This is a genomic window from Chromobacterium sp. FG22 (assembly GCF_057809415.1).
Map to the genome: position 1 here is coordinate 111,037 of NZ_JBMDJX010000011.1, position 52,602 is coordinate 163,638.

General features: G+C 64.7%; 51 protein-coding genes, 1 tRNA gene and 1 pseudogene (1 of these 53 only partly in view). 34 read left to right on the forward strand and 19 right to left on the reverse strand.

What is annotated here, in order from left to right; genetic code table 11:
• A pseudogene (locus ACODSD_RS12985) lies at positions 1-240 on the reverse strand (ribonucleoside triphosphate reductase); it reaches 1,839 nt to the left of the window's first position.
• A gap of 451 nt (positions 241-691) precedes the next feature.
• On the opposite strand from ACODSD_RS12985, the gene ACODSD_RS12990 reads away from it, so the two are divergent.
• Together ACODSD_RS12990 and ACODSD_RS12995 are read left to right on the forward strand one after the other, a co-directional pair.
• Positions 692-1,657, forward strand: coding sequence for a LysR family transcriptional regulator (locus tag ACODSD_RS12990; protein WP_048413744.1), 966 nt, complete (start codon positions 692-694; stop codon positions 1,655-1,657).
• Positions 1,658-1,830: 173 nt separating this feature from the next.
• Positions 1,831-3,123, forward strand: a complete 1,293-nt coding sequence (locus ACODSD_RS12995) for an NAD(P)/FAD-dependent oxidoreductase (protein WP_227106630.1) — start codon at positions 1,831-1,833, stop codon at positions 3,121-3,123.
• A gap of 1 nt (position 3,124) precedes the next feature.
• Here the strand turns inward: ACODSD_RS12995 and ACODSD_RS13000 are convergent, their stop codons facing one another.
• From ACODSD_RS13000 to ACODSD_RS13045, 10 genes are all read right to left on the reverse strand, one after another.
• A complete protein-coding gene (locus ACODSD_RS13000; RefSeq protein ID WP_107797973.1) occupies positions 3,125-3,898 on the reverse strand; it encodes a GGDEF domain-containing protein in 774 nt (257 codons plus the stop codon).
• Positions 3,899-4,171: 273 nt separating this feature from the next.
• Positions 4,172-4,606 carry a ubiquinone anaerobic biosynthesis accessory factor UbiT gene (gene ubiT, locus ACODSD_RS13005; protein WP_488877519.1) on the reverse strand — a complete coding sequence of 145 codons (435 nt, stop codon included), beginning with the start codon at positions 4,604-4,606 and terminating at the stop codon, positions 4,172-4,174.
• Entirely contained in the window at positions 4,593-5,522 is a 930-nt protein-coding gene (locus tag ACODSD_RS13010; protein WP_488877520.1) for a U32 family peptidase, read from the reverse strand. Before ACODSD_RS13010 ends, ubiT begins: the two co-directional genes overlap by 14 nt.
• A gap of 26 nt (positions 5,523-5,548) precedes the next feature.
• Positions 5,549-6,565: a ubiquinone anaerobic biosynthesis protein UbiU gene (gene ubiU / locus ACODSD_RS13015; RefSeq protein ID WP_107797976.1), complete on the reverse strand. Its 1,017-nt coding sequence runs from the start codon at positions 6,563-6,565 to the stop codon at positions 5,549-5,551.
• Positions 6,566-6,650: 85 nt separating this feature from the next.
• Entirely contained in the window at positions 6,651-7,037 is a 387-nt protein-coding gene (locus ACODSD_RS13020) for a SirB2 family protein (protein WP_488877521.1), read from the reverse strand.
• Positions 7,038-7,118: 81 nt separating this feature from the next.
• A complete protein-coding gene (locus ACODSD_RS13025; RefSeq protein ID WP_488877522.1) occupies positions 7,119-9,122 on the reverse strand; it encodes a DUF4097 family beta strand repeat-containing protein in 2,004 nt (667 codons plus the stop codon).
• Positions 9,119-9,814, reverse strand: a complete 696-nt coding sequence (locus ACODSD_RS13030; RefSeq protein ID WP_488877523.1) for a hypothetical protein — start codon at positions 9,812-9,814, stop codon at positions 9,119-9,121. The genes ACODSD_RS13025 and ACODSD_RS13030 overlap by 4 nt, the downstream gene beginning before the upstream one ends.
• Positions 9,807-10,196 (reverse strand): hypothetical protein, encoded by a 390-nt coding sequence (locus ACODSD_RS13035; RefSeq protein ID WP_253315130.1) that lies wholly within the window; start codon positions 10,194-10,196, stop codon positions 9,807-9,809. The genes ACODSD_RS13030 and ACODSD_RS13035 overlap by 8 nt, the downstream gene beginning before the upstream one ends.
• Complete coding sequence (locus ACODSD_RS13040) at positions 10,186-10,689, reverse strand: prepilin-type N-terminal cleavage/methylation domain-containing protein (RefSeq protein ID WP_488877524.1); 504 nt, start codon at positions 10,687-10,689, stop codon at positions 10,186-10,188. Before ACODSD_RS13040 ends, ACODSD_RS13035 begins: the two co-directional genes overlap by 11 nt.
• Entirely contained in the window at positions 10,683-11,114 is a 432-nt protein-coding gene (locus tag ACODSD_RS13045) for a type IV pilin protein (protein ID WP_488877525.1), read from the reverse strand. The genes ACODSD_RS13040 and ACODSD_RS13045 overlap by 7 nt, the downstream gene beginning before the upstream one ends.
• A 212-nt stretch (positions 11,115-11,326) precedes the next feature.
• Here ACODSD_RS13045 and recC point away from each other — a divergent pair, with 212 nt between their 5' ends.
• On the forward strand, positions 11,327-14,536 hold the full coding sequence (recC, locus tag ACODSD_RS13050; protein ID WP_488877526.1) for an exodeoxyribonuclease V subunit gamma: 3,210 nt from the start codon (positions 11,327-11,329) through the stop codon (positions 14,534-14,536).
• Positions 14,537-14,552: 16 nt separating this feature from the next.
• Here the strand turns inward: recC and ACODSD_RS13055 are convergent, their stop codons facing one another.
• The 3 genes from ACODSD_RS13055 to ACODSD_RS13065 all read right to left on the reverse strand — a co-directional run bounded on the left by ACODSD_RS13055 (position 14,553) and on the right by ACODSD_RS13065 (position 16,836).
• Positions 14,553-15,374 carry a substrate-binding periplasmic protein gene (locus ACODSD_RS13055; RefSeq protein WP_488877527.1) on the reverse strand — a complete coding sequence of 274 codons (822 nt, stop codon included), beginning with the start codon at positions 15,372-15,374 and terminating at the stop codon, positions 14,553-14,555.
• Between the two features lie 148 nt (positions 15,375-15,522).
• Positions 15,523-15,599: transfer RNA gene (locus tag ACODSD_RS13060), tRNA-Met, on the reverse strand.
• 85 nt (positions 15,600-15,684) lie between these two features.
• Positions 15,685-16,836, reverse strand: a complete 1,152-nt coding sequence (locus ACODSD_RS13065) for a class I SAM-dependent methyltransferase (RefSeq protein WP_488877528.1) — start codon at positions 16,834-16,836, stop codon at positions 15,685-15,687.
• A 61-nt stretch (positions 16,837-16,897) separates the two neighbouring features.
• Here ACODSD_RS13065 and ACODSD_RS13070 point away from each other — a divergent pair, with 61 nt between their 5' ends.
• From ACODSD_RS13070 to ACODSD_RS13155, 18 genes are all read left to right on the forward strand, one after another.
• On the forward strand, positions 16,898-17,446 hold the full coding sequence (locus tag ACODSD_RS13070; RefSeq protein ID WP_488877529.1) for a hypothetical protein: 549 nt from the start codon (positions 16,898-16,900) through the stop codon (positions 17,444-17,446).
• A gap of 78 nt (positions 17,447-17,524) precedes the next feature.
• Positions 17,525-18,286, forward strand: a complete 762-nt coding sequence (locus tag ACODSD_RS13075; RefSeq protein ID WP_227106652.1) for a pteridine reductase — start codon at positions 17,525-17,527, stop codon at positions 18,284-18,286.
• A gap of 102 nt (positions 18,287-18,388) precedes the next feature.
• Positions 18,389-19,366 (forward strand): tRNA 2-thiocytidine(32) synthetase TtcA, encoded by a 978-nt coding sequence (gene ttcA / locus ACODSD_RS13080; RefSeq protein WP_227106653.1) that lies wholly within the window; start codon positions 18,389-18,391, stop codon positions 19,364-19,366.
• A 46-nt stretch (positions 19,367-19,412) separates the two neighbouring features.
• The gene (locus ACODSD_RS13085; RefSeq protein ID WP_233246777.1) at positions 19,413-20,156 is read left to right on the forward strand and encodes a polyamine aminopropyltransferase; all 744 of its coding nucleotides are present in this window, start codon (positions 19,413-19,415) and stop codon (positions 20,154-20,156) included.
• A 313-nt stretch (positions 20,157-20,469) separates the two neighbouring features.
• Entirely contained in the window at positions 20,470-21,774 is a 1,305-nt protein-coding gene (locus ACODSD_RS13090) for a nucleotide sugar dehydrogenase (protein ID WP_227108522.1), read from the forward strand.
• Between the two features lie 144 nt (positions 21,775-21,918).
• Entirely contained in the window at positions 21,919-22,983 is a 1,065-nt protein-coding gene (locus tag ACODSD_RS13095; RefSeq protein ID WP_305883561.1) for a Gfo/Idh/MocA family protein, read from the forward strand.
• 179 nt (positions 22,984-23,162) lie between these two features.
• Entirely contained in the window at positions 23,163-23,744 is a 582-nt protein-coding gene (locus ACODSD_RS13100) for a hypothetical protein (RefSeq protein ID WP_488877530.1), read from the forward strand.
• Between the two features lie 28 nt (positions 23,745-23,772).
• Positions 23,773-24,354 carry an acyltransferase gene (locus ACODSD_RS13105; protein WP_488877531.1) on the forward strand — a complete coding sequence of 194 codons (582 nt, stop codon included), beginning with the start codon at positions 23,773-23,775 and terminating at the stop codon, positions 24,352-24,354.
• A 102-nt stretch (positions 24,355-24,456) separates the two neighbouring features.
• The gene (locus ACODSD_RS13110; protein ID WP_235084725.1) at positions 24,457-25,554 is read left to right on the forward strand and encodes a DegT/DnrJ/EryC1/StrS family aminotransferase; all 1,098 of its coding nucleotides are present in this window, start codon (positions 24,457-24,459) and stop codon (positions 25,552-25,554) included.
• 4 nt (positions 25,555-25,558) lie between these two features.
• Positions 25,559-26,827 (forward strand): lipopolysaccharide biosynthesis protein, encoded by a 1,269-nt coding sequence (locus tag ACODSD_RS13115; RefSeq protein WP_253315137.1) that lies wholly within the window; start codon positions 25,559-25,561, stop codon positions 26,825-26,827.
• Complete coding sequence (locus ACODSD_RS13120) at positions 26,824-27,405, forward strand: acyltransferase (protein WP_107797995.1); 582 nt, start codon at positions 26,824-26,826, stop codon at positions 27,403-27,405. Before ACODSD_RS13115 ends, ACODSD_RS13120 begins: the two co-directional genes overlap by 4 nt.
• The gene (locus ACODSD_RS13125) at positions 27,398-28,480 is read left to right on the forward strand and encodes a glycosyltransferase family 4 protein (protein WP_486636463.1); all 1,083 of its coding nucleotides are present in this window, start codon (positions 27,398-27,400) and stop codon (positions 28,478-28,480) included. Before ACODSD_RS13120 ends, ACODSD_RS13125 begins: the two co-directional genes overlap by 8 nt.
• 148 nt (positions 28,481-28,628) lie before the next feature.
• Positions 28,629-29,723: a glycosyltransferase family 4 protein gene (locus ACODSD_RS13130; protein WP_107797997.1), complete on the forward strand. Its 1,095-nt coding sequence runs from the start codon at positions 28,629-28,631 to the stop codon at positions 29,721-29,723.
• Between the two features lie 3 nt (positions 29,724-29,726).
• Positions 29,727-30,962, forward strand: coding sequence for a glycosyltransferase family 4 protein (locus ACODSD_RS13135; RefSeq protein ID WP_107797998.1), 1,236 nt, complete (start codon positions 29,727-29,729; stop codon positions 30,960-30,962).
• Between the two features lie 198 nt (positions 30,963-31,160).
• Entirely contained in the window at positions 31,161-32,324 is a 1,164-nt protein-coding gene (locus ACODSD_RS13140) for a DegT/DnrJ/EryC1/StrS family aminotransferase (RefSeq protein ID WP_107797999.1), read from the forward strand.
• Positions 32,321-32,986, forward strand: a complete 666-nt coding sequence (locus ACODSD_RS13145; RefSeq protein WP_488877532.1) for a sugar transferase — start codon at positions 32,321-32,323, stop codon at positions 32,984-32,986. Before ACODSD_RS13140 ends, ACODSD_RS13145 begins: the two co-directional genes overlap by 4 nt.
• Positions 32,983-33,450 (forward strand): GNAT family N-acetyltransferase, encoded by a 468-nt coding sequence (locus ACODSD_RS13150; protein WP_488877533.1) that lies wholly within the window; start codon positions 32,983-32,985, stop codon positions 33,448-33,450. The genes ACODSD_RS13145 and ACODSD_RS13150 overlap by 4 nt, the downstream gene beginning before the upstream one ends.
• Before the next feature lie 2 nt (positions 33,451-33,452).
• Positions 33,453-35,342 carry a polysaccharide biosynthesis protein gene (locus ACODSD_RS13155; protein WP_488877534.1) on the forward strand — a complete coding sequence of 630 codons (1,890 nt, stop codon included), beginning with the start codon at positions 33,453-33,455 and terminating at the stop codon, positions 35,340-35,342.
• 16 nt (positions 35,343-35,358) lie between these two features.
• Here the strand turns inward: ACODSD_RS13155 and ACODSD_RS13160 are convergent, their stop codons facing one another.
• Both ACODSD_RS13160 and ACODSD_RS13165 read right to left on the reverse strand, forming a co-directional pair.
• Positions 35,359-35,907: a hypothetical protein gene (locus tag ACODSD_RS13160; RefSeq protein ID WP_488877535.1), complete on the reverse strand. Its 549-nt coding sequence runs from the start codon at positions 35,905-35,907 to the stop codon at positions 35,359-35,361.
• Positions 35,908-35,946: 39 nt separating this feature from the next.
• Complete coding sequence (locus ACODSD_RS13165; protein WP_227106673.1) at positions 35,947-37,125, reverse strand: GGDEF domain-containing protein; 1,179 nt, start codon at positions 37,123-37,125, stop codon at positions 35,947-35,949.
• Between the two features lie 164 nt (positions 37,126-37,289).
• On the opposite strand from ACODSD_RS13165, the gene ACODSD_RS13170 reads away from it, so the two are divergent.
• The 5 genes from ACODSD_RS13170 (at position 37,290) to ACODSD_RS13190 (ending at position 41,266) form a co-directional block, all read left to right on the forward strand.
• Complete coding sequence (locus ACODSD_RS13170; RefSeq protein ID WP_107798004.1) at positions 37,290-38,198, forward strand: LysR family transcriptional regulator; 909 nt, start codon at positions 37,290-37,292, stop codon at positions 38,196-38,198.
• Positions 38,199-38,356: 158 nt separating this feature from the next.
• The gene (gene aspA / locus ACODSD_RS13175; RefSeq protein ID WP_488877536.1) at positions 38,357-39,760 is read left to right on the forward strand and encodes an aspartate ammonia-lyase; all 1,404 of its coding nucleotides are present in this window, start codon (positions 38,357-38,359) and stop codon (positions 39,758-39,760) included.
• A 153-nt stretch (positions 39,761-39,913) separates the two neighbouring features.
• A complete protein-coding gene (locus ACODSD_RS13180) occupies positions 39,914-40,270 on the forward strand; it encodes a hypothetical protein (RefSeq protein WP_253315144.1) in 357 nt (118 codons plus the stop codon).
• A gap of 79 nt (positions 40,271-40,349) precedes the next feature.
• Positions 40,350-40,589 carry a DUF2164 domain-containing protein gene (locus ACODSD_RS13185; RefSeq protein WP_107798007.1) on the forward strand — a complete coding sequence of 80 codons (240 nt, stop codon included), beginning with the start codon at positions 40,350-40,352 and terminating at the stop codon, positions 40,587-40,589.
• 77 nt (positions 40,590-40,666) lie between these two features.
• On the forward strand, positions 40,667-41,266 hold the full coding sequence (locus ACODSD_RS13190; RefSeq protein WP_019103655.1) for a YdcF family protein: 600 nt from the start codon (positions 40,667-40,669) through the stop codon (positions 41,264-41,266).
• Positions 41,267-41,343: 77 nt separating this feature from the next.
• On the opposite strand, the gene ACODSD_RS13195 is transcribed toward ACODSD_RS13190, so the two are convergent.
• Positions 41,344-41,700 (reverse strand): 50S ribosome-binding protein YggL, encoded by a 357-nt coding sequence (locus ACODSD_RS13195; RefSeq protein WP_107798008.1) that lies wholly within the window; start codon positions 41,698-41,700, stop codon positions 41,344-41,346.
• Positions 41,701-42,024: 324 nt separating this feature from the next.
• On the opposite strand from ACODSD_RS13195, the gene ACODSD_RS13200 reads away from it, so the two are divergent.
• A complete protein-coding gene (locus tag ACODSD_RS13200) occupies positions 42,025-43,635 on the forward strand; it encodes a M30 family metallopeptidase (RefSeq protein WP_227106677.1) in 1,611 nt (536 codons plus the stop codon).
• A complete protein-coding gene (locus tag ACODSD_RS13205) occupies positions 43,632-43,946 on the forward strand; it encodes a hypothetical protein (RefSeq protein WP_235084707.1) in 315 nt (104 codons plus the stop codon). Before ACODSD_RS13200 ends, ACODSD_RS13205 begins: the two co-directional genes overlap by 4 nt.
• Before the next feature lie 50 nt (positions 43,947-43,996).
• On the opposite strand, the gene ubiD is transcribed toward ACODSD_RS13205, so the two are convergent.
• The gene (gene ubiD, locus ACODSD_RS13210) at positions 43,997-45,472 is read right to left on the reverse strand and encodes a 4-hydroxy-3-polyprenylbenzoate decarboxylase (protein WP_235084704.1); all 1,476 of its coding nucleotides are present in this window, start codon (positions 45,470-45,472) and stop codon (positions 43,997-43,999) included.
• A 150-nt stretch (positions 45,473-45,622) separates the two neighbouring features.
• Here ubiD and ACODSD_RS13215 point away from each other — a divergent pair, with 150 nt between their 5' ends.
• The 6 genes from ACODSD_RS13215 (at position 45,623) to ACODSD_RS13240 (ending at position 51,609) form a co-directional block, all read left to right on the forward strand.
• A complete protein-coding gene (locus ACODSD_RS13215; RefSeq protein WP_488877537.1) occupies positions 45,623-46,240 on the forward strand; it encodes an OmpW/AlkL family protein in 618 nt (205 codons plus the stop codon).
• 102 nt (positions 46,241-46,342) lie between these two features.
• Positions 46,343-47,398 carry a PLP-dependent cysteine synthase family protein gene (locus tag ACODSD_RS13220; protein ID WP_474455556.1) on the forward strand — a complete coding sequence of 352 codons (1,056 nt, stop codon included), beginning with the start codon at positions 46,343-46,345 and terminating at the stop codon, positions 47,396-47,398.
• Positions 47,399-47,672: 274 nt separating this feature from the next.
• Positions 47,673-48,758 (forward strand): ABC transporter ATP-binding protein, encoded by a 1,086-nt coding sequence (locus ACODSD_RS13225; RefSeq protein ID WP_107798016.1) that lies wholly within the window; start codon positions 47,673-47,675, stop codon positions 48,756-48,758.
• A 6-nt stretch (positions 48,759-48,764) separates the two neighbouring features.
• The gene (locus ACODSD_RS13230) at positions 48,765-49,658 is read left to right on the forward strand and encodes an ABC transporter permease (RefSeq protein ID WP_488877538.1); all 894 of its coding nucleotides are present in this window, start codon (positions 48,765-48,767) and stop codon (positions 49,656-49,658) included.
• Entirely contained in the window at positions 49,651-50,445 is a 795-nt protein-coding gene (locus ACODSD_RS13235; RefSeq protein WP_227106685.1) for an ABC transporter permease, read from the forward strand. The genes ACODSD_RS13230 and ACODSD_RS13235 overlap by 8 nt, the downstream gene beginning before the upstream one ends.
• A gap of 99 nt (positions 50,446-50,544) precedes the next feature.
• On the forward strand, positions 50,545-51,609 hold the full coding sequence (locus tag ACODSD_RS13240) for an ABC transporter substrate-binding protein (RefSeq protein WP_107798018.1): 1,065 nt from the start codon (positions 50,545-50,547) through the stop codon (positions 51,607-51,609).
• Between the two features lie 48 nt (positions 51,610-51,657).
• Here the strand turns inward: ACODSD_RS13240 and ACODSD_RS13245 are convergent, their stop codons facing one another.
• The gene (locus tag ACODSD_RS13245) at positions 51,658-52,293 is read right to left on the reverse strand and encodes a pyrimidine 5'-nucleotidase (RefSeq protein ID WP_107798019.1); all 636 of its coding nucleotides are present in this window, start codon (positions 52,291-52,293) and stop codon (positions 51,658-51,660) included.
• Positions 52,294-52,602 lie beyond the last annotated feature (309 nt).

Sequence of the window (52,602 nt, forward strand, 5' to 3'; positions counted from 1 at the left end):
GTCGGCCCGGTCCAGATATTCGTCGATCGCGGAGATGGCATCCACCATGGCGGTGGGCGCGGAGGCTGTGCTCATTTCTATATCTAGTGAAGTTATCGAATGAGCGCCACTATAAATTGTGTTTTGTGCGCTGTGTGGCTGAGGTGGCGATAACTTGACGCGGATCAAGCGAGGCGCTTTTGACGACGGCGAAGGCTGGATTCCGGGGCGAAAACCTGGCCATTGGGAGCGCAATGTCATGTTGTTTGCGACAGCGCATGACTTATGCTGGATTGGGGCCGGCTGTGGCGCTCAAGGGCGACGCGGGCGGGGCGGCGGCATATTGTTGCCAACTTGATGCTGTTTCATTGAGTCTGTTGCAACAAACTCATGGCATTCAGACCGAATCAGGTGCATACTTGGATTGCATAGAAAATAGGGCAATGTATTTTCAACTAAGCTGTAAAACTATATGACAAAGTGCGCTCCGCGAGCGGTGCAGTGGGGAAGCTGCGGTCGGTTCTGTTCCTGGCGTGGATTTGTCCATGAAGATGCATTCACAACAATTTGCAAGTTCTTCTTTAATCATCAAAGGGTATGGTGTACCCTTTTTAAAGAGATACTACTTAATAATGTTATCAGCATTGTCAAATCCAGGGCGTCCGTCCGGGCGTGAAGGGTAGGCGATGCCGAGCCTGGAACATCCCTGATTATGGACACCTTAAAAGCATTGATGGTCTTCATGACCACGGCGGAAAACGGCAGTTTCTCCGACGCCGCGCGCAAGCTGGGCGTATCGCCGGCCGCTATCAGCCAGAGCATCGCCCGGCTGGAGCAGGAACTGGAGGTTCGCCTGTTCAACCGCACCACGCGCCAATTGACGCTGACCGAGGACGGGCGCCGTTTCTACGCCCAGTGCCGCGGACCGGTGAACAATCTGGATTCGGCGATCAATCAGTTGAAAGCCAGCCGCGACGAGCCGGCCGGCCATCTGCGGGTCAGCATGCCCAACTCCTTTGGCCGGCGTTTCATCCTGCCCATCATGGGCGAGTTCTGCGAGCGCTATCCCAAGGTGCGGGTCTTCTTCGGCCTGGACGATCATTTCAGCGATCTGATCGAGGACGGCTACGATGTGGGCGTGCGTTCCGGCATGATGCCGGACAGCCGCATGGTGGCGCGCAATCTGGCGCAGATGCCGCTCTATGTGGTGGCCTCGCCCGGCTACTGGGATTTGCACGGCCGCCCGAGCGCGCCGGAGGAGTTGAGCAACCACGATTGCATCAACTTCCAGTTCCCCACGTCCGGCCGTCTGTTCAAGTGGGAGTTCGACCGCAAGGGCGAGCGGATTCCGCTGGAGGTCAACGGCACGTATACGCTGAACGAGATGGAGGCGGTGGCCGAGCTGGCGCGGCTGGGCATGGGCGTGGCCCAGTTGCCGGGCCATGAGGTGGTGCATCTGATCCGCTCCGGCGAACTGGAGCCGGTGCTGACCGATATGGTGTCGCTGGAGCGTTCTATCTACATCTGTTTCCCGCATCGCGACCACATCGCGCCGCGTACCCGGGTCTTCGTTGATTTCGTGGTGGAGAAGTTGGCCGACCATCCGGACATCATGGCGGACCTGCCGGGCCTGGATTTGAGCGCCAAGCGCAAGGCGGCCCAGAAAAACGCGATCTGATCCCGTCTCCGTCTGAACCCGAAGCCAGCGCTTGCGCTGGCTTTTTTCATGTCTTTTTGTCGCCGCGACCCATCCTTTCTCCCAGGTGTTGTTAAATATAATGAGCACGTGTATTGTATTTTTATACCAATCATGAACGGACGCTCCGCGTTCGCTTCGCCAAGGAGACAGCCATGAACGCGCCGGCCAGACTGGAACACACGAGCTCTTATTACGCCGCATCCGCCCATCCATCGCCGGAGCGTCCATCCTTGCAAGGGGCGGAGCAGGTGGACGTCTGTGTGATCGGCGCCGGCTACACCGGGGTGTCCGCGGCGCTGCATCTGGCGGAGCGCGGTTATCAGGTGGCGGTGCTGGAGGCGGCGCGGGTGGGCTGGGGCGCGTCGGGCCGCAACGGCGGGCAGATCGTCAACAGCTATAGCCGCGACATGGACGTGATCGAGCGGCGGCACGGCAGGGCGGCGGCCGAGGCGCTGGGCGCGATGGCTTTCGAAGGCGGCCGCATCATCCGCGAGCGCATTGCGCAATACGGCATTCAGTGCGATCTGAAAACCGGCAATGTGTTCGCCGCCTTCACTCAGAAGCAGCTGGACGAGCTGGCGGCCAAGAAGCGGCTGTGGGAGCGCTACGGCCATACCGGCCTGCAACTGGTGGACCGAGAGGGCATGCGCGGCATCGTGGCGTCGGACCAGTACGCCGGCGCCTTGCTGGACAATTGGGGCGGGCATATCCATCCGTTGAACCTGGTCTTGGGCGAGGCGGCGGCGCTGGAGTCGCTGGGCGGGCGGATTTTCGAGCAGTCGGCGGTCTTGAAGATTCATCCGGGCGGCCGGGTGCGAGTGGAGACCGCCGGCGGCGAGGTCAGTTGCCGCTTCCTGGTGGTGGCCGGCAACGCCTATCTGGGCGAGTTGCTGCCGGCGCTGGCGGAGAAGAGCCTGCCCTGCGGCACCCAGGTGGTGACCACCGAGCGTTTGCCGGAGGCGTTGGCCAAGAGCTTGCTGCCGGGCGACCACTGCGTCGAGGATTGCAACTTCCTGCTGGATTATTACCGGCTGACCGCCGACCACCGGCTGTTGTACGGCGGCGGCACCGTGTACGGCGCGCGCGATCCGGGCGAGGTGGAGCGGCTGATCCGTCCCAAGATGCTGAAAACCTTTCCGCAGTTGGCGGATTACAAGATCGAGTTCGGCTGGACCGGCAATTTCTCGCTGACCCTGTCGCGGCTGCCGCAGGCCGGGCGCATCGGCGACAATGTCTATTACTCTCAGGGTTGCAGCGGCCACGGCGTCACGTATACCCATTTGGCCGGTCGCTTGCTGGCGGAAGCCATCCACGGCGACAGCCGGCGCTTCGATCAATTCGCCGGTCTGCCGCACTACCCCTTCCCCGGCGGACGCGCGCTCCGCGTGCCGATGCTGAGCATGGGGGCGTGGTGGTACGGGCTCCGGGACCGTCTGGGGCTGTGAGTTATTCGTCGGGGGCGAGGCGGCGTTCGCGGCTGGCGCTGCCGGCTTCGCCCACCGCCCGGTTGCGGCCCGCGTTCTTGGCCGCGTACAGATACATGTCGGCGCGGTGCAGCAAGGTTTCCGGCATGTCGTCCACGGTCTGGGTGGCCACGCCTATGCTGGCGCTCAGGCGTTTCACCGCTGGCAGCTCGGTCTGAGCCAGCCGCTGGCGGATGTCGTCGGCCAGCGCCAGCGCGCCGCTTTGCTCGGTCTCAGGGCAAATCACCAGGAATTCGTCGCCGCCCCAGCGCGCCACCGTGTCCAGCTGGCGCGCGCGTTTTTGCAGCAACTGGCCAAAAGCGGCCAGCACCTGGTCGCCGGCCAGATGGCCGTAGTTGTCGTTGACGTCCTTGAAGTGGTCGATGTCCAGCAGCAGCACCGAAAACGGCCGCCGGGTACGGTAGGAGCGCTCGGTTTCGCGCTCCAGTATGGTGTTGGCCTGGCGGCGGTTGGCCAGGCCGGTGACCGCGTCCTGGCCGGCGATGGTGTTGAGCTCTTGCAGCATGGCGTGGGATTCGCGGGCCCGGCGGTAGGCGAACAGCGCCAGCGACACGGCCAGGTTCACGCATAGCAGCAACGCCAGCGCCATGGTTTGCGCATTGCCGTCGCCGGGCCCCGTCCCCAGCGCGGACAGCAGTTGGTAGCGCTGGGCCAGCCAGAGCAGCAGCAGATTGGCCATGAGCAGGATGGCCAAGTCGAACAAGATCTGCCGCAGGCTGAACAGGCGTGGCTTCATGGGGCTTGGGCCGTTTCCGATGAGTGCAGGCCGCCGGGAGGCGGCTTGATTGCGTTGATTCTTTTCGGATTAGCCCAAACTTGGCTCAGCCACAAGGGGCGAGCGCCGGCGAGGCGCTCCAAGAAGCGCGTCAAAGTCCGCCGCGCGCCGGCGGGATGGATGGAAAAGGGCTTTGAAAACGCCTTGGAAAGGCTTGCGCGCCATCCGCGTCTCCCGCTTGCTCGGCGGTTTCGGCCTTACCTCATCCCCGGCCGCGAAAGCTTGAACAGGGGATTACACGGCCATGAAGCGCGCCAGCGGCGTGGCGCTCCAGTCCACGCTGTCCAGTAGATTCTTGACGATGAGCCCCAGCTCGGTGTCGCCTTCAACCAGCAGCTTGCGGTGGAAAAACAGCGTGTCCGGGTCTTCCTCGCGCAGCATCATCCGGGCGAAGTCGGCCAGCGTGGCGGAGAGCTGCAAATCGGCGGCGCCGTCGTCCCGGTCGCGGTGGAAGCCTTGTTCGTCGGCGCGGAAGCGCAGGGTCAGGCCGGCGTCCAGCACGCGGATGGCGAAGCGGCGGCCGGCCAGCAGCGCCATGTCGGCCGGCAGCACGCCGCGCCGCGCCAATTGATTGAGGCTGGCGACCAGCAGCCAGGCCGGCGGCGCGGCGGGCAGCCGGGACAGCAGCGCGGCGGCGGCGGCGGGCAGGGCGAGATCAGGAATGCGCATGGGGGGCTCCTATGGCTTGGTTGCCGGCCTGGCCGCGCCAATAGCCGTCCACCAGTTCGGCGTCGGCGTGCTGGCCGCTGGCGGCTTGCAGCGCCGCCGGGTCGGCGCCGTCCAGCGCTTGGCGGAACAGGGCGACGATATCGCCGGTGGCGCGGGACTGCGGACTGAGGCGCACGGCGTCGACGCCGATGGCGGCCAGCTCGCGCAAATGCGGCAGCAGGCTGTGGCAGCCGGCGGACAGGGTCTGGATGCCGTTGAGGGTGAGGAAGTCCTGCTGGTCCTGGGTGCGCATGGCGAGGCCGTCCGGGTGTTCCAGGCAGCGGAACTGGCAATCGTCCTTGCTCAGATTGTAATGACGGGCGGTGAAGCAGCGCGCGGACAGGGCCAGGGGCAGCTTGCCCCAGGCGAACAGCTCGGTGGCGATGGGCGCGCCGATCTCGGCGTAGCGCGCCAAGAGCTCGGCCAGCGTGGCGCGGTCCATTTCCACCGGGGGCACCCAGCGTTCGGCGCCCCAGTCGCGGATCAGCTTCAGGGTGTCGGCGTTGTAGATGTTCAGATGCGGGCCGGCGACGAAGGGCAGGCCGTGTTCCCGCGCCAGCTTGATCGCGCCCAGGTCGTTGGCTTCCAGCGCGATATCGCCGTTGGCGGCCAACTGGCGCGCGCGGCGCAGATCGGATTCGCTCTCCAGCAGCGCCTGGCAGCTGAGCGTGACGCGCTTGCCGGCGGCGGCCAGATCGCGCGCCAGCGAAATCCAGTCTTGCGGCCGCATTTGCTGGCGGCGGGAGCACACCACCTCGCCCAGATAGATCCGGTCCAGCGGCCAGTCGGCGGCGGCGGCGTAGAAGTCCAGCAGGGTGTCGCGCGGCCAGAAGAACAGCACCGGGCCCAGCGTCAATTGCAGATTAAGGCTTGTCATTGGCGGTTTTCCATCGGGGGCGGCGCTCATTTCCACGGCCGGTTGTAGGCGCCCAGCGTCTGCTGCTGCCCTTCCGACACTTTGTTCAGCGCCTGGTGCCAGGCCGGACGCGGCTGGAAGCGCGCGCCGTCGCGGGCGGCGGCATCCAGCGCTTCGCGCAGCGCGCGCGTCACCTGGGCCACGTAGGCCGGGCTGCGCTGGCGGCCTTCCACCTTGATCGCGGCCACGCCGCTGGCGATGATTTGCGGCAGCATGTCCAGCACATTGAGGCTGGTGGGTTCTTCCAGCGCGTAATAGGTTTCGTCGCGCACCTGAAAGCGGCCCTTGCACAGCGTCGGGTAGCCGGCGGGTTCGTCGTCGCGGTAGCTGTCGATCAGGATGTGGTTGAGGCGGGCGTTCATGCGCCGCTCGCCCGGTTCCCAGCGCACGAATTTGGCCGGCGAGCACACGCCGTGGGTGTTGGGCGACTCGCCGGTGGCGTAGCTGGACAGCTGGCAGCGGCCTTCCACCATTACGCACAGGCTGCCGAAGCCGAAGACTTCGATCTCGACGTCGGTGTGCTCGATCACATGGCGCACCTGGTCCAGGGTCAGCACCCGCGGCAGCACCGCGCGGCGGATGCCGAACATGTCGCGCGCCAGGTTGATGGCTTCGTAATTGGTGGCCGAGCTTTGCACCGACATGTGCAGGCGCAGCTGCGGATGGCGCTCGGCGGCGTAGGCCATCAGGCCCAGGTCGGCCAGGATCAGCGCGTCGGCGCCCAGCGCCGCGCCCTGGTCCACCGCCGCGCGCCAGCGGCTGGAGTCGCCGCCCTGGGCGAAGGTGTTGATCGCCATCAGCACTTTGCGGCCGTGGCGGTGCGCGTAGGCGATGCCTTCGCGCGCGCTGGCGTCGTCGAAATTCAGCCCGGCGAAGTTGCGGGCGTTGGTCTGGTTTTTAAGGCCCAGGTAAACGGTGTCAGCGCCGTTGTCCACCGCGGCCTTGAGCGCCGGCAGGCTGCCGGCGGGGCAGACCAGCTCGGGCAGGAATGTGTGCAGAGCCATCTTGGTCGGTCCGGTTCAAAACCCGCCGACGATAACAAGCCCCGCGTCGCGGGGCCTTGTTCTGGGTCAAGCGCAGGCGGAGGGCCTAGAAGAAAGGGAAGACCAGCTTGGTCTTGGCCACCAGCACAATGTAGAACACCGTCGCCAGCGCGCAGAGGAAGGCGATCAAGCGGGTTTGCGGGGTTTTGCCGCGGCGCAGCGCGATGGTGCCCAGCGCCACGTACAGCACCAGGCCGACGATCTTGGCCAGCAGCCAGGGGCTTTGCAGAATGGGCCAGCCACCCATGACCACCAGGGCGATGGCACAGCCCAGCAGCAGGGTGTCGACGACGTGGGGCAGGATGCGCACCGGTTTCAGCGCCAGGATGTGTTGCTTGTCGCCCAGCATCAGGCCGCCGCGCACGGCGAACAGCAGGATCGATAGATAGGCGAAGCCCATATGGGCGTGTTTGACGATCAGATAAGGGTACATAGGCGTCCAAAGTTGAGGAGTGAGAACGGGTTTACGCTCTGGCAAGGCATGGCGGATCGTAAACAGGTTCTTAGACGGCGCTTAACGATAGCGCGCCCATAATACCCGGGCCGCGCCCGTTTGCGGGTTCGGCGTGCCGCCGCCGCCTTCGCCCGGCAATCCGTTCTGACCGCTGATGTCGATCACGGTTTCCGCGCCCAGGCTGTTCAGCGGCCGGGAGGGCGGCGGCGCGCCGGGCGGGCGGCTTTGCAGCCCCGCGCTGACCGGGCCGAAGATATGGGTGCTGCCGGCGGTGTCCAGGGTGTCGCCGGCCAGCACCGCGCCGTGGATGCGGTTGCTGGCGCCCAGCCGGATCTTGCCGCCGCCGAAGGCCTGGGCGGCGTCGTAGCCGCCGGCCAGCAGGGCGATGCCGAGCAGCGGGGATTCGCGCAGCGAGTTCCGGTCCGCGGCGCAGTGGTTCAGCGGATAGACGTCCGGGAAGTCCGGGCTGCGGCACACGCGCGCCGCGCCGGCCTGGCGCAGGCTCCACAGTTCCACATTGCTGCTGGTTTCGATGTGGCCGGTGGCGAGAATGGCGTTGTCCAGCCGGCCGTACAGCGACAGATTGCCTTCGAACAGCGCCACGCCGGGCAGCATGCCTTGCGGCGGCTTGAGGCGCAGCAGCCATTGCTGCGCGGTGCTGCCGGACAAGCAGCTCTCCGCGTCGCTCTCGCACAGCCGCAAGGCCGGCTGGCCGGCCACCGGGGCGCAGCGCCTGCCGTCGGCCTGCAAGGCCGGGCACAGATCGTTGCGCTGCCAGTCGTCGGCCCGCTGCCGGCCCAGCCGGTAGACCGCGCCGTCCGGCACGCCGGCCACATGTTGCAGCCGGACGCGGATGCGCTGCAGCGCGTCGGCGGAACGGTCCGCCGCATCCCAGTAGACGATGAGGTTGGCGGCGTCGCGGTAATCGTTGGCGTTGACGCGGGTCGCGCCCAGGCGGAACTCCGGCACCGGCTCCAGCGGCACTTTCAGCCCGGCCTGATGGCGCACCCGCACGGTGTTCGGCGGCGGCTGGCGCGCCTGGCCGGCGGCATCGAAGATCTGCGCGCCGTTGTGGGTGAAGGCGCCGCCGATGAGGCCGTCGTCGATATTGGCGTTGCCGCGGCTGTCCAGCAGGCCCTGGGCGCGCAAGGCGTTCAGCCGGTTGCTGCTGCTGGTGCGCACATCGCCCTGGCTCAGCAATTGCGCGGAAACGGCGACGTTGCCGGCCAGGGTCACGTCGCCGATGGCGGACAGCCGGCCCACTCGTTCGCCGCTGCTGCCGACCGAGCCGTTGGCGGCGGCGGTCTCCACGTCGCTGCCGCTGCCCATGACGATGTTGCCGCGCGCTTTCAGCGTCAGGAACTGGCCGCTGTTGACGCGGATGTCGCCGTTGCTCCACAGGCTGAGCGGAGCCTGGCCGTCGCCGCGGGCCGGATTGCCCTGGAACAGGATGTCACCGGTGGCCTGGATCGCGCTGACGCCGCTCAGGCTGCCGCTGGTGTCCACCGCGCCTTCCACTTGCAAGAGCGCGTCCTTGGCGCCGGTGACCACAATATTGCCGCTGGTGGACAGGCCGCCGCGGATTTGCGCCGCGGCGTTGGCGGCCGGCGGCGTCGGCGCGCCGTTCAATTGGTAGACCACCTCCAGCGTCACCGTGGCGTCGCCGCTGCGGGCGGTGATCCAGGCGGCGACCTTGTCGTCCTCGATCACGGCGCCGGCGGCGCGGGGCGCCGGCAGCAGCTTGATCTGGAGGGCGTCGGCCAGCGCCTGGCTTTCCGGCGGCAAGCTGGCGCGCTCCAGATTCAGCGCCGCGCCGTCCAGCTCCAGCGCCTTGATTTGCGCCGGTGTCAGCGCCGACAGGTATTGCCGCACCAGTTCCGCACCGGTCCAGGCGCGCCATTGCGCCTCGCTATTGCCGCGCAGCGAGCGGGTCAGTTCCTGCTGGCCGCGCAGATGATGCATGCCGCCCAGCGCCAGCGCGGTCAGGGCCATGCCGGTGAGCAGCACCATCAGCACCGCGGCGACGCCGCGCTGCCGGCGCGGCGGGAGGGAACGGGCCTTCATGCGGGGGCCGCCAGATTGGTCAGACAGCTGGCGAAGCTGCGGCTCTCGCCTTGCAGCGTGTTGTCGTAGTTGAGCAGCAGCTGCGGAAAGGTCTGGCTCGCCGCCGCGGCGACGGCGTAGGGCCAGCAGGCTTGTTCCAGCCGCAAGGCCATGCCGAGCTTGTGCCGCGGCGGCAGCGGGCCGGTCAGCGCCCGCGCCCGCCATTGCGAGGGCTGGGTCAGCGCGTCGGCGATGGCCGCGCAGTCGTCCGCCTGCAACTGGTACAACACGCTGCTCTGGCCGGCGCCGTCCACGCTGGCCACGCCGCGGCAGGCGTAAGCGCCGGCGTCCAATTGCGGACGGTAACGCCAGACCGCCGCGTTGGCGGCGCCGGAAGCCGCCGGCGCGGCGCTAAGCGCTGAGACGGCGCCGTCGGCGTCGACGCTCAAATCGCTTATCGACAGCAGTTGAAGGTTTTGTTCGCGGCCGCCGGCGGCGCCGAAACCGGCTTCCTGCGCCTGCTGCTGCACGCTGAGCAGCGCCGCCATCAATTGGCCGTCCCGCTGCGCCAGCTTGGCGCTGCCCTGGTCCGGATCGAACACGCTGCGCGCGGTCTGGCGGTAGAGGGTCAGCATCGCCAGCGTGGTGATCAGCGCCAGCAGCATGCCGATCAAGAGCTCCAGCAGACTGAAGCCGGCGGCGCGCTTATTCATGATTGCTCAGACTGAGGGTGGAGGAGGCCGCGTCCCGCAGCTGCAAGGTCCGGCCGCTCAGCGCGGCCTTGGCGCTGATGTCCGCGCCGCCGTTCTGCGGCTGTCCGCGCAGGGTCACCGCGGGCGCGGAACTGCAGCTCAGCCGCGCGGTGGCGCTGACGCCGCTGGCCAGCGGCCAGTCGTTGGGGCTGTCGCAGGGCAGGCCGCCCTGTTGCAGTTGTTCCCGCGCCTTGCTCAGGGCCAGCGCATGCTGTTGCAGCTGCTGTTGACTACCCAGGCTGCGCGCGTTGACGAAAACAATGCCGAGGCCGGTCAGCATCAGCAGCAACATGGCGATCAGGCTTTCCAGCAGGCTGACGCCGCTTTGCGTTTTACAAATCACCGCTGAGCTCCTGCTGCGCGCCGCGGATGCAGTAGGCCGGCCGCGTGCCGCAGGCGACGCCGGCCGCCTGCGCCGCCAGCGGCTGGCCCTGGTTGTTCAGGGCCAGGCATTGCGCGGCCGGGGTCGCCAGGCAGCTTTTTCCCAGGCTCACCGGGCGCGGCGCGGCGGTGCGCCACAGCGCCGCGCCGTGGCAACGCTCGCCCTGGCTGCCGCTGGCCGGCGTGCCGGCGAAGACGCACAGCTGGCCTTCTGCGCTGGACATCAGCACCGCGGCGGGCTGGTCCGGCGCGGCCGCCAGCGGATTGCTCAGCGCCGCGGCCTGGGTTTGGGCGTAGGCCCGCGCCAGTTGGCTGCGGCCCAGCGCCAGTTTGTGGGCGTCGCTCCAGCCTTGCGCCAGCGGCACGCTGAGCAGCGCCAACAGGCCGATCAGCGCCAGCGTCGCGCACAGCTCCATCAGGGTCAGGCCGCGCTGGCGGCGGGGCGGGGTCACCATTGGGTCCGGCAGTCGGCGCTGCTGGTGTTGGCGCTTTGATCCGCGCCGTCGAGCTTCAGCACGCAGCCGGACAGCTGCGGGCTGACGCCGCTGGCGGTGAGCAGGAAGCTGCCGCCTTGCGGCTGGTAGCGATAGTTGAATTCAGGCTGTGCCGGCTGCCAGCTGTTATTGCCCAAAGCGGCGCGGATGGCGCTGGCGTTGTCCGCGCTGGCGGCGGGATAGGCCAGGTGCAGCAGTTTGTGGTTTTCCAGCGCCAGGCTCAGGGCCATCAGATCGCTCTTGGCGGTATTGGCCTTGGCCGCCTGCACATGGCGCTGATAAGACGGCACCGCCACCAAGAGCAGGATGCTGACGATGGCGGCCACCACCATCATCTCGATCAGGGTGAAGCCGGAATGGCCTTGCGGCCGGACGGATGCGCTCACGACATCGCCTTGCTAAATAAACGTCATATTTTAGCGTTATTGGACTCACATTGGTATTGATTGGCATCAATATGCTTTGTAAATATCTTGGCGAGAAGCAAGCCGCCGTCTGAGCGTCGCCTAGCGGCATAATCTGCCGCGCGCGGCGTATGCGGCCGATCCGGGCCGCGGATGCTACACTTGGGCTGATTTCACCTACCGCCTATCCCCGCATGCTGCTTCTTTACCAGTCCAACCGCTTGGAGCAATTGGGTCAGCTGTTTTGCGGCATGAGCCAGAGCCTGCCGCTGTCCGACTCGTTCGCGCCGGAAACCGTGATCGTGCAGAGCCGCGGCATGGGGCGCTGGATCACGCTGGACCTGGCCCGCAGCAACGGCGTGGCCGCCAATCTGGACTTCGTGCTGCCGGCCGCCTTCGCCTGGCGGCTGATGCAGCGGGTGATGCCGGATCTGCCGCGCAAATCCTCGTTCGCGCCGGAAGTGCTGAGCTGGCGGCTGATGGAGCTGCTGCCCACGCTGGAGGGCGAGCCTTTTCTCGCTTTGTCGCGCTATCTGGAGGGCGGCGAGGCCGCCTGTTTCGAGCTGGCCGGCAAGGTGGCCGACATCTTCGACCAATATCTGGTGTTCCGGCCGGATTGGATCCGCGCCTGGGAGGCCGGCCAGTTGCTGGGCCTGGGCGACGACGAGGCCTGGCAGGCCGCCTTGTGGCGGCGGCTTGCCGACAGCGATCCCAGCCGCCACCGCGTGCGCATGCTGGACGAGTTCTTCGCCGAACTCAGGGCCGAGCATCTGCCGGAGCGGGTGACGCTGTTCGGCATCGCCAGCCTGGCGCCGATGTATCTGGCCCTGGTCAAGCGCCTGTCCCAGCTTACCGACGTCTGCCTGTTCACCCTCAATCCCTGCGAAGCTTACTGGGGCGACATCGTCGACGCCCGCCGCAAGCTCAAGCTGCAGCAGAAGGGGGATTTGTTCGCCACCGAGGGCCATCCCTTGTTGGCCTCGCTGGGTAAGCAGGGCCGCGATTTCTTCGAACTGATCGCCGAAGACAGCGAGTTGGACGCGCGGCCCCTATTCGACATTCCTCGCGGCGACGCGCTGCTGGCGCGCTTGCAGCGCGACATCCTGCAATTGAACGATCCCAAGGACGCGCCGCGTCCGCTGGCGGCGGACGACGATTCGGTGCAGATCCACGCCGCCCACGGGCCGATGCGCGAACTGGAAGTATTGAAAGACCGCTTGCTGACGATGTTCCGCGAGGACCCCGGCCTCAATCCCGCCGACGTGGCCGTGCTGACCCCGGACATCAACAGCTACGCGCCTTATATCGACGCGGTGTTCGGCGCTCGTCCGCAGGAGGACGCGGCGCCGGACATTCCCTACAGCATCGCCGACCGCCGCATCGCGCGCGAAGAACCGCTGCTGGCCAGCTACGCGGCCTTGCTGGACCTGGCCGACTCCCGCTTCGCCGCCGATCAGGTGCTGGCCTTGTTGGACGCGCCGGCCTTGTTGCGCCGCTTCGGCCTGGACGACGCCGACGTGCCCTTTGTGCAGCAATGGGTGCGCGAGGCCGGCATCCGCTGGGGACGGGACGCCGCGCACAAGGCGGCGCTGGGTTTGCCGGCGGACCCGCTGTTCACCTGGCGCTGGGGCCTGGACCGGCTGTTGCTGGGCGCGGTGCTGCCGCCGGCCTTGGCCGGCGACGACAGCGGCCTGTACGCCGGCCTGCTGCCGCACAGCAGCGCTCAGGGCCAGTTGGCGGAAGCGCTGGGGCGCTTTTCCGCCTGCTATCGCGAACTGGAGCGCGTGGCGGAGGAGTGGGCGCGTCCGGCCGCTCCGGCTCGGTGGGCGGAGCGCTTGCAACAGGCTTGCGAGCGGCTGTTCGACGCGGACGCCGACGACGAGAAAGCGCTGGAGGTATTGCGCGCCGCGTTGGCGGAACTGGCGGAGGACGCCGAGCTGGCCGGCTTCGAGCAAGAGGTGGGCCTGCCGGCGGTGCGGGATTGGCTCAAACGCAAACTGACCCTGGCCTCGCCGCTGGGCTTTCTGTCCGGCGGCGTCACCTTCTGCGCGATGGTGCCGATGCGCTCCATTCCCTTCCGCGTGTTGTGCCTGATCGGCATGAACGACGGCGCTTATCCGCGCGACGAACGCCCGGTCAGCTTCGACCTGGTGGCGCGCCATCCGCGCCGCGGCGACCGCTCGCGCCGTTTCGACGACCGCTACCTCTTCCTGGAGGCCATTCTCTCCGCGCGGGAAACGCTCTATCTGTCCTATGTGGGCCAGTCCGCCCGCAGCGGCGAAACCCTGCCGCCCTCGCCGCTGATCGCCGAATTGCTGGATTGCTTCTCCGCCATGTGCGGTCAGGATCTTGGCCGGGCGCTGACGGTGCGCCACCCGCTGCAGCCGTTCTCGCCCGCCGCCTACGACGGCGCGGACCCGCGGCTGGCCAGCTTCGAGCCCACTTTCGCCGCCGCCCTGTCGCAGCCGGAGGCCGCGCCGCGGCCGTTCGCCGAAGCCTTGCCGCCGGCGGCGCTCAGCGGCGTGGTCAATCTGCACGACTTCATCCGTTTCTGGCGCAATCCGGTGCGCGCCTGGCTGGCGGACCGGCTCGCCATCCGCCTGTTCGGCGGCGACGAGGAGCTGCCGGTGCGCGAGCCTTTCGCCGTGGACGGCGACGCCAGCCAGGCGGTGCGCAGGCAGTTGGTGGACGCCATGTTGCATCGCCGTCCGCAAGCGCCGGTGCGCGAGCGCGTCGCCGCCGCCGGCCTGCTGCCGCCGGCCGCGCTGGGCCGGGCCTGGCTGGTGGAGGAGGCGCGTTCCAGCGTCAAGCTGGCGGCGCGGCTGCCGGCCGCGCTGAGCCGGGACGTTTTGCCGCCGCAGCCGGTTCATCTGCATGCGGCCGGCCTCACCCTGGTGGGCGAGCTCACCGGGCTGCGCCCCGAAGGCCAGCTGGATTTCGTCGTCGGCAAGATCAACGCCGCCCAGCGCGTGGCCCTGTGGCTGAGCCATCTGATTCTGTGCGCGGCGCGGCCGCCGGGCGTGGTCTGCCGCACCGCCTGCTACGACGACACGGGCAGCCTGCTGCTGGAGGACGAGCCGGAGGCCTTGGCCTTGCTGGAGCCGTGGCTGGCGCGCTGGCGTCAGGGCCAGGACCAAGCCTTGCCCTGGTTCGGCCGCACCAGCTGGGCGTATGCCGAAGCTTTGGCGGCGGAGCCGGAGCGGCGCGACAAGGCGATGCGGAAAGCGCTGGAAAAATGGGACCCCGGCTTTGTCCGCGAAGGCGGCATGGCGCAAAAGGACGAGGCGGCGATCGCGCTGGCCTTCCGCAATCAACAGCCCCTGGACGATCCTCTGTTCGCGCAACTGGCGGAAACCCTGCTGTCGCCGCTGGCGGAGCGGCTGCAGGGCGGCGGCGCGGAGTGAGGCGGCCGGCGCCGGCTCATTCCTCCGGATACGGCGCTTCGAAGTAGCGCTGATACAAGGTCTGGATCGAGCCGTCGCGCCGCATGCCGGTCAGGGCCTGCCGGAAAGCGTCCGCCACCGGCTGCGGCACGCTGCTTTTGCTGAAGATGAAATACGCGCCGCCGATATTCCAGACCGGCGCGAGCGGCACGATCTCCGCTCCCGTCGGTTGGGCCTGCAGCGCCGCGCGCAGGGTCGCGCTGTTGGCCAGCAACAGGTCCAGCCTCCTGGCTCGCAGCTTTTGGATATTGATGTCCAGCGTCGGCCCGATGTCCACGCTGACGCTTGGCGGCGGGAGTTTCAGCCAGGCGTCCAGGCTGGCCCCGTAGCTGTCGCCGCGGGTGACGCCCAGGATGAGCTTGCCGTGCTTGCCCAAATCTTCCAGCCGGTGCGTCGGCCATTGCGCCGCGCGGCCGCGCAAGCTCCACAAGCGCACGGTGGTGGGGCTGTAGGCCCAGACGAAGTGGGCGAAGGACTCGCGTTCCGGCGTTTTCAGCGCCTCCATCGCCACGTCCACTAGACCGTTTTTCAGGCTCAGCAAGGTCCGCGGCCAGGGCATTTGCTGGTAGTGGAGCCGGCAGCCGGTCCGGCGCGCGGCTTCGTTGAGCACGGCGACGGCGTAGCCGTCCAGTTGCTGGCGCGCGGATAGATAGTGGTAAGGCGGCCAACTGTCCCAGCCGACGCTTAATTCCCGGACGCAGGCGCTGACGGCCGGTTGAGGCGCGGCCAGGACCGGTCCGGCGCATAGCGCCGCGGCAGAGGCCAGGCCGTGGACGGCGAGGCGGAAAAGTCGGCGCATGGCGAGGCTCCGGCGGGGGATGCTTTACTATAGCCGGGCGGAGGCTGGGGATAACTTCGCGTAGCCGTGCGGGGCTGTGGATAAACGGGAAGGGGCCGAAGGCGGCGGGAATGCGAAAAGGGTCAGCTTGCGCTGACCCTTTTCATTTTGGTGGCGAATCAGGGACTCGAACCCCGGACCTGCGGATTATGATTCCGTCGCTCTAACCGACTGAGCTAATTCGCCACGTTTTTCGATTCACGAGTGCACCGAGACGCGAAATATACGCAGCCGAAAGCCGGCTGTCAACAAGATTCTCGCGGCCGCCGGCTTACAGGGTGTAGCAGCGGTCGCCGCGCAGGAAACCGCTCCAGTCTATGCTTACCCCCTTGCCGAAGCCTATGGCCTTGAACAACTCGCCCATTTCCGACGGCGACAGCAGCTTCTGCACCGCGGCGGCCTGCGGCAGATAGCCGGCGGCGTCGGCCGGGTCCAGCTGCTCCAGCAACTGGGTGATGCCGGCGTTGATCAGGAATTGAGCCTGGGTGGTGTAGCCGATCAGGTCCAGGCCGGCGTCTATGCCGGCCTGGGCCACCGCGCTGAAATCGACGTGGCAGGTCAAGTCCATCAGGCCGGGCAGGAAGAAGGGATCGTCCACGGTGTGGTGGCGGTAATGGCCTATCAGCGTGCCCATATGGCGCTGCGGGTGATAGTACTCGGCGGCGGGGAAGCCGTAGTCCAGCAGCAGCACGGCGCCGCGATCCAGTTTTTGCGCCAGGGTGTGGAGGAAGCCGATATTGGCCGGGCTGATTTCGGAAACATAGTCGTCGTGCCGCGGCTGGATGGCCTGGGCCAGTTGCAGCAGCCGCGGATCCTGAATGGCGCGGTCTTCCCAGACAAAGCGCTCGCCGTCCAGCGCCACGCCGCGCCGTTGGGCTTCGGGGGTCCAGTGGATCAGCTCGCAGGGCATGGCGTCCAGCACTTCGTTGCCGATGATCACGCCGTCCAGCCGCTCCGGCAGCTGGCTCAGCCACTGCACGCGCTCGGCCAGTTGCGGCAGCGCCTGGCGGATATTGCTTTGCTGGCGTTCGATCAGGTCTGGCGACAGATCGATGATGCAATAGCGTTCCGGCAGCGCGTCCAGCGCTTGCAGTTCGCTGAGAATGTCGATGGCCAGCTTGCCGGTGCCGGCGCCGAACTCATAGACCACATTGGCGGTTTGCGGCAGCAGTTCCGCCAGCTGGCGCGCCAGCGCGCGGCCGAACAAGGCGCTCATTTCCGGCGCGGTGGTGAAGTCGCCGGCCGCGCCCAGTTTGCGGCTGCCGGCGGCGTAATAGCCCAGGCCGGGCGCGTACAGCGCCAGCTCCATGTAGCGGGAGAACGGCATCCAGCCGCCCTGCTGGCGGATTTCCGCCTGAATGGCGTGGACAAGGCTTTGGCTGGTGGCCAGCGCGTCGGCGCTGGCGGCGGGTAAGGTGGTCATGGCGGTCATCCTGCTACAATGTGCCGCGATTGTGGTGGAAACTGACGGACAGGAGAAGAGGGTGAGCGGATTTTACCGTTGGATGGCCGGCTGCGCGGGCGGCCTGTTGCTGGGGCCGGCGCTGGCGGCGCCGCAGTGGGCGGTGTCGAAGCCGTATCCGGACAATCCTTTGCAAGTGGCCAGCCTGGACGGCGAGGCGACGGTGGGGCGCAGCCGCTTTCCGGCGCGTTTGGACGTGGCTTGCCGCGCGGACAGCCCGCCCTTGCGGCTGTCCTTGCACGTGTCGGATCAATTGGGCGGCTGGGACGTGCGTCCGTACGAGGGGCCGGGCGGCTTGGGCGAGCGGCGCAAGCTCAAGCTGAACCTGGCCGGTTTGCGCCGCGGCGTGGACAGTCATTTCGCCGGCTGGTACGAGGCGAGCGGCCGCTTCGTGTTCGAGTGGCCGTCGCGGGGCGAGTTCTTCGTCTGGCAGTCCGCCGCGCATAAGGAACTGCTGGTGACGATAGACGGCGCCAGCCGCAAGCACGGCAAGCTGGTGGCGCGTTTCGTCTTGCCGCCGTCCAGCCAGGCGGCCTTGGCGGCGGCCCAGCCGTGCATGGGCAAGAAATAGAGCGCGCGGCCGGCGTCATCGCGGCGTAAGGCGCGTGTGGGAGCCTGCGGCGGCGGGCGAAGATTCAGAGGAGCGGAAATGGCGGATCAGGGGACGACAGGAGAGCAGCGGGTGGCGCTGATCAGCGGCGCGGCGCGGCGCGTGGGCGCGGGCATCGCCCGGCATTTGCACGCGCGCGGCCTGCGGGTGGTGTTGCACTATCGCGGTTCGCGCGGCGAGGCGGAGGCCTTGGCGGCGGAACTGAACGCGGCGCGGCCGGATTCCGCGCGCTTGCTGCAGGGCGATTTGCTGGACACGGCGGCCTTGCCGGCGCTGGCGGCGCGGGCGGTGGCGGCGTTCGGCCGGCTGGACGGCCTGGTCAACAACGCGTCCAGCTTCTTCCCCACCGAGGTGGGCCGGATCGACGAGGCGGCCTGGCACGATCTGATGGGCAGCAATCTGAAGGCGCCGCTATTCCTGTCCCAGGCGCTGGCGCCTGAGCTGGCCAAGCGTCGCGGCGCCATTGTCGGCATCGCCGACATCCACGTGGAGCGGCCGATGGCCCGCCATGTGGTGTACAACCTGGCCAAGGCCGGCCACGCGCAGCTGATCCGCAGCCTGGCGATAGAGCTGGCGCCGGCGGTGCGGGTCAACGGGGTCTCGCCCGGAGTGAATCTGTGGCCGGAGGACGACGCGTCCTTCGACGCGGCGGAGCGCGCGGCGATCGAGGCCAGCATTCCCTTGCGCCGCACCGGAGTGCCGGAGGACATCGCCCGGGCGGTGGCCTTTCTGCTGCTGGACGCCGGCTACGTCACCGGTCAGATTCTGGCGGTGGACGGCGGCCGCAGCGTGGTGTTGTAGCTGCTGCGCGGGCGGGCCGCGCGCGCGCCTTGTTCGCCGTCGTGGATTTCGCCGCGGAAAAAAAGTAAAATCGCCTGTTTTTCAATTTCTTAGCCGTACTCCATGTCCGAAGCAAGCAGCGTCCTCGACGACAAGGCCAAAAAGGCCGTGTTTGAAGGCAATAAACTGGCCAAGCGCCTGCGCCACCATGTGGGTGACGCCATCAATGACTTCAATATGATAGAAGAGGGCGACCGTGTGATGGTCTGCCTGTCCGGCGGCAAGGACAGCTACACCTTGCTGGACATTCTGCGCGGCTTGCAGAAGTCCGCGCCTATCGATTTCTCCATCGTGGCGGTCAATCTGGACCAGAAACAGCCGGGCTTCCCCGAGCACGTGCTGCCGGAATACCTGGATTCCATCGGCGTCGAATACCGCATCGTCGAAGAAGACACCTATTCCATCGTCAAGCGCCTGGTGCCGGAAGGCAAGACCACTTGCAGCCTGTGTTCGCGGCTGCGCCGCGGCATTCTCTACCGCGTGGCCGACGAACTGGGCGCGACCAAGATTGCGCTGGGCCACCACCGCGACGACATTCTGCACACCCTGTTCCTGAATATGTTCTACGGCGGCAAGCTGAAGTCCATGCCGCCCAAGCTGGTGTCCGACGACGGCCGCCACATGGTGATACGCCCGCTGGCTTACTGCCGCGAAAAGGATATCGAGCGCTATGCCGCGCTGCGCGAATTCCCCATCATTCCTTGCAATCTGTGCGGCTCGCAACCCAATTTGCAGCGCCAGGTGGTCAAGGACATGGTCAATGACTGGGACCGCCGCTTCCCCGGCCGTCTGGAGAGCATGTTCCGCGCGTTGCAGAACGTGGTGCCGTCCCATCTGGCCGACACCGGCCTGTTCGACTTCGCCGGCCTGAAGACCGGCGACGCGCCGTTCGAGGACGGCGACACCGCTTTCGACAAGGAAGAATTCCGCGACCCGCCGCCGCCGCAGGACGACGAGGCCGACGCGGCGCCGAAGAAACGCACCATCAGCATTCTGGATTCGCGCAAACCGGCGGGAGAGGACTCAGGCTGTGGCGCGTAGGGCCTTGCATCCGTTCCGCCGCCGCGTGCGCCCCGCGGTGGAGGAAATGCCGGAGGTGGAGATCTCGGAGGCGGACAATATCCGTTCTTTGCACCTGGGCTCGGAAACGATACAGAGTTCCATGGATCTGGACGACCCGGCCGATCTGGTGCTCAGTTACAGCCGGGCGATGATGGGTTTTCTACTGTGGAACGACGCGCCGCAGCATATTTTGCAGATCGGCCTGGGCGGTGGCTCCTTCGCCCGCTTCATCGATGAATACCTGCCGGACGCGGTCAGCGTGGCGGTGGACATCAATCCGCAGGTGATCGCGGTGGCGCGCGCCTTTTTCCAGCTGCCGGAGGAGGGCGATTTCTTCGAGATCGTCGAGGCCGACGGCGCCGATTACGTGAAGATCTTCCGCGGCTCCACCGACGCCATCCTGGTGGACGGCTTCGACGGCCTGCAGATCGTCGACGCGCTGACCACCGAGGACTTCTTCGAGGACTGCAAGCGCGCGCTCAGCCCCAAGGGCGTGTTCGTCACCAATTGGTGGAGCGGGGACAAGCGTTATCAGTCCTTCATCGAGCGCCTGTTGAACGTGTTCGAGGGCCGGGTGCTGGAACTGCCGGCGGCCAGCCACGGCAATGTGGCGGTGATGGCTTTCCGCCAGAGCCCGACGCTGACGCAGTGGGAGGCCTTGAAAAAACGGGCCGACGAACTGGAGGGGCGCTTCGGTCTGGAGTTCGTCGATTTCGTCAGCCGTTTGAAAATGACCAATCAGCACACGGCGGGGCATTTACTGGTCTGAAGCGGGGCGTCTGCGTACATTTGCTTACCCAATGACGCGCGGGAAGAGGCGTATAATGCCGGCATTACGGCCACGCCGGCTTGGGACGGATGGCGCGCTGCGCGAAACGAGTTCGGATGCAGAGAGCTCTGAGGCAGATCAGTACGGACAGAAACGGAAAACGGCAAGCTGGCTTGCCGTTGAATGAACTTTATGGCGGTGGACCGGACAGTTTAGGACAGGCGCGGCGCGGGCGATTTCGCTTCCGCGCCGCTCGTCCTGAATGTCCGGTCCGCCGCTATCGTATTTACATACTGTTGGGACTTACACCGTGATCAAGCAGCAACTGCTCAATCGGATTGCAGACAAATCCGCCGTCATCGGCATCGTGGGCCTGGGCTATGTCGGCCTGCCGCTGATGCTGCGTTTCGCCGAAGTCGGCTACAAAGTGCTGGGCTTCGACATCGACCAGGGCAAGGTGGACGCCCTGATGGCCGGCCAAAGCTATATCGAGCATATCTCCGCCGACAGCATCGCCACCGCGCTGGAGCGCGGCTTCGAGGCCACCACCGACTTCAGCCGCGTGCCGGAAGCCGATACCCTGATTCTGTGCGTGCCGACGCCGCTGAACAAATACCGCGAGCCGGACCTGTCCTTCGTGCTCAACACCATGGACAGCCTGGTGCCCTATCTGCGCGAAGGCCATCTGGTGTCGCTGGAGTCCACCACCTATCCGGGCACCACCGATGAAGAACTGCTGCCGCGCATGGAGTCGCGCGGCCTGAAGGTGGGCGACAACGCCTTCCTGGTGTTCTCGCCGGAGCGTGAAGATCCGGGCAACCCCAACTTCACCACCCGCACCATTCCCAAGGTGTGCGGCGGCGTAACTCCGGCCTGCCAGGAAATCGGCGTGGCGTTGTACAGCGCGGTGATCGACAAGGTGGTGCCGGTGTCCTCCACCCGCGCCGCAGAAATGACCAAGCTGCTGGAAAACATCCACCGCGCGGTGAACATCGGCCTGGTCAACGAAATGAAGATCGTCGCCGACAAGATGGGCATCGACATCCACGAAGTGATCCGCGCCGCCGCCACCAAGCCTTTCGGCTTCGTGCCCTATTATCCGGGCCCGGGCCTGGGCGGCCATTGCATTCCGATCGACCCGTTCTACCTGACCTGGAAGGCGCGCGAATACGGGGTCAACACCCGCTTCATCGAGCTGGCCGGCGAAGTGAACAGCAATATGCCGGACTACGTGGTGTCCAAAGTGGCCGCCGCGCTGAACCTGCGCAAGAAGGCGATCAATGGCAGCCGCGTGCTGGTGTTGGGCATCGCCTATAAGAAGAACGTCGACGATATGCGCGAAAGCCCGTCGGTGTTCCTGATGGAAAAGCTGCGCGATCTGGGAGCGGAAGTGGCTTACAGCGATCCGCACGTGCCGGTGTTCCCCAAGATGCGCGAGCACCGTTTCGAGCTGTCCAGCGTGGCGCTGAGCAATGAAGCCATCGCCGGCTACGACTGCGTGCTGCTGGCCACCGACCACGACAAGTTCGACTACGCGCAGATCAAGGCGCACGCGCAGCTGGTGGTGGACAGCCGCGGCAAGTATCTGGAGCCGGCGGACAATATCGTCAAGGCCTGATTGTTTTTAGCCACGGAAAGACACGGACAAAGCCGGAGCCCGCAGGTCAAGATGACTTGAGGGCTCTCTCGTATCTTGGGTATTTGGGGGCTTCCGTGTTGTTCCATGTGCTTCCGTGGCTCACTGAATTTAGGGTTTAAACTCATGCACACTCTGCACCTTCCTCCGATTACCGACCGCAAGATCCGCTTTGCGCTGGTGGGCTGCGGCCGTATCGCCCAGAACCACTTCGGCGCGCTGGAAAAGCACGCCGACCGCGCCGAGCTGGTGGATGTCTGCGACATCGACCCGGCCGCCTTGAAGGCGGCGGAGGAACGCACCGGCGCGCGCGGCCACGCCAATCTGGCCGACATGCTGGCCAAGACCGACGCCGACATCGTGATCCTGACCACGCCGTCCGGCCTGCATCCCAGCCAGAGCATCGCCTGCTCGGAAGCCGGTTTCCACGTGATGACGGAAAAGCCGATGGCCACCCGCTGGGAAGACGGCCTGGAAATGGTCAAGGCCGCCGACCGCGCCAACAAGCATCTGTTCGTGGTCAAGCAAAACCGCCGCAACGCCACCTTGCAGCTCTTGAAGCGGGCAATGCAGGAGAAGCGCTTCGGCCGCGTCTACATGGTCAACGTCAATGTGTTCTGGACCCGTCCGCAGGAGTATTACGACGCGGCCGGCTGGCGCGGCACCTGGGAGTTCGACGGCGGCGCCTTCATGAACCAGGCCAGCCATTACGTGGATCTGCTGGACTGGCTGATCGGCCCGGTGGAAAGCGTGCAGGCCTACACCGCGACGCTGGCGCGCAATATCGAGGTGGAGGACACCGGCACCGTCAGCGTCAAATGGCGCAGCGGCGCGCTGGGCAGCATGAACGTGACCATGCTGACTTACCCGAAGAACCTGGAAGGCAGCATCACCATCCTGGGCGAGAAGGGCTCGGTGCGCGTCGGCGGCATGGCCGTCAACGAAATCCAGCACTGGGAGTTTTCCGAGCCGCACGCGATGGACGAGGACATCAAGCAGGCCAGCTACGCCACCACCAGCGTTTACGGCTTCGGCCACCCGCTGTACTACGACAATGTGATCAAGACCATGCGCGGCGAAGCCGAGCCGGAGACCGACGGCCGCGAAGGGCTGAAGTCGCTGGAGTTGTTGATCGCGATGTATCTGTCCGCCCGCGACGGCCGCCGCGTCAGCCTGCCTTTGGACTATTGATTTTTGATATTCTCCATAGATTAAATACAGTAAGTAATAGATTTGTACTTAATGCCATCACCAGTGATGGGGTTTCTCTACGAGCTGTTCATTTTTTAAGTGAATAGATAGGGGCGGTTGTATTTTTTGCGCGATGGGAGTTTTTGTCGCTGAGTTAGATTTGGTTTTAGGATAATAAAATGAATAAATGCATTCTAACCCTTTTTGTTGTATTGCTATCCGGTTGTTCGAGTGCTTATATTGAAAATGCAAATCGGACTCGTCTTATTTATCAGGAGCCAAGCTCTAACTTCGCAAGAATCAGGGTTTCAGGGCAGGAAACCTTTATTACGCCAAACTCAATTTGTAGTAATCATGCAAAGCCTGGTAGTGGCTATGCTAAGAAGTTGGATTTTCTTTGGAATAATCGATATCCCGATAGAGATATTGGTATGATTAAACCAAAGAAGGGTGAGTTTAAGAGAGTGGGGGCTTGGGATCCTTATTCTTATTATGAGTTCAAAGTTCAGGCAGGAGTTCCTGTGACCATCGAAGATAGATTGAACGATCTTAATGTTCGGTGCGGTGCTTTCGCATTTAGCTTTGTGCCTCAGGTAAACAAAGATTATCAAATACGCTACACTCTTCTTTATTATGATGGTTCCACAGAGAAGCCAACGCTATTAGCCTCTCCAAGGTACTGCAAGCTAGTTTTGGATGAAATGTCTCCTGAGGGGGATTTCATTCCTGTAAAAACGGAAAAGGCAAGCAGCTGCTCCTAATTGCAATATAGAGGTAGGTATTTAGCCTATGACCAGTTCGACTATCATCCACCCCAGCGCCATCGTCGACGACGGCGCGCAGATCGGCGAGAACACCCGCGTCTGGCACTGGGTTCATATTTGCGGCGGCGCGCAGATCGGCGCCGGCTGTTCCTTCGGCCAGAACGTGTTCGTCGGCAACGACGTGCTGATCGGCGACAACGTCAAGGTGCAGAACAATGTGTCCATCTACGACGCGGTGACGCTGGAGGACGACGTGTTCTGCGGCCCGTCCATGGTGTTCACCAATGTCAACAATCCGCGCAGCCACGTTGCGCGCAAGCATGAATACCGCCGCACCCTGGTGAAAAAAGGCGCGTCCATCGGGGCCAACGCCACCGTGGTGTGCGGCCACACCATAGGCGAGTACGCGTTTATCGGCGCCGGCGCCGTGGTGACCCGCGATGTGCCGGCCTACGCGCTGATGGTGGGCACGCCGGCCAAGCGCATTGGCTGGATGTGTTCCTGCGGCGAACGACTGGCCAACGATATCGGCACCCATAGCTGCCCGGCCTGCGCCAAGCATTACGAGGTGGGCGGCAATCACTGCTCGCCGCTCAAGAACGACTGACAAGCCCCCTGATGCGGCCTGGCTTCAGGGCGCTTCTCCGTCGTTCCGCGTGTCGCTATATGGGCGATATCTTTCAAAAATTGATTTGGGGTTGATCCTCTTATGTCCATCCAGTTCATTGATCTGAAAGCGCAATACCAGCATCTGAAAGCCGATATCGACGCCCGCATCCACGCGGTGCTGGACCATGGCCAGTACATCATGGGGCCGGAAGTGAAGGAGGTGGAGCAGGGGCTGGCGGAATACACCGGCGCCAAGCACGCCATCGGCGTTTGCGACGGCACCAAGGCGCTGCTGATCGCGATGATGGCCCTGGACATCGGCCCCGGCGACGAGGTGATCACCACCCCGTTCACCTTCATCGCCACCGGCGAGATGATCGCGCTGCTGGGCGCCAAGCCGGTGTTCGTCGACATCGACCCGATCAGCTACAACCTGGACCCGGCGCTGCTGGAAGCGGCGATCACGCCGCGCACCCGCGCCATCATGCCGGTGAGCCTGTACGGCCAGTGCGCCGATTTCGACGCCATCAACGCCATCGCCGCCAAGCACGGCATCGCGGTGATCGAGGACGGCGCGCAGAGCTTCGGCGCCGGCCAGCGCGGCAAGAAGTCCGGCAATCTGTCCACCATAGGCTGCACCAGCTTCTTCCCGAGCAAGCCCCTGGGTTGCTACGGCGACGGCGGGGCCTGCTTCACCAACGACGACGCGCTGGCCAAGAAAATGCGCGAGATCCGCGTGCACGGCCAGGATCGCCGCTATCACCATCCCGTCATCGGCCTCAACGGCCGGCTGGACACGATACAGGCGGCGGTGTTGCTGGCCAAGCTGCCGAGCTTCGCCGACGAAGTGGCGGCGCGCGAACGCATCGGCGCGCGCTACAGCGCGCTGCTGCGCGAGGTGGCGCGGGTGCCGGTGATCGCCGAGGGCAACAGCCATGTCTACGCGCAGTACACCATCGAGGTGGACGATCGCGAGGCGGTGCAGGCCAAGCTGAAAGAACTGGGCGTGCCCACCGCGGTGCATTACCCGATTCCGCTGCATCTGCAGCCGGCCTTCGCGCATCTGAACCTGCCCGAGGGCAGTTTCCCGCTGTCAGAGGCCGCCGGCCGCCGCGTGATGAGCCTGCCCATGCACCCCTTCCTGGACGAGGCGACGCAAGACGCCATTGTCGCCGCGGTCAAGCAGGCTCTGGCCTGAGCGCATGGGCCTGTTGTTGTCCCGCCTGCCCAAGAGCGGCTTCATCCGCCACATCGTCACCCTGATTACCGGGGCGGCGGTGGCGCAGGTGATTCCGCTGCTGGTGTCGCCCCTGATCACCCGCCTGTACAATCCGCACGAGGTGGGGGTGCAGGCGGTCTACGTCTCCTGGCTGTCCACGCTGGCGGTGCTGGCCACCGCCCGTTACGAGATGGCCATCGTGTTGCCGGCCGAGGAGAGGCGGGCCAGCAATCTGATGGGCCTGTCCATCGCCTGCGCGCTGGCCTTGTCCTTGTTGGTGGGCGTGGCGGTGGCCTTCGACGGCCATGCCCATATCGCCCGCCATCTGGGCGCGCCGGAGCTGGAGCCCTGGCTGCTGCTGCTGCCGCTGTCCGTCGCGCTGGCGGGCTTGATGCAAGCCTGGACCAACTGGAACAACCGCCACCGCCGCTACCAGGCCAACGCCAACGGCCGCATGCTGCAGTCGCTGAGCATGGCGGCCACCCAGGTCGGCTTGGGTTGGGCCGGGGCGGGCGCCGCCGGCCTGATCCTGGGCCAGCTCGCCGGCCAGTTCGGCTCTTTGCTGGCGCAAACCTGGCAGGACCTCAAGGGCCGCTTCGCCTGGCGTCACGAACTCAGCCGCGCCGGCATGCGCGAGGTGGCGTGCGCTTATATCGAGTTTCCCAAGATCAATGCGCCGCACGCCTTGAGCACCGCCTTGCTGGATTCGGCGACGCTGGTGGCGCTGACCATGCTGGCCGGCACCGCCTCGGTGGGCTTTTACGGCCTGATGATGCGGGTGCTGAAGCTGCCGGCGGCCCTGATCGGCCAGGCGGTGGCGCAAGTGGCCTACCGCGAGCTGGCCGACGCCCGTAATCAAGGGCAGCCGCTGCGCCCGATTTTGCGCAAGATGATGCTGACTTTGAGCGGCATGGCCTTGCTGCCCTTCCTGGTGATACAACTGGCCGGGGAACCCCTGTTCTCGCTGGTGTTCGGCCAGAACTGGGCCACTGCCGGCCGCTACGCGGAGGCGATGTCGCTCTACATCCTGTTCCACTTCGTCGCCTCGCCGTTGGGCATGGTGCCGCCGGTGATCAACCGCCAGCGTCAGGCCTTCCTGTGGTCCTTGCTGCAGGCCCTGTTGTTCCTGGGCACGATGTGGGCGGGTTTTTCGCTGTGGAAAGACGCGGTGCCCACCTTCCAACTGGTGTCGGTGGTGATGGCCGCTTATTTCCTGGCTTATTTTGCATGGCTTTACAAGGCAGCCCGATGAATTGGCACGCTCTATTCAGCCGCATCCGTTTCCGCCTGTCGGCGTGGGTGCAGCCCAGAATGGTGTATGGATTCACCCGCGGCGACGGGGTGTTCCTCAAACGCACCCGGGTGTCCAACATGACCCGAATCGAACATGTCGGCAAGCTGATGGTGGACGACAACGTCTACATCGGCCATTTCAATCTGATCGACGCCTCCGGCGGGCTTTACATCGGCGAAGGTTGTCAGATCACCAACTATGTTTCGCTGCTGACCCACTCCAGCCATGTGGCCATTCGCCTGTACGGCGACCGCTATCTGGAGAGCAACAATCACGTCGGCTATCTGAAAAAACCCACCAAGCTGGGCCCGTACAGCTTCGTCGGCCCGCACTCGGTGCTGATGCCGGGCGTGGAACTGGGCAAGGGCAGCATGGTGTCGGCTTACAGCTATGTGCCGGCCGGCGTGTATCCCGATTTTGCCATCCTGTCCGGTAATCCGGCGCGGGTAGTGGGCGATACCCGGGAGATGGACGCCAAGTGGCTGGACGAACATCCCGAGCTGCTGGCCTTGTACGAGGCCTGGGCGCATGACTGAGCCGGTGAGGGACAAGATCGCCAGCGTCGCGGTGCTGGCTTCCGCCTCGGTGCACACCTGGCGTTTCCTGCGCGGCATCGCGCCGCATGTGGACCAGCTCTACCTGGCCTGCAACGGCGAGGTTCCGGCCGACGTGGCCCCCTTGCTGGCCGGCAGCCTGCGCGTGGATTTCCGTCTGGCGGCGCTGGGCACGGTGTCGCGTCTGCGCGCCTGGCTGCGCGAAACGCGGCCGCAGCTGCTGCACATCCATCAGGCCAATAGCGTGGCCTGGCACGGCAGCCGCGCCGCGGTCAGCCTGGACTTGCCCATGGTGCTGACCGCCTGGGGCTCCGACGTGCTCTTGCTGCCGGAGCGCAGCCGGCTGATGCGGGCGATGGTGCGCGCCAATCTGGCCGCCGCCGACGCGATCACCTCGGATTCGCTGCACATGGCGGCGAAAATCCGCGAGCTGGCCGGCGAGGGCTGCCGCATCCGCCTGCTCAATTACGGCATGGACGCCATGCCGGAGCCGGCGGCCAGCGCGGACAAGGGCAAGAGGGTGCTGTCCTGCCGGCTGCACAAGCCGCTCTATCGCATCGACGCCATTCTGCGCGCCTGGCAGAGCGTGGAGCTGTGCGAGCGTTTCGGCGACTGGCGTCTGACCGTGGCCGCCAGCGGCAGCGAGACCGAGGCCCTGAAGCGCCTGGCCGCCGAGCTGGGCCTGAGCCGCGTGGACTTCGCCGGCTTCGTCGACAGCGCGACCCTGGGGCGGATGTACGCCGAATCCAGGGTCTTCGTCAGCGTGCCGCGTTCGGACGCCACCAGCGTCAGCCTGCTGGAAGCGATGGGCCACGGCTGCCTGCCCTTATTGTCCAATCTGCCGGCCAATGGCGAATGGGTGATAGACGGCCTCAACGGCGTGATCGCCGAGGACGTCGGACGCTTGGGCGAGGAACTGCTGCGCGCGATGGAACTGGCCGGCGAGGATGCGCGGCTGGATGAAATCGCCGCGCTCAACCGCCGGCTGGTGGCGGACAAGGGTTTGCATCAGCCGAATATGGCCGGCTTCGCCCAGTTGTACCGGGAGCTGATTTAAGGAATGAATTTAGCCGCGGAAGCACACGGAAAGACAGGGACCAAACGGCATCGCCATATCCAGCCTATGCAGGCCTTGCCGCAGGCAGGGTGCGATGTAAAGCCGAAGTCCCTTCTGTGTGTTTGCGTGGCGTAAACAAGGTTTACCCATGAAAATTGCCCATCTCACTTCCGCCCATCCGCGTCACGACATCCGCATCTTCGTCAAGGAGTGCGCGAGCCTGGCCGCCGCCGGGCATGAGGTGACGCTGATCGTGGCCGACGGCCAGGGCGAGGAGATCAACCGCGGCGTGCGTTTCCACGATGTCGGCCCCAAAACCGGCGGCCGTCTGGCGCGGATGACCGGCACCGTCAAGCGCGTGTATCAGGCGGCGCTGAAGCTGCGCCCTGACGTGGTCCACTTCCACGACCCGGAACTGATTCCCGCCGCGCTGCGCCTGAAACAGGCCGGCATCAAGGTGGTGTACGACGTGCACGAAGACGTGCCGCGCCAGATCCTGGCCAAGCACTGGATACCCGGCGCGGTGCGCCCCCTGGTGTCCAGCGGTTTCGAGACGCTGGAAGATTGGGCGGCGCGCCGCTTCGACGCGGTGGTGACCTCGACGCCGCACATCCGCAAGCGCTTCGAGAAGCTGGGCGCGCGCGCCTTGGACGTGTGCAACTTCCCCATCCTGGAAGAACTGGTGCGCGACACGCCGTGGGAGCAGCGCCGCAACGAGCTGTGCTATATCGGCGGCATCTCGCGCATCCGCGGCATCGAACCCATTGTCGAGTCCTTGCCGGACACCGCGACGCGGCTGAACCTGGCCGGGCCGTGGAGCGAGAGCGATCTGAAGGCCCGGGTATCGGCGCGGCCGGGTTGGGCGCGGGTCAACGACCTCGGCGTGCTGGACCGCAAGGGCGTGGCCGAGGTGCTGGCCAAGAGCAAGATCGGCTTGGTGACCTTGTTCCCTACGCCGAACTACGTCGACGCCTTGCCGATCAAGCTGTTCGAATACATGGCCGCCGGCATGCCGGTGATCGCGTCGGACTTTCCGGTGTGGCGCGAGATCGTGGACGACGCCGGCTGCGGCCTGCTGGTGGACCCGCAGGACCCGGCCGCCATCGCCGCCGCCGTCAACGAACTGATGGCCGACGAGCCGCGCATGCGGGCGCTGGGCGAGTCCGGCAAGCAAGCGGTATTGAACAAATACAGCTGGGCGGCCGAGGCCGACAAGCTGGTCAAGCTGTACGCAACCTTGTAAACCATGAAAATTCTTTACATCAACCACTATGCCGGCAGTCCCCGGCACGGCATGGAATTCCGTCCCTACTATCTGGCGCGGGAATGGGCGCAGGCCGGCCATGAAGTCAATATGCTGGCCGCCGATGTCTCCCATCTGCGCCAGACCCATCCGCAAGTGGACGGCAAATACCGGGACGAAGACATAGACGGCATCCGCTACACCTGGTGCAAGACCCGCCCTTACGAGGGTAACGGCATCGGCCGCGTGCTCAATATCTTCAGCTTTCTGGCCCGGGTGATGGGCTTGTCCGGCCGCTATCTGAAGCAGTGGAAGCCGGATGTGGTGATCGCCTCCTCCACTTATCCGCTGGACACCGTGCCGGCGGCCTGGATCGCCGCCAAGACCGGCGCGCGGCTGGTGTACGAGGTGCATGATCTGTGGCCGCTGACGCCGGTGGAGGTGGGCGGCATGTCGCCCAAACATCCCTTCATCCGCCTGCTGCAATGGGCCGAGGATTTCGGCTACCGCAAGGCCGACACCGTGGTGTCCATGTTGCCCTGCGCCAAGGACTATATGGTGGCGCACGGCATGGATCCGGCAAAGTACGCGGTGATCCCCAACGGCGTCGACGTCGCCGAATGGCGCGGCGAGGCCGAGGCCCTGCCGGCCGAGCACCGGATGCGGCTGGCGGAGCTGAAAGCGCAGGGGCGCTTCCTGATCGGCTACGCCGGCGGGCACGGCCTGGCCAATGCGCTGGATTACCTGCTGGAGGCGGCGGCGCTGATGCGGGACGCGCCGGTGACTTTCGTTCTGGTCGGCGACGGTCCGGACAAGGAGGCCTTGGCGGCGCGCGCGGCCGAGCTAGGGCTGGATAACGTCATCTTCCTGCCATCCATCGCCAAACGCGCGGTGCCGGGCTTCCTCGCCGAAATGGATGCTTTGTTCATAGGCTGGCGCAAACTGCCTATCTATCGCTTTGGCATCAACCCCAATAAACTGTTCGACTACCTGATGGCCGCCAAGCCGGTGATCCATTCGGTGGAAGCCGGCAACGATATGGTGAAGGACGCCGGCGCCGGCATCAGCGTGGGCGCCGAGGACCCGGCTGCGATTGCCGACGCGGCGCGGCGGATGGCGGCGACGCCGGCCGAGGAACGCGCGCACATGGGCGCGGCGGGTCAGGCCTATGTGCTGGAGCATCATGATTACGCAGTGCTGGCGCGGCGGTTTTTGCAGGCGGTGCTTGCTCGCGAGTGAGTGATCAGCGTTTTTTCATCGCGGGGTGTGTGAAGGCCGTCTGCCGTTGGACTGGGCAGGGGGCGAGAGAGATGGTGTGTTTGGGGAATGAGCATGGTGCGTGGGCAAGCTCTTGAACTTGTCCATCCTACCGGGTTTGCAAGGTCGCTTGGACAAGTCTGGACGAGTCCGCGCGCTTAACTGATAGCGAAGAATACTATGAGCGAAACAAAATTCTTGCCCTTCGCCCTGCCGGACATCGGCGAGGACGAAATCAACGAAGTGGTCGACGCGCTGCGCTCCGGCTGGGTCACCACCGGTCCCAAGACCAAGCAGTTCGAGGCCGACTTCGCGCAGTTCATCGGCGACGGCGTCGAGGCGATCGCGGTCAACTCCGCCACGGCCGGCTTGCACCTGGCGCTGGAAGCGATAGGCATCGGCCCCGGCGACGAAGTCATCGTGCCCAGCTACACCTTCACCGCCACCGCCGAAGTGGTGCGCTACCTGGGCGCGCACCCGGTATGCGTGGATATGGACGCGGCCACCTTCAACATCAGCCCGGACGCGATCCGCGCGGCGATCACCGCCAAGACCAAGGCGATCATGCCGGTGCATTTCGCCGGCCTCGCCTGCGAGATGGACGAGATCATCGCCATTGCCCGCGAGCACGGGCTGAAGGTCGTTGAAGACGCCGCCCATGCGTTGCCCACTTATTACAAGGGCAAGCTGGTGGGGACCCTGGACTCCGACGTCACTGTGTTCAGCTTCTACGCCAACAAGACCATGACCACCGGCGAGGGCGGCATGGTGGTGTCCAAGAACAAGGACATCATCGCGCGTTGCAAGGTGATGCGTCTGCACGGCATCAGCCGCGACGCCTTCGACCGCTACGTGTCCAAGACCCCTGCCTGGTTCTACGAAGTGGTGGCCCCGGGCTTCAAATACAATATGCCGGACACTGCCGCGGCGATGGGTATTCATCAGTTGAAGAAAATCCGCCGCTTCCAAGAATTGCGCGAGGCGATGGCCCAGCGTTTCGACCGCGAGCTGGCCGACCTGCCGCTGATCCTGCCGGCGCGGCCGAAGGACGCGGGCAGCAACCACGCCTGGCATCTGTACCCGGTGCGCATCAAGCCCGAGGCCGGCGTCAGCCGCGACGACTTCATCGCCCGGATGGCGGAAAAGGGCATCGGTTGTTCGGTGCACTTCATTCCCTTGCATCGCCAGCCGGTGTGGCGCGATGGCTATCAGCTGACGCGCGAACAGTTCCCGGTGACCGACGCCGCCTTCGAGGCCGAAGTGACCCTGCCGCTATACACCCGGATGACGGACGATGACCAGAGCCGGGTCATCGCCGCGGTGCGCGAGATCCTGAGCGCATGAGCGAGCGGGGTTCAGACAGCGGCGGCTTGCTGCCGCCGTGCTGCCGTCCGCGTCGCCACGGTTCGCGGCTGCTGAAGCGCGGCTTCGACATCGTCGCCGCGGGCCTGGGCCTGGTCGCACTGGCGCTGCCGCTGCTCGCGGTGGCGCTGTGGGTGAAGCTGGATTCGCCGGGGCCGGTGTTTTTCCGCCAGGTGCGGGTAGGGCGGAATGGCACGCTGTTCCGCATCCACAAATTCCGCACCATGCAAGTGGACACCGAGCGCCACGGCCAGTTGACCGTGGGCGCGGACGCGCGCGTCACCGGCGCCGGGCGCCTGCTGCGCAAGACCAAGCTGGACGAACTGCCGCAGTTGATCGATGTGTTGTTCGGCGATATGAGCTTGGTCGGCCCGCGGCCGGAGGTGCCCAAATACGTCGCCCACTATCCGGATGAAGTCCGCGACATCGTATTGTCGGTGCGCCCCGGCATCACCGACTGGGCGTCGATCAAGATGATAGACGAGAACGAAATCCTGGGGCGGGCCGAGGACCCGGAGCGCGCCTACATCGAGCAGGTGTTGCCGGAAAAACTGGCCTATTACGTGCGCTATGCCGAAAGCCACAGCCTGGCGGAGGATATCCGCATCATCGTCGCCACGCTGATGAAGATCGTCAGCCGATGACGATTTCCATCCGCTTGGCCGAACCCGGCGATGCCGTCGCTTTAACGGACATTTATCTGGCCTGCCGCCGTGAGATGAGCTACGCGCCGCTGGCGCATAGTGATGCGGCGGTGCAGGCCTGGTTCGCCAATGCGCTGCTGCCGGCGGGCGATGTCTGGCTGGCGGAGCGGCATGGCGATATCGCCGGCTTCGCCGCCGCATCGCTGCAAGACGGCGTGTTATGGCTGGATCAGCTTTATGTCGGCGCCGAGCATCGCGGTGTCGGAGTGGGCGCGGCTTTGCTGGATCGGGTGCTGACGCCGCCGGCGCCGGCCTGCCGGCTGTGGGTGTTCCAGGCCAATGCGGGCGCGCGCCGCTTCTACGAGGCGCACGGTTTCGCGCTGCTGAGCCTGGGCGACGGCCAAGATAATGAGGAATGTTGTCCGGACGCGCTGTATCAACGGCCGTCGGACGCGAAAGAATGACCATGTTTGAAAAACTGCTCGCCTTCTCCCGCCACAACAAGATGGCGATGCTGGCGCTGATGGACGCGCTGCTGCTGCCGCTGGCGCTGTGGAGCGCGGTCTTCCTGCGCCTGGGCGGATACTGGGATCCCAAGCTCAACCCGCATTTGTGGATCTTCATCGTGCCGCCGCTGTGGGCCATCCCCATCTTCATCAAGCTGGGCCTGTACCGCGCGGTGCTCAAATATCTGGACGACAAGATCATCCTGACCGTGTTCTCCGGCGTGACCTTGTCGGTGCTGGTGTTGCAGGCGGTGCTGCAGATGGCTCATATCTGGGCGATGCCGCGCACCTCGGTGATCATCTTCTGGGTGTTCGCCATGGCCTATATCGGCGGCAGCCGATTTCTGCTGCGCGGCCTGGTGCGCCGCATCGACGCGGTGGACGCGCCGCGCGAGCACGTGATCATCTACGGCGCCGGCCATGCCGGCGTGCAACTGATGCTGGCCCTGCAGGCCGGCCGCGAATATCGGCCGATGGCCTTCGTCGACGACAGCCCCGAACTGCATCGCCGCACCTTCCGCGGCGTGGCGGTGCATCCGCCGCGGGATCTGCCGCAGCTGGTCAAGGACCTAGAGGCCAAATGTATTCTCTTGGCCATGCCCTCGGTCAGCCGCAGCCGCCAGCGCGAGATACTGGAAACCCTGGAACTGCTGCGGGTGCCGATCAAGCGGCTGCCGGGCATGGCGGACCTGGTGTCCGGCGAGGCGCGGGTGGAGGAGCTGAAAGAGGTCGAGATCGAAGACCTGCTGGGCCGCGACCCGGTGCCGCCCAAGCCCGAACTGCTGGCGCGCAATATCCGCGGCAAGGTGGTGATGGTCACCGGCGCCGGCGGTTCCATCGGCTCGGAACTGGTGCGCCAGATCGCCAAGAACCAGCCGGCGCGTATCATCCTGTTCGAGCAGTCCGAATACGCGCTGTACGCGATAGACCAGGAACTGGGCCGCGCCGCCGCGGCGCCGGCGCGCACCCCGGTGCTGGGCTCGGTCACCGACTACCAGCGGCTGGTCCAGGTGATGCGGGCCTTTAAGGTGGACACCGTCTATCACGCCGCCGCCTACAAGCATGTGCCCATGGTGGAGCACAATCCGGTGGCCGGCATCGTCAACAATGTGTTCGGCACCGACACCACCGCGCGCGCGGCCGAGGATTGCGGCGTGGACACCTTCGTGCTGATCTCCACCGACAAGGCGGTGCGCCCCACCAATGTGATGGGCGCCACCAAGCGCATGGCGGAACTGACGCTGCAGACCCGGCACGCGCGCGGCAGCGCCACCCGCTTCGTGATGGTGCGCTTCGGCAATGTGCTGGGCAGCTCCGGCTCGGTGGTGCCGCTGTTCCGCGCCCAGATCAAGGCCGGGGGGCCGATCACGCTGACCCACGCCGACATCACCCGCTACTTCATGACCATTCCGGAGGCGGCGCAACTGGTGATCCAGGCCGGCGCGATGGGCGACGGCGGCGACGTGTTCGTGCTGGACATGGGGCAGCCGGTGCGCATCATCGATCTGGCGCGGCGCATGGTGCATCTGTCCGGTCTGGAGCTGAAGGACGCGGCCCGTCCCGGCGGCGACATCGAAATCCGCATCACCGGCCTGCGGCCGGGGGAAAAGCTGTACGAGGAGTTGCTGATCGGCGACAACGTGCTGGCCACCGATCACGAACGCATCATGCGCGCTCAGGAATACTGCTTGTCGGACGCGGAGATGCGGGATCTGTTGGCGAGCATGGACGAGGCCTGCGGGCGGCTGGACGCGCCGACGGCGTTTGCTTTGCTGCAACAGGCCGTGCGCGAGTTCCGCGCCGCCGACGCCACTCAGGACTGGGTGACGCGGGCGAGCGCGGCCTCTTGAGGAAGCCGGGGGCGGCTCACCATTTGCAGCCGTCCTCGCGCGCGCTCTGCACCGCCAGCACCGGGATGGCCAAGAGACCCAGTCCGGCGTAACGCGTTTTGCAGTCCGGTTTTTCGGCCCGCTCGATCGAGCGGGCCAATTTCGTTTTGGCGGGGTCGGCCGGCAGCGGGGCGATTTTTTCCGGCGCGGCGGCGGCTTGCTCGCGCACTTGCTGCCGCAGGCCGCCCAAGGTCAAGGCCGTGGCGGGCGCAGAAGCGTCGCGCCCGCTTGGGACGCTGCGTTTGCCGGGGCCGGCGGCCGTGATGTGCGTCGCCGCGTTTGAATGCCGCGGGGCTGCGGCCGGTTTTCGGGCAGCGGCTTCCGGCGTGGCGGGGCGCGTCGGCGGCGGGACGACGGCCGGCGCCGGCGGACGCAGCTGTATCCGCAGCGGCGGGGCCGCGGCGGCGTCCGGGCGGCCGCCGGGTTTGCTCAGCCACAGCAGCGCGCCATGGGCCAACAGGCTGAGCAGCAGCGCGGCGGCGACGCCGCGGGAGCGGGGAAGGAGCGGGGCGGTCAGAACGGTCATGCCGCCCACGATAAGGAAAGTCGCCCGGCGGGTAAAGCTTCAGCCGGAGATCACTACCCGATTGCGCCCGGTCTGCTTGGCGCGGTACATGCGGGTATCGGCCAAATCCACCAAGGCTCGCCAGTCGGCGCTGCCGTCTTGAAACAACTCCGCCACGCCGATGCTGGCGGTCAGCGCATGGCCTTCCGGCCGCTCGCCCAGGCCCTGGGCGCGCAGCCGGGCGATGACCTGGGCGGCGTGGGCCAACTGCGCGCCGGGCATCAGCAGCACGAACTCCTCGCCGCCCCAGCGCACCAGCACGTCGCTGCGTCGCAGCCTGCCTTCCATCAGCTCGGCGAAATGACGCAAGACCTGGTCGCCGGCCAGGTGGCCGTAGTGGTCGTTGATCGCCTTGAAGTGGTCCAGGTCGATGAAGGCCAGGCTCAGCGGCTGCCGGCTGCGCTGAGCCTGCAACTCCAGCAGGCCCAGCATTTCCTCGCCGCTGCGGCGCGAGAAGACCCCGGTCAACGGATCGCGTATCGCCTGGTGGACCAGCACGATGATGAAGGCCAGCTGGCTGATGCCGGCAATGGCGGAAACGCCGGCCAGCAAGGACAGCAGCCAGAATTCCCCGCCGAAGCCGGGCAGATTGTCGCCGTTCAGGTCCAGCAGGCTGGTCAGCACGAAGCCGAACAGCGCCGGGCTGGCGAAAGCCAGGCTTTCCAGCAGGGTCAGCGGGAAAATGGCCAGCCCGGCCAGCAGCACGAAGGGCAGGAAGGCGTAACCGGCGCCGATGGCGGCGGACAAGCCTTCCAGATGGTAGCGACGCAGCAAGAGGTGGGAGGCGATGTAGAACAGGGTGGGGATGGCGAACAAGAGCGCGATGCCGCGATAGGCCGAGCGCAGGCGGCCGTCCATAGGCTGCCAGACCGCCAGCGCGACGAAGGCGACGGACACCAGCAGGCGCAGGGCCGCCAATTGCAGGGACAGCGGATAGGGCAGGGTCAGCAAGTCGATCAAGGCCCAGGCCGGCGTCAGCGCGGAAAACAGGATGGCGAACAGCCGGCAGCGGTTGACCAGCATCAGCGCGCGTCGCTGCGCCAGCAAGGGCATGTGCTGGCGAGGGCTCAGCAGCCAGAGCGTATCGCCGCTCTGGATCTCGCCGGGCGCCATGCCCAGCAGCTTCTGCCAGATGAAGTGAGTAATATGCATGCGGATGGTGCCAGGTAGTTGCGTCATTCTACCGCGGTTTATGACTTTGGGTTTGCAACAGGTCAACATCGCCGGCTTGGAGGCGGCGCTCTCCGTGTCGGGTTTCAGGCGGCGCGGCGGATCGTGAACAGATTCTTGGGCCGCGTTTAGGCTACTATCCCAGCTCCTGATCACTCTGGCGGAAGCGCGCGATGGAAACTCGGTGGCTTGAAGACTTCCTGGTGCTGGCGGAAACCGGCAGCTTTACCCGCGCGGCGGAACTGCGCCACCTGACCCAGCCGGCGTTCTCGCGGCGGATCAAATCGCTGGAGAGCTGGTTGGGGGCCGGTCTGATCGATCGTACCACCTATCCGACGCGGCTGACCGAGGCCGGCGCGCTGTTCCGCGAGCAGGCGGTGGCCATGCTGTCCCAGCTCAACACCAGCCGCGCCTTGCTGCGCGGCTTGCAGCCCTTGGCCGCGGGCACGCTGGAGTTCGCGGTGCCGCACACCCTGTCCTTCTCCTTCTTTCCCAAATGGCTGTCTCAGGCGCAGCGCGGTTACGGCGCTTTGCCCTGTAGGCTGCAGGCCAGCAATGTGCACGACGCGCTGCTGGCCTTCGTGGAAGGCGGCAGCGATCTATTGATGTGCTACCACCATCCCAAGCAACCGGTGGAACTGACCGACGCCCGCTATCAGGGGCTGAAGCTGGGCGTCGAGCGGCTGAGGCCGTTCTCGATCGCGGAAGCCGGCCGGCCGCGCTACCAACTGCCCGGCAGCGCGCAGCAGCCCTTGCCCTTTCTCGGCTACGCCAGCAACGCCTATTTCCGGCTGATGAGCGACCTGATTCTGGAGTCCGCGCCGCAGCCGGCCAAGCTGGCGCTGCGCTATGAAACCGATATGGCGGAAGGGCTCAAGCACATGGTGTTGGAAGGGCACGGCCTGGCCTTCCTGCCGGAAAGCTCGGCGCGCCGGGAGGCGCAGGAGGGCTTGTTGGCGGCCGCCGGCGACGAGTCCTGGCAGGTGGAGATGGAGATCCGGCTCTACATCGATCAGAAGCGACAGCGCCCGGCCTTGAAGGCCTTCTGGGACTATCTGACGCATCAATACCCGGCCTGCTGAGCGGGGGCGCCGGGGAACGCGCGCCCCCCGCCAAGGTTATGCATTTCCCGCATGACCCTATCGGCATTTCGAATTGGCCAGCCGCCGCGGCATGGCATAGAGTGCGCTGCTTCAAGCCACGCGAGCGCGTGGCGTCATCCGTATCAGGAGAAGCATCCATGACGACCCGCATCGAACATGATCTGCTAGGCGATCGTGAAGTGCCCGCCGACGTTTATTGGGGCGTGCACACCTTGCGCGCAGTCGAAAACTTTCCCATCACCGGCCAGAGCATCGCCGGCTACGGCGATCTGATCCGCGCGCTGGCCTGCATCAAGCAGGCCGCGGCTCAGGCCAACCGCGATCTGGGCTTGCTGCCTGGGCCTGTCGCCCAGGCCATCATCGCCGCCTGCGAGGAAATCCGCGCCGGCCGCTGGCATGAGCAGTTCGTGGTGGATGCGATCCAGGGCGGAGCCGGCACCTCGACCAATATGAACGCCAACGAGGTCATCGCCAACCGCGCGCTGGAACTAATGGGCCACGCCAAGGGCGAGTACCAGTACCTGCATCCCAATGAACACGTCAATCTGTGTCAAAGCACCAACGACGTTTACCCGACCGCCTTGCGTTTGGCGGCGTTCTGGGGCGCCAACAAGCTGCTGACCCGGATGGCGACGTTGCGTGAGGCCTTCGCCGCCAAGGCCGACGAGTTCAAGGACTACCTGAAGATGGGGCGCACCCAGCTGCAGGACGCGGTGCCGATGACGCTGGGCCAGGAGTTCATGACTTACGCGGTGATGCTGCAGGAAGACGAGCAGCGCTTGATGGAAGCCAGCGCGCTGATGCTGGAAATCAATCTGGGCGCCACCGCCATCGGCACCGGCATTACCGCGCATCCGGATTACGCGCGCCTGGCTTGTCTGCATCTGTCCGAGTTGAGCGGCCACACCCTGCTGACCGCGCCCAATCTGATCGAAGCCACCCAGGACTGCGGCGCCTTCGTGCAGTTGTCCGGCGTGCTCAAGCGCATCGCGGTCAAATTGTCCAAGAGCTGCAATGATTTGCGCCTGCTGTCCTCCGGCCCGCGCGCCGGTTTCGGCGAGATCAATCTGCCGGCTCGCCAGGCCGGTTCCTCCATCATGCCGGGCAAGGTCAATCCGGTGATTCCCGAGGTGGTGAGCCAGGTGGCTTACGAGGTGATAGGCAACGACGTCACCATCACCATGGCGGCGGAGGCCGGGCAGCTGCAATTGAACGCCTTCGAGCCGGTGATCGCTTACAGCCTGTTCCGCAGCATGGCCCACCTGGCGGCCGCCTGCGCCACGCTGACCGACAACTGCGTCACGGGCATCACCGCCAACCGCGAGCGCCTGCACGCCAGCGTGGAGAACTCCATCGGCCTGGTGACCGCGCTCAACCCCGTCATCGGCTACGCCGCGGCCACCAATGTGGCGGCCCAGGCCCACGCCACCGGCGCCAGCGTCGCCGACATCGTGCTGGAGCAAGGCTTGCTGAGCCGTGAGCAGCTGGATCTGCTGCTGAAGCCGGAAGAGCTGACCCGGCCGCGCTGGGTGACCGTGTAATTGCTTTCCCTTGTCTGACTTATCGTTGTGAGCGTTTCAACTTGATCAGGCCGCCTTGCGCGGCCTGTTTTTTTTATCGGGGCCGGCCGCGCTTGCGGCGGGCGCGGAATGCGGGTATAAAAAATTGTGCAATGCACAATGAAAGGGCGACGAATGCACGCTGCGCTATGGTGGGGTCTGGAGTTTCCGCGCGGCCTGTGCGCGCTGGGCGCCGAACAGTGGCGCGTCCGGCGGCAATGGCTGCGCTCGGGCTGTTTTCACGGCGCCACGGTGTGGCGCGGCGCCGCGCCGTGGCCGGACAAGCTGCGCCGCGTGTTGACGCGCGCGGGGTCGGACTGGCTGGCGCTATGCTTTGACGACAGCCAGGCGGCGGAGGCCTTGCTCAGCCAGATGCGGGCGCATCCCCTCTGGCGCGGCGAGGCCGGCGACCGGCTGCTGGCCTGGCAATTGAACGGCCAGCGCCAGTGGCGGGCGGGCCTGTTGCAATGGGGACGGGCGCTGTCCCTTTAGCCGTGCGCGGGGAAACCGCTTCCAGCATCGGCGAATAGCCGCCATAATCGCGGCTTTCCATCGCACAGGGCGGCACGCCATGGCCAATCATTCCTTGTTGACCCCCGCTCAACTGCAAACGCTGGCTCCGCAATTGCAACAGTACGCGCAAGACCAGTTCGGCATCGAGCTGGGGCAGTTCGACGCGCAATTCCTGTTGGACTTCGTCGCCGACAAAATCGGCAGAGACATTTACAACAAGGCGTTGGACGACGCGCAGTTGGCGCTCGCCGCGCGGATGGAGTCCCTGCAGGCGGCGATTTGGGAATTGGAGAAGTAGGCGCGGAGCGCGCGGCCTTGCCGCTTGCATCCGGTTTGCGGGTACAATCGGCGTTCCACCCTTCACTTGCGGTACCCATGCTCTACTTGCGTTTGATGTTGAAAGGCTTTGTGCTGGCGATTTTGCTGGTGGTGCTGGGCTTCAGCTACGTGGCCTGGAGCATCGTCGATTTCGGCGGCAGCGCAAACGAACCGCAAGCCGACGCGGCGCTGGTGTTGGGGGCGGCGGCCTGGGGCAAGCGCCCGTCGCCGGTGTTCCGCGAGCGCATCAATCATGCAGTCAAATTGTACAAGTCCGGCAAGGTGCGCTGGATTGTGTTCACCGGCGGCACGCCGGAACCGGGTTATCCGTCCGAAGCCGACGTCGGCCGCGACTTCGCCGCCAAGCAAGGCGTGCCGATGACGGCGATGCTGGCGGAAAACCAGTCGCGCACCACTTGGCAAAACCTGGAAAACGCGCGCGAATTGAGCAGCCAGTTCGGCATCCGCTCCTTCCTCTTGGTCAGCGATCCGCTGCATATGCGCCGCTCGGTGCTGATGGCCACCGACATCGGCCTGACCGCCTATCCCGCGCCCACGCAATCCAGCCGCTACCGCACGCTGTCCAGCTGGTCCCGCTTCCTGGCCAGGGAAACCTGGCTCTATATCGGCTACCGGGTGTTCCGCAAGCTGTCCTGATCGCGCCCGCGGCTCGAAGCGTCCAGGCATAAAAAAACCGGCGACAAGCCGGTTTTTTCACGTCGGACGGAAAGGGATCAGCGGCTGTGCCACAGATCGATCAATTCGCCGCCTTCCACCGATTTCACTTCGGCGCGGGCTTGCAGCCAGGACAGCAGTTGCAGGCGCAGCTCGTCGCTGATCTTGACCTCGCCCACCGGGAAGGCCACGCCTTCCAGCTTGCCGGCGCCGTCGAAATGGCCGCCGAAGCTGATGCCGGCCTCGTCCACCTGGATCAGCCAGGCGTCCAGCAGCGCCTCGGAATCCGCGCCGTCGTGCAGCATGGAGATCAGATGAAAGCCCAGCTCGCGAAATTCGCCTACACGCATTTTCTTGCGTTGGCGGGTTTTCAGACGGCTCAGGCGGTGCGGGGAGTTGGGGTTGCGCAGGGACATGACTGCTCCTTATTCAAAGACCTGGCGATGATAGCAGGCTTGCCGGCTTTGTGCTCCGCCGGCTGCGCGTAGGTTTCTGTCACTCTAACTAAACAAATATCATATAAAAAGGTAATTATTTGCCGTAGTCATTGCCATTGGAATGGAATTAGTATTTTTTCTCATTCTCAATACATGAAATGGATGACTACAGGGATGAAAAGCACAAAAACAATATTGGCTGTGTCCGTGATGTCCGCGTTGCTGAGCGCATGCGGCGGCGGTGGCGGCGGCGGTAACGCCGGCAGCGGCGGTTCCAGCGTCGGAACGTCGGCATCTGGCAGGATGCTGGCGACGGACGGCGCGGAAGTGGCGGCGCTGACGTGCTCGGGCAATGTGTGCCGCTTGCCGGCCTCGGCCGGCAGGGCGCAGTCCGGCTCCGTCTACCAGTACACCAATACCGGCGCGCAGGCGCAAACGGTGTCTATCAGCGGCAAGCCCTTGAGCGCCGCCTGGCAGATGGTGGTGTCGCGCATCAGTTCCGGAGACACTTCGGGCCAGGCCAAGCTGGCCGCTTCCGGCCTGCGCGGCGGGTCGGACGCCGCGGCGGAACGTCTGGAGGCGGAGAGCCAGGCGGTGATGGCCGCGGTTGGCGCGTCGGCCCGCTCCGGCGCCTTGTCGCTGCGCGGCGCCGGTTCGCACCGGCTGCTGGCGGAGCAGGCGAGCTTGCAGGCGGCCAGCTACGCGATCGGCGACAAACGGGTCTGGCACGATATGGACGGCGATAGCGCCACCAGCCTGCAAGCCATGCGCGATTTGCCCAACGGCGGCGGCAAAGTTTACGTCTGGGCGCAGGACGGGTTGGACGTCAGCGTGGGCAGCGATCAGGCCGACGCGCTGGCCGAGCGCTTCGCCAACAGCGTCTATCCCTTGGAAGCCTCGGTCGTCAGCGAGCCCTGGGGCAATGACATCGATCCGGGCTGGCGCGCGCTGGCGCTGCCCGGCGACACCAAGGACGTGCACCTGGTGCTGAGCCGGCTGAACGATCCGAATCAGACCGGCGGCGGCCGCTTGCTCGGCTATGTGCGCTGGACCAACGCCTTGCTGGCGTCGGCCGCGCCGGCCATGTGCGGCGGCGACCAAGAGTGCCGCGACGTGGTGGGCAAGAGCAATCAGGCCTTGGCCACCTTCGTGGACCTGGACACCTTCGCCCAGGCCGATCCGGGCCGCAACTGGAATATGAAGGGCAATGGCCCCAGCCTGGCCCTGTCCACGCTGGCGCACGAATACCTGCATGTGCTCTACGCCTACAACAAGATCCTGCGCAAACCGCCGGGTTCCGGTCAGCCTACGGTATGGGAAAACGAGCTGGCGGCCCAGACCATGGGCTATCTGGTGTCGGCGGACACCTTCACCGGCGGTCGCGGCAGCGACGCCAACTCCCATCCGGACCTGCGCCGCGGCGGCGATTTCGAAAGCTTTCTGCGCCGGCCGGCTTGCAATTTGAAGGGCTGGAGCGTGGCGGCGTCGAATTACACCTGCTACCCGAAGGCGCTGGCGGCGGGCATGCAGATGCTGCATCAGTTCGGCGCGGGCGTGATGAAGCCGTGGGTGACCGGCGCCAATACCGGCGAAGCGGCCTTGAACGACGGTTTGCGCGCGGCGGGCGCCGGCGATTACAGCAGCCTGATGCTGCGTCTCAACACCACGCTGGCGCTGGGCGGCAATCCGGCCAGCGGTTACGGCTTCCCGGCCAAGACGCTGAGCCTGCCGGCCAACCAGTATTTCCCGAACGGCAAGAGTTTGTTGTTGCCGGCGGTGCCCTTCCAGGCGCAGGAAATCGGCTGGAGCGCGTTGGCGACGGCGGAAACCTATAAGCAGAGCCTGCCGCTGTCGCGCGGCGTGGCGCGGGTGACGGTGCCGGCCAACAGCCATCTGATCCTGCTCAAGCCATGATGCGCGGACTGCTGCTGTGGCTCGGCCTTTGCGCCGGCGCCGGCGCGATGTCGCTGCCGCCGTGGGAGGAGGGCACCCTGGTCGCCGTCGGCGCGCCGCCGCTGGTGCGCTTGGGGGTGGAAAAGGGGGATGGAGGCACCTTCGTCATCCAGCCCGCTGCCGACGGCCAGGGCCTGGGGGCCGCGGAAGTGGCCGCGTTGAAGCAGCGGACTGGTTCGCGCATTCGCTATCGGGCCGGGCCGTTCAAAGCCCATCCGCTGCTGGGGCGCGAGGCCGTGCTGCTGCAGGCGGAAGTACTTGAGACGCGTTGAGTCGTAAAAACCGCCTGGCTTCGAAGAAGCCAGGCGCTTGTCTTCCGCGTCTACAGACCCAAATCCCGCCACATCGCGTCTACGCGTTGTTTGACCGCCTGGTCCATCACGATGGGCACGCCCCACTCGCGGTTGGTTTCACCCGGCATCTTGTTGGTGGCGTCCAGGCCCATCTTGCCGCCCAGGCCGGACACCGGGCTGGCGAAGTCCAGATAATCTATAGGCGTATGCTCGATCAAGGTGGTGTCGCGCACCGGGTCCATGCGCGTGGTGATCGCCCAGATCACTTCCTTCCAGTCCCGGGTGTTGACGTCGTCGTCCACCACCACGATGAACTTGGTGTACATGAACTGGCGCAGGAAGCTCCAGCATCCCATCATCACCCGCTTGGCGTGGCCGGGGTATTGCTTCTTGATGCTGACCACCGCCATCCGGTAGCTGCAGCCTTCCGGCGGCAGGTAGAAATCGACGATTTCCGGAAACTGCTTTTGCAGAATGGGCACGAAGACCTCGTTCAGCGCCACGCCCAGCACCGCCGGCTCGTCCGGCGGCTTGCCGGTGTAGGTGCTGTGGTAGATCGCGTTTTCGCGCAGGGTGACGCGGTCCACGGTCAGCACCGGGAAGCGGTCCTGCTCGTTGTAATAGCCGGTGTGGTCGCCGTAAGGGCCTTCCATCGCGGTGTCGTCCGGATGGATATGGCCTTCCAGCACGATCTCGGCGCGCGCCGGCACTTGCAGATCCGAACCCAGGCATTTGGTGAGCTCGGTGCGGCTGCCGCGCAGCAGGCCGGCGAACTGGTATTCGGACAGGGTGTCCGGCACCGGCGTCACCGCGCCCAGGATAGTGGCCGGGTCGCAGCCCAGCACCACCGCCACCGGGTAAGGCTCGCCGGGATGCTGTTGGCAGAATTCGCGGTAATCCAGCGCGCCGCCGCGGTGGGCCAGCCAGCGCATGATGACGCGGTTGCGGCCTATCAGCTGTTGGCGATAGATGCCCAGGTTCTGGCGTTTCTTGTTGGGGCCGCGGGTCACGGTCAGGCCCCAGGTGATCAGCGGCGCCACGTCGCCGGGCCAGCAGTGCTGGATAGGCAAGCGCTCCAGATCGACTTCCGCGCCTTCCCATACGATTTGCTGGCATGGCGCTTTGCCGACCTCCTTAGGCGCCATCGACAGCAATTGCTTCAGCAAGGGCAGCTTGTCCCAGGCGTCTTTCAAGCCCTTGGGCGGCTCCGGTTCTTTCAGGTAGGCCAGGGTCTTGCCGATCTCGCGCAACTGCATCACATCGGCGGCGCCCATGCCCAGCGCCACGCGCTCGGGCGTGCCGAACAGATTGGCCAGTACCGGGTAATCGAAGCGTTTGCCGTCCTTGACTGCCTGTTCGAACAGCAGCGCGGGACCGCCGGCTTTCAGTACCCTGTCGCCGATCTCGGTCATCTCCAGATGCGGGGAGACCGGGGCCGCAATTCGTTTCAGCAGGCCTTGTTGTTCCAATTGGGAGACAAACTCCCGTAAATCTGCATATTTCATGACCATCTCATGATCTGGCGCAAAGTTTGATATTAGGTGCTTGGATAATCTGCCACCGGACGCCGAACGCTACTGCTGCCCGCAGTCAAAGTCAACGATGGCGGCAAGCGCCAGGCCTGCATTCGACCAAACATGACAGGAGAACCCAATATGAAAAAGCTCGCTCTCGCCGCAATGATCGGCCTGGTTTCCGCTAGCGCCTTCGCCGCTCAAGGCGACATCCTGGCGCGCTTCCGCGTGATCAATGTCAACCCCGACGCCAGCTGGAGCAACTCTGGCGTAGTGTCGGGTTTGAATGTCGACGCCAAGGACAGCTGGGCGCCTGAGGTCGACTTCACCTACATGATCACCAACAATATCGGCGCCGAGCTGATTCTGGGCACCACCCGTCACGAAGTCACCACCAACACCTTCGGTTCCGTCGGCAAGGTATCGGTGTTGCCGCCGACCTTGACCCTGCAATACCACTTCGCTCCTGACGCCACCTTCCGTCCCTATGTGGGCGCCGGCATCAACTACACCCGTTTCTACAATGACGGCCTGAAAGCAGGTAGTGCGACAGATCTGAGCGTGAAGAAAAACAGCTGGGGTCCGGCGCTGCAACTGGGCGCGGACTACGCGATCAACAAGAACTGGTTCGTCAACCTGGACGTCAAAAAAATCTGGATCAAGACCGACGTGACCGCGGATCAGCTGGGCGGCGCCAAACTGGGCGAACTGAAGATCGACCCGTGGGTATTCGGCATCGGCTTTGGCACCAAGTTCTGATCGGCTCGCCGCTTTGAATCCAAAACGCCCTACGGGGCGTTTTTTTCTTGCTTGTCGCGTTAGAATGGCCGATTGAGAACTTTCCGACACTGGAGAAGCAAGATGACTGATTGGGTTGCCCAGGCGGTGCGCAAGATAGAGGCCGATTTCAATCGCTCCAGCGACACCCATTTGATCCCGCTGCCCATCCCCGGCGCGCCGGAGATACAGCTCTATTTCAAGGACGAATCCACCCATCCCACCGGCAGCCTCAAGCACCGGCTGGCGCGCTCGCTGTTTCTATACGGCTTGTGCAATGGCTGGATACGCGAAGGCAGCACCATCATCGAGGCTTCCAGCGGCAGCACCGCGGTGTCCGAGGCCTATTTTTCCCGCTTGCTGGGCCTGCCCTTCATCGCGGTGATGCCCAAGAGCACCTCGCAGGAAAAGATCCGCGCCATCGAATTCTACGGCGGCCGCAGCCACCTGGTGGACGATCCCGCCACCATTTACGACGAATCCAAACGCCTGGCGGAAGAGTTGAACGGCCATTACATGGACCAGTTCACCTATGCCGAGCGCGCCACCGACTGGCGCGGCAACAATAATATCGCCGACACCATTTTCACCCAAATGGCCTATGAGCCGAATCCGGTGCCGGACTGGATCGTATGCGGCGCCGGCACCGGCGGCACCTCGGCCACTTTCGGCCGCTATGTGCGCTACCAGAAACTGCCGACCAAGGTCTGCGTGGTGGACCCGGAAAACTCGGTGTTCTACGACAGTTTCCATACCGGCAGCATGGACTGCCGCTGCGAAGGCGGCTCCGGCGTGGAAGGCATAGGCCGGCCTCGGGTGGAACCCTCCTTCATTCCCACAGTCATCGACAATGTGATCCGGGTGCCCAACGTCGCCAGCTACGCCGCCATCCACTTCCTGGAAGAAGTGCTGGGACGCCGCTGCGGCGGTTCCACCGGCACCAATTTCTACGGTGTTTGCGAACTGGTGGGCCAGATGCGCAGCCAGGGCCGCAGCGGCTCCATCGTCACCTTGATCTGCGACGACGGCAACCGCTACCAGGGCAGCTATTACAACCACGATTGGCTGCAGGCCAACGGTTTCGATATCTCGAACTGGGTGGAGCGCTACCGCCGCTTCTTCAATGAAGGGCAGTGGTAAGCGCTGTTTGGCGGCGCGTAGACGGCGAGATGCCGACAGTTGTTGTCAAAAAGCATCAATTATTTGAATTGAAACCATGTTGCGCCGCACCGAAAACCCAGCGTGCGGCGCGCGGTTTTCTGCTGAGAAAATAGCAACTTACCGGCCCGGCCCGAACGCCCGGTTCGCACAATGGAAAAAATGCGCTGAGGTCTTGAATTTTCAAGGGATTTCAACGGCCCCAGCTTTATCTTTTTTGTTAAACTGGCGCCCTTTTTCTTGGGCGGGGAAGACAATGGCTCTCCTTGAAATCAAAAATGTCGTCAAGCGCTTCGGCGACTACACGGCGGTCAACAATGTCAGCCTGTCGGTAGAGGCAGGCGAGTTCTTCACCCTGCTCGGGCCCTCCGGTTGCGGCAAGACCACCTTGCTGCGCATGCTGGCCGGCTTCGAGCAGCCGGATTCCGGCCAGATCCTGCTGGACGGTCAGGACATGTCGCAGGTGCAGCCGGAAAAACGTCCGGTGCACACCGTGTTTCAAAGCTATGCCTTGTTCCCGCACATGACGGTGCGCGAGAACATCGCCTTCCCGCTCAAAATGGCCAAGTGGGACAAGGCCAAGATCGCTTCCCAGGTGGACGAATTGCTGGAAGACGTGCGCCTGACCCAGTTCGGCGACCGCTACCCGCACGAGATGTCCGGCGGCCAGCGCCAGCGCGTGGCCATCGCCCGAGCGCTGGTGGACCGTCCGCGGCTGCTGCTGCTGGACGAACCGCTGTCCGCGCTGGACGCCAAGCTGCGCGAAGAAATGCAGCTGGAACTGATCAATCTGCAAAAAGAAGTGGGCATCACCTTCGTCTACGTCACCCACGACCAGGGCGAAGCGCTGGCGCTCAGCCACCGCATCGCGGTGATGAGCCACGGCCAGGTGGAGCAATTGGACGCGCCGGAAACCATTTACAGCAAGCCCAAGAACCGCTTCGTCGCGGACTTCCTCGGCCAGTGCAATGTGCTGGAAGGCAAGGTCAAGCGCGTGGACGGCGACACCATGCTGGTGGACCTGAAAGGCTGCGGCGAAGTGCGCTGCCTGACCGTGCCGGATGTGCGCGAAGGGCAGACCGGCTGGCTGGCGTTGCGTCCGGAAAAGGTCAAGCTGGACAAGAGCCTGCCGGCCCATGACGACGAAGCCTATTTCAAAGGCCGCGTTCACGATTGCCTGTACCTGGGCGACGTTACCCTCTACGTGGTGGAAGTGGGCGAGGGCGTGATGGTGGAGGCGATGCTGCCCAACAGCATTCCGGGCGTCGCCAAATTCTTTGACGACAACGACATCGTGGAACTGGCCTGGCGCTTCGACGCCGGCAGCTTCCTGACGGAGTAAACGCGCATGGCGATTCGAGATCGATTCGGCAAGTGGGCGCTGTCGTGGCCGCCGCTGGTCTACCTGATCCTGTTTTTCCTGGTGCCGTCGCTGATCATGGTGGTGGCGGCTTTCCGCAATCCGGGCGATTACGGCGGCCTCGCGCCGATGTACTACTTCGAGGAAGGCAAGCTGGTCTGGGATCTGACGCTGGACAACTTCCGCCGCTTGGTGGAAGAGCCGCTCTACATCGAGCTGTTCATCAAGTCCGCCGGCTATGCGGGGATCACTACCGTGGTTTGCCTGTTGATGGCCTATCCGCTGGCCTGGCTGATCGCCCGCTCCGGCAAGAAATACCGCGACCTGATGTTGCTGCTGGTGATCCTGCCGTTCTGGTCCAACTTCCTGATCCGCATCTACGCCTGGATGATCATCCTGGGGCCGCAATCGGCGTTCACCAAAATGCTGAACGTGGTGGTGACCTCGCTGGGTTTTGAACCGGTGCGTCTGCTGTTCACCCCGTTCGCCGTCATCGTCGGCCTGGTCTATGTGCATCTGCCCTTCATGGTGTTGCCGTTATACGCCAATCTGGAAAAACACGACATGGCCTTGCTGGACGCGGCGCAGGATCTTGGCGCCAACGCCTGGCAACGCTTCTGGCGCGTGACCTGGCCGCTGAGCCTGCCCGGCGTGTTCGCTGGCTCCGCGCTGGTGTTCATCCCGGCGCTGGGCATGTTCGCCATTCCGGACATTCTGGGCGGCACCGACTCCATCATGATCGGCAACCTGATCAAGCAGCAGATACTGGACACCCGCGACTGGCCGTTCGGTTCGGTGCTGTCCATCATGCTGACCGGCGGAGTGTTGTTGATCGCGGCCCTGGGCGCGATGGTGGGCAGAGGAGGCAAGAAACGTGGCTAAGAAACAATCCCGCTGGTTGTGGGCGTCGGCGCTGCTGACCTATCTCTTCCTCTATCTGCCGCTGGTGATCGTGGTGCTGTACTCGTTCAACGATTCCAGACTCAACGCGGAATGGGTGGGCTTCACCCTCAAGTGGTACGACAAACTGTTCCACAACGAGAAGATGCTGAGCGCGGCGGCCAACTCGCTGATCATAGGCATCATCGCCAGCGCCTGCGCCACCGTGCTGGGCACCTTGGCCGGCATCGCCATGCATCGCTACAAGCTGCGCTTGCTGCCCTTCCTGGTGCTGACGCCCATCGCCATCCCGGAACTGCTGATGGGGGTGTCGCTGGTGATCTTCTTCGTCATCGTCAACCAGCTGATCGGCATTCTGGAACTGGGCATGATCACCATCCTGCTGTCCCACGTCGCCTTCTGCATCGGCTTCGTCGCCATCGTGGTGCGGGCGCGGATGCAGGGCATGGACGACAGCCTGGTGGAAGCGGCGCGCGATCTGGGGGCGACGCCGTTCCAGGCCTTCCGCCTGATCACCCTGCCGGTGATCAAGCCGGGCATCATCGCCGGCGCCCTGATGGCCTTTACCTTGTCCATCGACGACTTCGTGATCACCTTCTTCACCGCCGGCGCAGGCGCCAGCATGCTGCCGCTGGAGATTTACTCGATGATCAAGATCGCGGTGACGCCGGAAGTGAACGCCGTTTCCAGCTTGCTGATGCTGTTGACCCTGGTGCTGATCGTCATTGCTTCGCGCGTGTCGCCCAGCGCGCTGCGGGCCAATGGCTGAGAGCCTGTTTAAGTAGTAGGGCCCCGGCCGGGCAACAAGGGAGCCGGCCGGTTTTTCATGTAGTCGCAACGCACTCGTGCGAATAGAAGGAAAAACGCAATGAAAAAAGTCCTGGTGACGCTTGCCCTGGCCGTATCTGCACAAGCGTACGCAGCGGAAGAATTGCACCTCTACAACTGGAACAACTACCTGTCGGAAAGCACCGCCAAGAGCTTCGAGGCTTATTGCAAGTGCAAGCTGGTGCAAGACTTCTACGGCGACAACGAAGAAATGCTGGCCAAGCTGGCCGCCGGCGCCAAGGGTTACGACATCGTGGTGCCGACCGGCTTCGCGGTGGAAGCGCTGATCAAGCAGGGCAAGGCGCAGCCGCTGGACAAAAAACAGCTGCCCAACTTCAAGAACCTGAACGCAGGCTATCTGAACAGCTTCTTCGACAAGGGCAACCAGTACTCGGTCCCCTACGCCTTCACCACCACGCTGCTGGGCTACAACGAAACCAAGCTGAAAGAGTTGGGCTTGCTGGACAAGGCCAATAGCTGGGCGCTGATCTTCGATCCGGCCGTATTGGCCAAGCTCAAGGGCAAGATCACCGTGCTGGACTCTCAGCGCGAGCTGGTGTCCGCCGCCTTGATGTATCTGGGCAAGCCGGCCAACTCCACCAATCCGGCGGACTGGAAAGCGGCGCGCGACGTGATCCTGAAGGCCAAACCCTACTGGGCCGCCTTCAACAACCAGAGCTATATCAAGGAACTGACCGTAGGCAACATCTATGTCGCGCTGGGCTATTCCAACGATATGTACCAGGCGCAGCAGGACGCCAAGAAGGCCGGCCGCAAGTTCGGCGTCAATTTCGGCTTGCAGAAAGAAGGCAACACCCTGTCGCTGGACAACTTCGTGGTGTTGAAGGACGCGCCGCGCAAGGACCTGGCTTACAAATTCATCAACTTCATGCTGGACGGCAAGAACGCCTCCGGTCTGACCAACGAGATGGGCTCGGGCAACCCCAACGCCGCCGCCGGCAAGTTCGTCAAACCGGAACTGACCAAGGTGCATGCGATCTTCCCGACCGCCGGCGAACTGCCGCGCCTGCAACAGCTGAAGGACTTGAACGCCAAGGACCGTCGCGAGCTGAACAAGGTGTGGTCCGAGATCAAGCTGAAGTAAGCGGGATACTCTATATAGGAAAAGGCCGGGATTCCGGCCTTTTTTATTTCAGTCCCAGCGACGGCGCGCCAGCTCGCCGATGGAGGCGATGCGGATGTCCACATGCGCAGGCCGCCGCACCTGCTTGCTGACCCAGACCGTTTTCATGCCCAGCTTCTTCGCCGTCAGCAGATTGGGCAGCGAGTCCTCCACCATGATGCAGTGTCGCGGATCCAGCCGCTCTTGCGCCAGAACTTTACGGAAGGCGCCGACATGCGGCTTGGGCACGTAGTCCACTTGCTCGACGCCATATATGGAGTGGAAGTGCCGCTCTATCGCCAGGCGCTGCAAAATGCCTTGCACATAATGGTGCGGGCCATTGGAGAAGATCAGCTTGCGGCCCGGCAGCGCGCTCAGCGATTCCGCCAGATTGTGCTCGGCGAATAGCCATTGCTCCAGTTCTTCCAGCTTATGGGTTTCCAATAGGAAGTCATGAGGGTCGATGCCGTGGTGGGTGACCAGCCCATGCATGGTGGCGCCGTATTGCGCCCAATAGCGCTCGCGCAGCAAGCGGGCTTCCACTGCGTCCACTTGCAGATGTTTCATCATATAAGCGGACATCGCGTGGCTGATATGGGCGAAGATGCCGCCGCTGGCGTGGTGCAGCGTGTCGTCCAGGTCGAAAATCCAGGTTTTGTTGCGCATGATTGTGCTTCTAGAAGGGCGGACGAGGAGGGGAATTATCGTTTTTTCAATCCGGAAACGACAGTCCCTACCAGTGCATGGCGGCTACGCTGAAATTCTTCATATGGATGATTCAATATAAATCATGGGGATAGCTTGCGAGAGGCCTCTTTTGTCAAAAATCTTTCACGAAAGGTGTTGACGGGTTTAGGGGGCTGACGTATAGTTCGCCTCCTCAGCAGACAACGCAGCGCCGGATAACGAAACGCAGCGACCTGCACCGATCTTTAACAGAACGAATAACCGATAGGTGTAAGTGCTCGGTCGATG

Bases quoted from the DNA above. Each gene is read 5' to 3' on its own strand.
- ACODSD_RS12990 (WP_048413744.1), top strand. From the start codon at position 692: ATGGACACCTTAAAAGCATTGATGGTCTTCATGACCACGGCGGAAAAC.
- ACODSD_RS12995 (WP_227106630.1), top strand. From the start codon at position 1,831: ATGAACGCGCCGGCCAGACTGGAACACACGAGCTCTTATTACGCCGCA.
- ACODSD_RS13000 (WP_107797973.1), bottom strand. From the start codon at position 3,898: ATGAAGCCACGCCTGTTCAGCCTGCGGCAGATCTTGTTCGACTTGGCC.
- ubiT (WP_488877519.1), bottom strand. From the start codon at position 4,606: ATGCGCATTCCTGATCTCGCCCTGCCCGCCGCCGCCGCCGCGCTGCTG.
- ACODSD_RS13010 (WP_488877520.1), bottom strand. From the start codon at position 5,522: ATGACAAGCCTTAATCTGCAATTGACGCTGGGCCCGGTGCTGTTCTTC.
- ubiU (WP_107797976.1), bottom strand. From the start codon at position 6,565: ATGGCTCTGCACACATTCCTGCCCGAGCTGGTCTGCCCCGCCGGCAGC.
- ACODSD_RS13020 (WP_488877521.1), bottom strand. From the start codon at position 7,037: ATGTACCCTTATCTGATCGTCAAACACGCCCATATGGGCTTCGCCTAT.
- ACODSD_RS13025 (WP_488877522.1), bottom strand. From the start codon at position 9,122: ATGAAGGCCCGTTCCCTCCCGCCGCGCCGGCAGCGCGGCGTCGCCGCG.
- ACODSD_RS13030 (WP_488877523.1), bottom strand. From the start codon at position 9,814: ATGAATAAGCGCGCCGCCGGCTTCAGTCTGCTGGAGCTCTTGATCGGC.
- ACODSD_RS13040 (WP_488877524.1), bottom strand. From the start codon at position 10,689: ATGGTGACCCCGCCCCGCCGCCAGCGCGGCCTGACCCTGATGGAGCTG.
- recC (WP_488877526.1), top strand. From the start codon at position 11,327: ATGCTGCTTCTTTACCAGTCCAACCGCTTGGAGCAATTGGGTCAGCTG.
- ACODSD_RS13055 (WP_488877527.1), bottom strand. From the start codon at position 15,374: ATGCGCCGACTTTTCCGCCTCGCCGTCCACGGCCTGGCCTCTGCCGCG.
- ACODSD_RS13065 (WP_488877528.1), bottom strand. From the start codon at position 16,836: ATGACCACCTTACCCGCCGCCAGCGCCGACGCGCTGGCCACCAGCCAA.
- ACODSD_RS13075 (WP_227106652.1), top strand. From the start codon at position 17,525: ATGGCGGATCAGGGGACGACAGGAGAGCAGCGGGTGGCGCTGATCAGC.
- ttcA (WP_227106653.1), top strand. From the start codon at position 18,389: ATGTCCGAAGCAAGCAGCGTCCTCGACGACAAGGCCAAAAAGGCCGTG.
- ACODSD_RS13085 (WP_233246777.1), top strand. From the start codon at position 19,413: ATGCCGGAGGTGGAGATCTCGGAGGCGGACAATATCCGTTCTTTGCAC.
- ACODSD_RS13095 (WP_305883561.1), top strand. From the start codon at position 21,919: ATGCACACTCTGCACCTTCCTCCGATTACCGACCGCAAGATCCGCTTT.
- ACODSD_RS13100 (WP_488877530.1), top strand. From the start codon at position 23,163: ATGAATAAATGCATTCTAACCCTTTTTGTTGTATTGCTATCCGGTTGT.
- ACODSD_RS13105 (WP_488877531.1), top strand. From the start codon at position 23,773: ATGACCAGTTCGACTATCATCCACCCCAGCGCCATCGTCGACGACGGC.
- ACODSD_RS13110 (WP_235084725.1), top strand. From the start codon at position 24,457: ATGTCCATCCAGTTCATTGATCTGAAAGCGCAATACCAGCATCTGAAA.
- ACODSD_RS13115 (WP_253315137.1), top strand. From the start codon at position 25,559: ATGGGCCTGTTGTTGTCCCGCCTGCCCAAGAGCGGCTTCATCCGCCAC.
- ACODSD_RS13120 (WP_107797995.1), top strand. From the start codon at position 26,824: ATGAATTGGCACGCTCTATTCAGCCGCATCCGTTTCCGCCTGTCGGCG.
- ACODSD_RS13125 (WP_486636463.1), top strand. From the start codon at position 27,398: ATGACTGAGCCGGTGAGGGACAAGATCGCCAGCGTCGCGGTGCTGGCT.
- ACODSD_RS13130 (WP_107797997.1), top strand. From the start codon at position 28,629: ATGAAAATTGCCCATCTCACTTCCGCCCATCCGCGTCACGACATCCGC.
- ACODSD_RS13135 (WP_107797998.1), top strand. From the start codon at position 29,727: ATGAAAATTCTTTACATCAACCACTATGCCGGCAGTCCCCGGCACGGC.
- ACODSD_RS13140 (WP_107797999.1), top strand. From the start codon at position 31,161: ATGAGCGAAACAAAATTCTTGCCCTTCGCCCTGCCGGACATCGGCGAG.
- ACODSD_RS13145 (WP_488877532.1), top strand. From the start codon at position 32,321: ATGAGCGAGCGGGGTTCAGACAGCGGCGGCTTGCTGCCGCCGTGCTGC.
- ACODSD_RS13150 (WP_488877533.1), top strand. From the start codon at position 32,983: ATGACGATTTCCATCCGCTTGGCCGAACCCGGCGATGCCGTCGCTTTA.
- ACODSD_RS13155 (WP_488877534.1), top strand. From the start codon at position 33,453: ATGTTTGAAAAACTGCTCGCCTTCTCCCGCCACAACAAGATGGCGATG.
- ACODSD_RS13160 (WP_488877535.1), bottom strand. From the start codon at position 35,907: ATGACCGTTCTGACCGCCCCGCTCCTTCCCCGCTCCCGCGGCGTCGCC.
- ACODSD_RS13165 (WP_227106673.1), bottom strand. From the start codon at position 37,125: ATGACGCAACTACCTGGCACCATCCGCATGCATATTACTCACTTCATC.
- ACODSD_RS13170 (WP_107798004.1), top strand. From the start codon at position 37,290: ATGGAAACTCGGTGGCTTGAAGACTTCCTGGTGCTGGCGGAAACCGGC.
- aspA (WP_488877536.1), top strand. From the start codon at position 38,357: ATGACGACCCGCATCGAACATGATCTGCTAGGCGATCGTGAAGTGCCC.
- ACODSD_RS13180 (WP_253315144.1), top strand. From the start codon at position 39,914: ATGCACGCTGCGCTATGGTGGGGTCTGGAGTTTCCGCGCGGCCTGTGC.
- ACODSD_RS13185 (WP_107798007.1), top strand. From the start codon at position 40,350: ATGGCCAATCATTCCTTGTTGACCCCCGCTCAACTGCAAACGCTGGCT.
- ACODSD_RS13190 (WP_019103655.1), top strand. From the start codon at position 40,667: ATGCTCTACTTGCGTTTGATGTTGAAAGGCTTTGTGCTGGCGATTTTG.
- ACODSD_RS13195 (WP_107798008.1), bottom strand. From the start codon at position 41,700: ATGTCCCTGCGCAACCCCAACTCCCCGCACCGCCTGAGCCGTCTGAAA.
- ACODSD_RS13200 (WP_227106677.1), top strand. From the start codon at position 42,025: ATGCTGGCGACGGACGGCGCGGAAGTGGCGGCGCTGACGTGCTCGGGC.
- ACODSD_RS13205 (WP_235084707.1), top strand. From the start codon at position 43,632: ATGATGCGCGGACTGCTGCTGTGGCTCGGCCTTTGCGCCGGCGCCGGC.
- ubiD (WP_235084704.1), bottom strand. From the start codon at position 45,472: ATGAAATATGCAGATTTACGGGAGTTTGTCTCCCAATTGGAACAACAA.
- ACODSD_RS13215 (WP_488877537.1), top strand. From the start codon at position 45,623: ATGAAAAAGCTCGCTCTCGCCGCAATGATCGGCCTGGTTTCCGCTAGC.
- ACODSD_RS13220 (WP_474455556.1), top strand. From the start codon at position 46,343: ATGACTGATTGGGTTGCCCAGGCGGTGCGCAAGATAGAGGCCGATTTC.
- ACODSD_RS13225 (WP_107798016.1), top strand. From the start codon at position 47,673: ATGGCTCTCCTTGAAATCAAAAATGTCGTCAAGCGCTTCGGCGACTAC.
- ACODSD_RS13230 (WP_488877538.1), top strand. From the start codon at position 48,765: ATGGCGATTCGAGATCGATTCGGCAAGTGGGCGCTGTCGTGGCCGCCG.
- ACODSD_RS13240 (WP_107798018.1), top strand. From the start codon at position 50,545: ATGAAAAAAGTCCTGGTGACGCTTGCCCTGGCCGTATCTGCACAAGCG.
- ACODSD_RS13245 (WP_107798019.1), bottom strand. From the start codon at position 52,293: ATGCGCAACAAAACCTGGATTTTCGACCTGGACGACACGCTGCACCAC.